Origin of the sequence: Sphingobacterium sp. UBA5670 (assembly GCF_002420705.1) — a bacterium.
Classification (GTDB): Bacteria; Bacteroidota; Bacteroidia; order Sphingobacteriales; family Sphingobacteriaceae; genus Sphingobacterium.
This window is the reverse complement of record NZ_DIIM01000009.1, coordinates 57,672-115,342: the sequence shown is the minus strand read 5'-3', so window position 1 is coordinate 115,342 and position 57,671 is coordinate 57,672. Positions and strand designations below refer to the sequence as shown.

Genomic DNA, 57,671 nt, shown 5'->3' with positions numbered 1-57,671 from the left:
TCTAATCGCTTTTTTCGAATATTGGATTAAATACTTTCCCATATATTCTTGCTATCCAATTGGACTAATTCACCTCTTTCTTTCTCAGCTCTAGCTTCTTTCACGCGGTCATTTAATTTCGACGATCTATCTTCAGACTCAATTTTTATTTTTGTCCCACCGAGTGCCTTTAATACCGCTTTAATTTTTTCTACTTCGGAAGAATCTATTTGAAATGATAATGTTGTCATAACCCTTTCGTTTTTACAAAGTTAATAAAACAACTCCATAAACAGAAAAAGCCGAATAAATCGGCATTTCCTTGTATAACTCTTGTGCATTTATTGTATCGACCTTGTCTACTTCTTAACCGCTTCACCTTTTTCTTTCTCCAACTCGGTCTTAATTACTTTTTTCACTTTTCCAGACAGACGATCCTCTACATCAGAAGACACTGCTTCAGGATGTTCTTTTGCATATGCCTTGGTGGTAATAATGATAACACCATCTTTCCCCCTATCACCATATAACGACGTTGCAGGCTGATTTTTCAAAACAGATACACTTTGAATCGTATTCGGATCAATCTTATTGATAGCACTACTCTCCTTCATGTCTCCGTCAACAACAAACAAAGGGTTCTTAGCTCCGGGAACTGCACCAAGCCTTACTCTTACTGGTTCGCGAATTGTAGTAACCTGCTTCGAATTTCCGTTAACTGCAACTCCTTGTACCTTTCCCTTGAGCTCCGGTGCATTCACATCTTCTTTTTTATACCCCATCACGACAACTTCCGAAGGCTCCCCTTTCGCCACCGTCTTGACAGCGTTACCGACATCTTCTTTTTTATCATAGGTAAAGGTAAGTGTCTGATTGGTGATCGCAGGTGAATCTTTTTTCTTCAACGTAACAAGAATAACTCCATTCTTTCCTTTTTCGCCATATATTGCCTTTCCATTATCTTTAATCACATCGATCGACTGGATTTCCGATCCCGGGATAGCAGCCATAATAGTTGGATTAACCTCCTTCCCTTCTACAATATAGAGAGGCTCCTTTTCGAATTTCATACTTGTCCGAAAATGAATAGTATCTGCTCCACTCTTGGACTTTACAGTATCTTTTTTTAATTCTATGGTATTCAATTCCACCAAAGGCTTATTTACCTTACTGACCATCTTTGCTGGCAAGGAAACATCAACCTGTAAATCTCTGTTCAAGTCGATAACAGCGGTCTCATTTGCCTTCTCAACCACGTTCACTATACCGCCTTCAGCTTTACTAACCGTAAATGCTGCTCCCGTCAATAAAAATACAGGTAAAAGAAAAGCATACTTACTCAGTTCTATTTTCGATGATCGCTTCTTGTTCATCATCATAATGCGACGTTTTAAAAGTTTAAAATTAAATTGATTGCTCAACCCTACTGAAGTGCCCTTTTTGGACACATTCAATAGGCTGTATTGGTACGTCTGCTTGTCAATTCCTTTATCGAGCACCTGTTGATCAGTCAGGAACTCCAAATTTTGGCGAATGGCCCTGCGCATGAGCCAGACGAAAGGATTGTACCAACAACACACCAATATCATTTCAAACAATAAAATATCCAAACTGTGAAGGCCTTTCACATGAATATCCTCATGCTTAAAAATATCTTTCAGTTCAGCATCCAGATGCTGCTCCTTATTAACATAGATTTTATTCAAAAACGAAAATGGAACAATAGGAATGAGCACATTCCTGAATAAGTAGGTCCGCCACTGATCGGACGTCGAATTCAGATGAATCCGCAATAAACTCATTAATTGAAATACAAATTTTAATAACAATAAAACGGCACCGACCATAAACACAACTTCTACCAACCTTCCCAAGGTCAGCTGCTGTTGAACCTCCGGCTCTGTCATATAAAACGAAATCTGTTCGCCTATTACTCCCATATCCAGCCCACGCTGTACAAACAAAGACTTTAAATCCATAAATGGATATACAAAAGCAAACATTCCCCCCGCTAAAAAGTAGACTCTATTTAACGAATAGAAGGTCAAACCTTTCAATAGTCCGATATATCCCAAATAGATAATACCCAACAATAGGTTAACTTGTATAATATAGGTCAGTAGACTTTCCATACGGCTAAGATTTATTGTGCTTAATCATGTCCATAATTTCCTTTAATTCATCGGCTGTTAATTTTTCCTCTTGTACAAAAAACGAAACCATTTCCTTATAGGAATTTTTAAAATAATCACCGACAAAAGAATTCATAAATTTGGCTTTATAGTCCTCCTCACTCACCATCGGTTCATAGCGCTTGGCATTGGCATAACGCACTGCCTTCACAAAATCCTTTCGTTCTAAATTCTTCACCGTCGATGCTAAGGTGGTATAAGGCATCTTTTCGCCTTTTATATTGTCCAAGATTTCCTTTATAAAACCTCCGTTGAGACTCCAAATAGATTGCATTGCCTGCTCTTCTTGTGCTGTTAATTTTTCCATATCTTTATCTTCCTTTTTCTAATCTAACACTAATCTACGAATAATTCGTAAATACAAAAAAATATTTTTTCTTTACCTGTAGAATCTTATCAAAATAGAATCATCCTCAAGCTGGCAAAAAAGAAATAGCTCATTTACTGCGTATTTAAATTCAAATTCGACGAATATAAGTTAGCTGGCAAAAAATTTGTTATACGATTATTTTAATTCTAAATTCATTCATAAATTGTTTCACCAATTAATAAGGCAAACATTTTCGGTGTATAAAATTGACAACATTCGATTGGACAACATGCCTTAGAAAGATGGTTAAAAATAAATACAAGAAAGATAAATGGCTAAAAATATCAAAGCGATCAAATGTCCGCATTGTGGCAGTATAAAAATCACCACGCTACGCCCTGATTATTACAAATGTGATAGCTGTGGAACAGAATTTTTTTTAGATAGCGACGACATCAATATCAATCATAACTACAACTATCCACGCAACAACCAAGATCAATATAAAGCCATTCGAATCGTATTATTTGCGATAGTAGGCTTTGTTGCACTTATGTTCATCATTGGTGGTTTGAGCGCTATTTTCTCTAAAAAGCCAGAGCCCAATTATTCAACTTACAGCTCCTCCAACACAACAGAAAAAAAAGAAGAAGCCGAACCATTGGAGTGGAATTATGCCAGCAATATGCTATTTCTGGACAAAGATAATATCCCTCATATTGTCGTCGTCGGCAACGTCGGCACGTTCAGGAATCGAATGGACGAAGGCAAGGACAATAAAGTTTATATCGGACTTTTCGATCCCAAAACCGGTAAAAAAGAATGGGTAAAGACTTTGATGGAAACTCCTGTTGAACTGTCGAGCAGCGATGTTAAACTTCAGGTATTTGAAGATCAGAATCTTTATATTATCGTCAAATCCAAATATATTTATCAGCTGGACAGAAATACACTCAGTTATAAAAGTGTACTGGAGAACTATGTAAAAGATGCCCCGTCTTTAAGCACGGGGATCGCCAAAGTTGAATTTAAATACGAAGACTATGGTTCTGCCTATCAAATTGTCAACAATGAAGGACAAAATATAGCTTACTATCCTTTAATCAACAAATCTATTCCCGATAAGCAGTTATATGACGAAAGAAGGAAAAAACTGCCCAATCCAACGACAAAAACGGAATTTACCTTTTCAAGTAAATCCAGTTACTATCCAGAGGAAAAAATTCAGTTAATCCAGTACAGTTACCAATACCAATATGGATTTCCCAAAGATAGCCCCCGCTTTTCATGGGATAAGGATTATGGCGGATCAGGTATTTTTACTGACCGTGACCCCTACAAAAAGGTGCTGATCAATCCATGGCAATTTAAAGGAGCCCGTCTGATCAGTTTCAAAGACTTTACACCGGGAAGGCTCTATTTTCAGCCCGTGGTGGTCGCACAAAACGACAAAACGCTCCTCATTGCGTATAAACCGACACCTGCGGAAGACGATCCCTTACAGATACAGCTGCTGGATATAACAACAGGTGCCATACAAAAAACGATCACGACAGACCTGAAGTCTATTTATGGAAATGGGTGCCTGTTAAAGGATGGTTTTATCGTAAAGGACGGGAGCAACTATTATTATTTTGATAATAATGGCAAACAAATCAACAAGTTTGAAGGGTATAACCCCAAATTCGACACAATAAATTAAACACTATGGGACTATTTAATCTTTTTAACAACCAGCTTTCTGAGGTCATTGAGTGGAAAAACCAGGATCCTCGATTATTGTGGTATAAATTTCCATCTGAGAGGAATGAGATCAAAAATTCCAGCAAGCTGATCCTCGCTCCGGGCCAGGGTTGCATCCTTGTCTACGAAGGAAAAGGTGAAAACCTCCTAACTGAGGCCGGTACGTACAACCTAAAAACGGATAACCATCCCTTTTTTACCACTTTAGCGCGTTTGCGGCAAAATTTTGAATCTGAACATAAACTTTATATTTATTTCTTTCGCACAGCCGCTATCGTCAATCAATCCTGGGGTACAGGATCTCCGATTAAATACATCGACCCGCACTATAACTTACCCATAGAAATCGGTTTGAATGGGACATTCTCTTACCTGATCAAAGAACCGGTACATTTCTATAAAAACATTGTGGCCAATCAAAATACAGTCAGTACAGCTGTCATTCAGGACATCCTTAACAATCGGATTCCCCAACAGGTTATTGCACAGATTGCACAAAAGAAATTAGGCTATAATGAGATTGACAGCCAACTGGGGCTTTTATCCAGCGACATCAAGACTGCAGTTGAACAAGACTTTAAAGACCTTGGGCTCGACATTACGGATTTCAAAATTTTAGGGACTCAATTTGATAGCAATACACAGCGAAGAATTGGAGAAATCGCCGATTTAAGCACACAGACACAAGCAGCACAACAGGCAGGCTTAAGCTATGTTGAATTAGAAAAATTACGGGCGTTACGCGATGCAGCTAAAAATGAAGGGGGGATCGCTGGTGTAGGTGCACAACTGGGAGTCGGTATGGAACTCGGAAAGCAATTTGACCTTCAAAAAGAGGAGATCAAAGATCATATTCAGCAAGAGGGCGACTTTGTCGAAAAACTCCAAAAGCTGCAGCTGTTGCTTCGCGAAAATATCATTACCCAAGAAGAATTCGACACATTAAAAAAACAGATTCTCAACAAAATCTAGTGCTTTACGGGAGATTCATCGGACGGTTCAGCTCCATTATACCGAGGTGAATCAATTCATAACAAATAAATTAATTCAGGTATGAAATACATATTCGGCATATTATTCACACTGGTGATACTTTTCGTGGCCACCTATTTCCTTTTGGGGCTCTGGGGCATTCAGCTATTAGATGCAGAAAATTTCAGCAAAATATTGTGGACTACAGGAATTCTGACACTGACTTCCATTATTCTGGTTTGTTTTGTCATCATACCCTTTTTCGGATCAGGTAAACAGGGCAACTATGAAGACAAAGGAAAGGTTGCACAAAGAAAAATCGATTGATATTTTTGCAGAATAAGATAATGTTAAATTTGAATAAATTATTTGCTTATTTAAGTAAATAATTAGTGAATATTATCCAAAATGACGCAATCATGTCATTTTAATTCCAAAAGAACTTTCAATTTTAAATATCAAATAGTTAAATTTGTGAGATTAGCATAACAAATCAGATATAAGATAATATATAAACATGTCAGATAAAGCATCTATAAATTTAGACGGCACTTCGTATGACCTTCCGGTCATTGTCGGTACTGAAAATGAAAAAGCAGTTGATATTTCCAAATTAAGAGATCTAAGCGGATTTATTACGTTAGACCCAGGATACAAAAATACAGGTGCAACGAAAAGTGCGATTACTTTCCTTGACGGTGAAAAAGGCATATTGAGATATAGAGGATATCCAATTGAGCAGTTAGCAGAAAAATCAACTTTCCTAGAAGTTGCTTATTTGTTGATTTATGGGGAGCTTCCGAAAAAAGAAGTATTGGAAAAATTCAGAGCTGACATCAAGAAGCAAATGATGATCCACGAAGACATGAAAAATTTCTTCGCTGGATTCCCTTCCAAATCTCACCCAATGGGTCAGCTTTCTTGCTTAGTAGGCGCATTGTCGGCATTTTATCCAGAATCTTTAAATCCAAACTTAACAGACGAAGAAGAAGATCAAACGATCATCAACCTTTTGGCGAAAATGCCAACAATCGTTTCCTGGATTCAAAAGAAATCATTAGGTCATCCTGTTGTTTATCCCAAAAATAATCTTGGCTATATTGACAACTTCCTAAACATGCTGTTTGGAGAAGTGAATGATGAAAAAACATTTGATCCTGTTGTCATTGACGCCATGCACAAATTGTTGATTTTACATGCTGATCATGAGCAAAACTGTTCGACATCTACTGTTCGTATCGTTGGTTCATCCAATGCAAACCTTTATGCATCTGTTGCATCAGGTATCAATGCATTATGGGGACCATTACATGGTGGTGCAAACCAAGCCGTAATCGAGATGTTGGAGGCCATTAAAAATGATGGTGGTGATGCTGAAAAATATCTTGCTAAAGCAAAAGATAAAAACGACCCTTTCCGTTTAATGGGATTCGGTCACCGTGTTTACAAAAACTTCGACCCTCGTGCTAAAATCATCAAAAAAGCATGTGATGATATCTTGGAAAAATTAGGTGTTCAAGATCCTGTATTGGATATCGCGAAGAAATTAGAAGAAGCGGCATTGAATGACCAATACTTCATCGACAGAAAACTTTATCCAAATGTTGATTTCTATTCAGGTATCATCTACCGTGCGTTAGGTTTCAAAGCAGATATGTTTACCGTATTATTTGCTTTAGGCCGTCTACCGGGATGGATTGCACAATGGAAAGAAATGCGTGAAAACAAAGAGCCTATCGGTCGTCCAAGACAAGTATACGTTGGCCACACTGAACGCGACTACGTTGAATTTTCAAATCGTTAATCCGATTTTGATTTATATCCTAAAAAAGCATCCTTCGGGGTGCTTTTTTATTTTCATACCATTTATATTGTTCCTTCCAATTGATCCAAAATTGTCCATCCGACCAATATAGCCTTGCTATGCGTTACGTTATTGTCACGATAATCTACTTGTTAAGTATATTTTAATTTTTCCTTATCTAAATTCCCTGTTTTTCGTTAAGTTTGCGTATTCATTGGTCGCTTATTAAAAATCATTATAAATAAGACTTGTTAGATACAATACTACATATCTTGGTTCCCATTGCTATTTTCACCTTTATAGCAGCCTTCACCTTGTTTGCAGTATACGCCGAACGAAAGATTGCCGGATTCGTACAAGATCGCCTAGGACCAATGGAAACAGGAAAGTATGGCAGTCTCCAAACGATCGCCGACATTCTTAAACTGCTCCAAAAAGAATTAATCACCCCCTCATCAGCCGATAAAATCCTCTTTAGGATTGCTCCTATCATTATCTTCGTTGCTGTATTTACAGGTTTTGCTGTTATTCCCTGGGCGAAAGATTTTATTCCGGCGAATACACATACGGGCTTATTCTTTATTATGGCCATCATCTCCATTGACGCCTTAGGCATTTTAATGGCAGGCTGGGGATCTAACAACAAATATTCTTTATTGGGTTCCATGCGTGCCATAGCACAAATGGTATCCTATGAAATACCGGTAGGCCTTTCGCTGATTACTGTAGTGATGCTTACCCAAACCCTAAACTTGAATGAAATCGCCATTGGTCAAGGTATTTTAACCAATGGAAGCATTAAGTTCCTAGGCATTTGGGAGGTCAATGAAATTGGCGGTCTCTTCGCTTGGAACATTTTTCAGGCCCCACATTTGATTATTACCTACATTATATTCTTTATTGCAACCCTCGCCGAGTGTAATCGTGCTCCTTTTGATATTCCGGAAGCCGAATCTGAATTGGTGGGTGGTTTCCATACAGAATATGGGGGGATACAATTTGCCTTTATCTTTTTGGCGGAGTATGCCATGATGTTTTTGGTCTCCATGTTGGGTGTCGTTCTCTTTTTGGGGGGCTGGAACACACCGTTGCCCAATATTGGCGCGATCAGGCTGGCTGATTGGACCACGGGCTTAGCTTGGGGAATATTTTGGACCTTGGCCAAATCATTATTTATTGTCGGTATCCAAATGTGGATTCGATGGACATTACCACGGTTACGTGCAGACCAGCTGATGAGTTTATGCTGGAAAGTATTGACACCACTGGCTTTTCTTTGTATGGCCATTTCTGCAATTTGGCGAATTTTAGTTATAGCATAGGATATGATATTTAAAACGGCTTCGCATGCATTTCGCACGGCAATCAAAGGCTTATCTTTGACTGTTAAACACTTGTTTGGTGCCCGACGTTCGCGAACGGAATTAAATATCAAGAAAGACAATTACTTTGATCAACAGGAGGGTATTGTCACGGTGCAATATCCACGTGAAAAAATGCCTATCCCCGAGGTTGCCCGCTATCAATTGCAAGTCGATATTGAGGACTGTATTGTATGTGATCTATGCGCAAAGGCTTGTCCTGTCGACTGCATCGAAATCGAAGCAATCAAATCACCAGAAGCGATTGGAAAAACCTCAGATGGTAGCGTTAAAAGACTATACCCGGCCAAATTCAATATTGATATGGCCAAATGTATGTATTGTGGATTATGTACTGTCGTATGTCCGACAGAATGCATTACCATGACCAATGAATATGACCGCAGCTCGCAAAAACTGACCGATCTTATCTATGGGTTTTCAGATATGACTGATAGTGAGGTCGCACAGCGCAAAGCAGAGTGGACCAAGTTTCAAGCTGAAAAGGAGGCAGCAAAGCAAAAATAAAAGATGGAAAGTATTTTATTCTATGCCTTTGCTACCCTAGCTATCGGTTCAGCACTTTTACTTGTCAATCTGAAAAATATTGCACGTGCCTTGTTCCTGTTTTTTATTGTGCTATTTGCCATGGCAGGACTCTACTTATTTGCTTTAGCTGATTTTGTGGCTATTACACAAATTATGGTGTATGTTGGTGGTGTACTCATCCTCATGTTGTTTGCTTTTATGCTTTCCAACAAAGAACTTTTAAAAGATCTTCAAGATAGTAGTGGTTCATTCTTAAGCATGCCCAAATGGCAAACAATTCCAGTAGTACTTGGCTTCCTATTCCTAATGATATACGGCATTATTGAATGGCAACAAGCCCCGCCGACATGGATTTTACAAGCTAGAGAAAATAATACCGAGATTGTCGCAACAGATAATAATATTCATCAAATCGGATTGCGTTTTATGACTTTTTATGTATTGCCATTTGAAATTATATCCGTGTTTTTGATGATGGCTTTGATAGGAGCATCACATTTATCCAGAAAGGAGCGTACGACATGATTACACTAACCCATTTTTTGGTGGTAAGTGCTTGTATCTTTTGCATTGGACTCTATACGGTTCTTTCCAAGAAAAATGCAATTATGATTTTGGTCGGTATTGAGTTGATGATCAATGCAGCTATCCTGAACTTTGTGGCCTTTGGAAAATACGATAAATTGAGTTATGGTGGACAAATTTTCGCATTATTTGCCATCGTTCTTGCAGCGGCCGCAGTCGCTGTTGGATTGGCTATCGTATTAAATGTTTATAGACATTACAAAACCATTAATCCGGATGAGATAAACCAATTAAAAGACAAGTAAACATTGGATCAATTTGTTCACATATCACCCCTTCTGACCGCGCTGCTTACCTTAGCGGCACCATTAGCTGCATTCATTTATCAGGCAATATTAGGTAAACGTGATCAATCGGGCTTTATTTCTCTTCTAGCCATTACCGTTAGCTTTATAGCGGGCGGACTTACCTGGTTAGCCATATGGAATAATCCCGTCGTATCTATTCAGGTAAATTGGTTCACTATTGGACAAACGACATTCAAAGTTGGTATCCTCCTGAACAATTTGAGTACCTTGATGCTCCTTTTGGTTCCGACGGTAGCCTTACCTGTACATATTTACTCAAGAGCCTATATGCATGGCGATTCAGGTATTCACCGCTATTGGATGTACCTCAGCTTATTCTGTTTTGCGATGCTGGGATTGGTCATTATGGATAGTCTTTTGCTGATGTACGTTTTTTGGGAACTGGTCGGCTTTGCATCGTATCTCCTCATCGGCTTCTGGTTCACACGTGAAACAGCTGTACAAGCTAATAAAAAGGCATTTTTGGTGAACCGCATCGGTGACCTTGGTTTTCTAATCGGCCTTGCGATCCTATTTACGCAATTCAAGACACTCAATTTAGTCGATTTATTTGGTGAAAATGGCTTAATCTATCAATCCACAATCACGGATGGACTTTGGACATCTCCAGTCAATAGCTTACCTCAGATCTGGCTAACCATTGCTGGACTTGCCTTCTTCTTGGCAGCGATGGCTAAATCTGCACAATTTCCATTACATGTATGGCTTCCTGACGCCATGGAAGGACCTACATCGGTATCGTCATTGATTCACGCCGCGACAATGGTTGCCGCTGGTGTGTTCCTATTGGCTACTGTATTTCCATTATTTAATGAGTCGGCGTTGCTATTTATAGCCATTATAGGCACAATCACTGCTGCATCTGCAGCATACTTTGCGCTTGGCCAATACGACATCAAACGTATTCTTGCATTTTCCACCATATCGCAGTTAGGTTTTATGATGGTTGGGATCGGCATTGGAACATGGGATGCTGCCTTATTCCATCTGACTACGCATGCCTTCTTTAAGTGTCTATTGTTTCTCTCTGCCGGAGCTGTCATCCATGAAATGGCGCATCTTAAGGCACATAGCCATCTAGACTTTGACCCACAGGATCTACGGAATATGGGTGGATTACGTCAATATATGCCAAAGACCTTCGTGCTGATGAGTATAGCTTCGCTAGCACTTGCAGGCTTCCCGTTGACTTCAGGTTATCTATCCAAAGATAGTATCGTTATCTCTTCCTTTGAATGGGCTATTTCAAAAGGTAACTTATACCTTATCATCCCCGCGATTTTAATTCTGGTAAGTATATTAACGGCATTCTACATCGGTCGTTTGCTCTTTAAAGCATTTTTTGGAGAGTTCAGACTGTTGACACAGCTGCAGGACAAACTACATGATCATCCGCTACATGAAGCACCAAAGACCATGTTGATCCCAATGTTTACGTTGGGTCTCTTCTGTCTATTTCCGGCATTCTCTTTCAATCCGTTTTCTTATCATGATTCCTGGTTGATGGATGGCCTTTTATTGGATGAATATGCTTTTGCGCCAAGCCATAGTGCGCACCTTATCATTCCTGCCCTATTGCTCCTTGGTTCTATCATTGGCTGGATTATCGGCTGGAAATGGTATGTTCAAAATAAATACCCGCTAAACTCTGGTAGCTTCGCATTAAAAGCTTCTTTTCATCAGGGGTATATTAACGAATTTTACCAATCGGTCTTTGTTAACGGGACATTAAAATTAGCGCAGTTCTGTTATTGGTTTGATCGCCATATTGTTGACGCTTTAGTTTCATTGATTCAGTTTATCGTCCTATCACTTTCACAGCTTAGTGTTTGGATTGACAAATATATTGTAGACGGTTTTGTCAATACGGTTGCTTCTGTCGCCTATTGGACGGGCAATCAAGTCCGCTTGGTCCAAAACGGAAAGCTACAGACTACTTTGTACTCCGTCTTTTTATTAGTTTTACTTGGTTTAATTTATCTTATATTCTTTTAGGAAATGCCTATTTTATCCTTACTGATATTTTTACCGCTACTGGCTTCGGCGCTTATTCTCGCCTTGCCAACACGCTATAAATCGAGTTACAAATATGTTGCTTTAGCAATCACAGCAATACAATTTGTACTGGCCGGAATATGTTACGCACAATTTGACGCCAGCAAAACAGGAGTCCAAGATCTGGCGGGCTATCAATTTGTTGAACAGCTTTCCTGGATCCGGTTAGACTTAGGATCAATAGGTAAATTAGAGATCGATTATCTTATTGGTATTGATGGGATCTCCATGCCCTTGTTATTGTTGAGTGCATTCGTCATGCTAATGGCTATAGGTGCCTCCTGGAATATCCAGAAAAGTCCGAAGGGATACTTTGCCTTACTCATGGTCCTTAATATGGCTGTTATGGGGATTTTCTGCGCATTGGATTTCTTCCTATTCTATTTGTTTTACGAGGTCATGTTACTGCCACTATACTTCTTGATCGGTATCTGGGGTGGTGCAAGACGCGAGTACGCAGCCATAAAATTCTTTCTATATACCCTATTTGGGTCTGTATTTATGTTGTTGATCATTGTAGGCTTGTATTTTTCAGTAATCAACCCCTTGACTGGAGCACATACCTTCAACATGATCTATATGATGAATCCACAGAATTATCTTGAGGGTTCTATTTTCGGTTGGGAAGGTTACCAAGAAATTTTGGGGATTTCGGCTCGACTGATCGGTTTCATTGTGCTCTTCTTTGCCTTTGCCATTAAAGTACCCATTGTTCCTCTACATACTTGGCTACCGGACGCGCACGTTGAAGCGCCGACACCGGTATCTATTATTCTTGCTGGTATCCTCCTGAAAATTGGTGGTTACGGTATCATTCGTATCTGTTATAGCATCTTTCCTGATATGGCAGCCTTATCCAATTGGTGGCTTGGATTAATCGGCGTTGTCTCCATTATTTATGGTGCTTTGAATGCCTTGTCACAAAAAGACCTGAAACGCATGATTGCTTATTCATCGGTTTCACATATGGGTTTTGTGTTGCTTGGTATTGCATCGCTGACTGCCGAAGGTATTTCTGGCGCCATGTTTCAGATGATTTCCCATGGATTTTTATCCGCTGCACTCTTCTTCCTGGTCGGCGTGGTTTATGACCGAGTACATGACAGAAACATCTATAGTTTCCGTGGCCTAGCTCAAATTATGCCTAAATACACAGGTTATGTCGCTGTCGCATTTTTTGCATCCCTGGGCCTGCCCGGCTTTTCAGCCTTTATTGGCGAAGCCTTTGTCATTATCGGCTCCTTCAATGCGGCGAGTATAGGAACCGGATTACCGCGCTGGATGGCATTGGCGGGATCCATAGGTATCTTATTAAGTGCGGCCTATTTACTTTGGACACTGCAACGCATGTTCTTTGGACAAATTCGCTTAAAAGGCGGGGACTCCTGGAGTAATGCACTGACAGACTTAAATATACGCGAACAGATCATCTTATTTCCTACCCTAGCGCTCGCCTTATTACTTGGAGTTATGCCGGCATTAGTATTTAACAACCTAAACGCTAGTGTTCTGAATCTCGTGAGTTTTATCCAACAATTTATTTAATTCGCATGCTCGCATTCAGTCCATATATCAGTTCTTTCATCGATCAGATTATCGTCAGTATCCCCTATTTTAAGCCCGAACTGACATTGATCGTCACTTTTATTGGTACTATCCTCGCTAGTCTTTTTATTGACAGACATTGGAAGCATACATCTTTTACCATTACCCTCATCGGACTGCTGCTGAGTGGTTGTTACCTATTGGGACAGGGAATTAGTCAGGTAGAAACAGTGGGCTTCTTTGATATGATTCATATTGATGCATTTGCTATAGCTGCTCGATTGATTATGCTGTTGTCGACAATGCTCATCTGTATCTTTATCCAACAACGCCAGCAAGTCCGCCCCTTAGGTGACCTATACGCTGTACTCCTAACCGCAACCCTTGGCTTGAATCTGCTGACTATGTCGAGTAACTGGTTGATGATCTTTATTGCAGTGGAAACAGTTTCGATCAGTTCTTATATTATGGTCGGTTATTTTTCGACCACGAAAGTTCAATCGGAAGCCGCTTTAAAATATGTACTCTTCGGATCGATCTGTGCTGCCGTTATGCTTTACGGTCTGTCTTTACTTTACGGTTTCACGGGAAACTTGAATTTTGATGCACCTAGCCACATTGCTGGTTTGATGGAAGCGCCACAGATCATGATCAGCGTCGCTTTATTGTTTTTGCTGACAGGTATTGGTTTTAAACTGAGCTTCTTCCCTTTTCATGTGTGGAGTCCTGATGTTTATCAGGGAGCCCCAACAGTGATTACGACCTATCTTGCCACTGTACCGAAAATTGCAGTTGTCGTCCTGTTATCCAAGATACTCTCTGCATGGCTTAACGTTTCCTTCTATTTCAGCGATTTCCTGACTTATGTCATTATAGCGATTGCCATTGCAACCATGCTGATCGGTAACCTAGCGGCCTTACGTCAACAGGATGCCAAAAGGATGATGGCCTATTCTTCTATTGGCCATACCGGTATATTACTGATGGCTGTATTGGTTTATCAAAATAATGAGTCAAATGTCCTATTATTTTACCTTTCCATATATGCCTTGATGAATATTGCTGTATTTATCTTCATTGATGCTCTAGAAACTAGTTTAGGAAATACCACGATCGAATCTTATCGTGGCTTAGGAAAACAATTCCCCCTACTATTCACGTCTTTTTCGATCGTTTTAATCGCCTTGATCGGTTTGCCGCCAACGGCCGGTTTTGTCGGAAAGCTTTTGGTCTTTTCCAAAGTGTTTGAGCAATACCAAAACTTCCAATCTTTCAGTTTATTGGCACTGCTTATTGTCGGAGCGCTCACATCGGTTATCTCGCTGTTTTACTATTTTAAAATTCCCTTGAATGCCTTTCTAAAGGACAGCACGACATCTCCAGCGGTTAAATTCAATGCTGTACTTTTATGTATTGGAATCCTGTGTACCCTAGCAGTCTTGATCTTAGGCATCTTTCCCGGTTTATTGCTTTCAGCATTTTAAAAAACAGGGAAACTTCTTTCAATTAAACAAGGTTATCGTTCCATTCACTGGCTTAATGTCTCATCCGAATAGAAAGAATAACTCCATAATATATTTTATATTTCCTCAATAAAAGTACTATTTATGGTTGAGAAGAGACCGATAAATTGTTTTTTATGTAAAGCGCAATTAAATTGCATATAAAAAGCAATTTATCTAAGTTTGTACCATGATTAGTGCAATAGCAAATCCAATTTTTCAACGTGCTATCCAGGATTACCACGTATACGACCAGATTGATCATCCAATCCAAAATCCGTATGACAAACAATCCTTAGAACATCTCCTCTATTTAAAATGCTGGATTGATACCGTCCAATGGCATATGGAGGATGTGGTACGTAATCCCTCTATTGACCCCAAAGATGGCTTATATTGGAAAAGACGGATTGACGAATCAAATCAGTACCGTACCGATACAGTGGAGTATATTGACAGTTATTTCCTACAAAAATTTCAAGATATACAAGCTCGTCCAACAGCAACAATCAATACTGAAAGTCCAGCTTGGGCTATAGACAGGCTTTCCATTTTAGCTCTAAAAATCTACCATATGGAGCAGGAAACATTACGTACAGATGCTTCTGAAGCTCATATCAATGCTTGCCAGGAAAAACTGAACATTTTATTGGAACAGCGGAAGGACTTATCACAAAGTATTGATGATTTGATGGATGCCATCGCGTCTGGCGATAAATACATGAAGGTCTATAAACAGATGAAAATGTATAATGATCCATCATTGAACCCTGTCTTATATTCATCGGGAAAATAAACCATGTCCTTACCGCAACGGATCATAGTAACACGATTTTCAGCTATGGGCGATGTTGCCATGGTTGCTTCGGTCTTGAAAGAATTCTGCATGCAGTACCCTGATGTGGAAATCATTATGGTCAGCAGGCAATTCTTTGCCCCGTTTTTTGAAGGAATAAAAAACATACGCTTTCACGCGATTGAACCCAAATCAACACATCAAGGATTTTGGGGGTTGGTTAGACTGAAAAAAGAACTGGCCAGATATGGCGCAGACGCTATCGCTGACTTACATTTCAATTTGCGTTCCCGCATAATTGATCTCTTATTTTCACTATCGGGTGTAAAAGTCAAACAGCTTGATAAAGGACGTGCAGAGAAGAATGCTTTAACCCGGGAAAACAACAAAATTAAAGTACCATTGAAGCTAACAGTGGAGCGCTATGCCGATGTATTTCGCGCATTAGGCTTTAAATTCGAGCTCAGCAATAAATTGGTTCCTAATTTGCAGGATGTACCCAAAGCGGCTTTTAGTATGTTTGGTAACTTCGATCGAAAGAAAATCGGCATTGCCCCGTTTGCACAGCATCGTTATAAGATTTTTCCACAGGTAAAAATGGAAAAAGTAATAGATTCTTTGACACGCAATGGCTATGACGTACTGTTATTTGGTGGTGGTGAAGAAGAATTCCAAATTGCTCAAAACTGGACAGAGCGATTTCCCAATACCTATAATACAATAGGCAAATTTTCGTTAAGGGAAGAACTCGATTTGATCTCTAATCTAGCTCTCATGATCAGTATGGACTCTTCGGGGCTTCATATGGCATCTCTCATGGGCGTGCGGTGCCTTTCTTTATGGGGAGCAACCCATCCCTATGCTGGATTCACAGGTTATGGACAACAGCTAACAGATTGCATTCAGGTAGAACACCCTAATCGACCAAGCTCAGTGTACGGCAACAAGCCCTGTGATTGTGATGGCATAGAAGCAATCGATTTAATTACATCGGAAATGGTGATTGAAAAAATAAGTGCAATAGGATGAGAATAGGATTCGATGCGAAACGCTATTTCCTAAACAAAACCGGTCTGGGAAATTATAGCCGGGATTTAATTCGTATGCTCGAAAAGTATGCTCCCGAAAATGAGTACCTGAAATATACACCAAAAATTGGCGATCAATATGTCAATCAGTCTGCAAAGCAGGATGATATCCGCTTGCCTCAGGGTTTTATCAACAGCACCTGGCCCAATATCTGGCGCAATCAGCGTATTGTTCATGATTTAAAAAAAGATAAGATTGACATTTTCCACGGACTGTCGGGTGAAATTCCCATAGGATTAGCAAAGGCGCACATTAAATCCATCGTGACCATCCACGACTTAATTTTTTTAAGACATCCCGAACTTTATCATCCAATTGACCGTTGGATTTACAAAAAGAAATTCAGACATGCATGCGAAGCGTCTGATCGTATCGTTGCCATAAGTGAATGTACTAAAAATGATATTGTCGACCTATTTCATATCGCTGAAGAAAAAATAGATGTTGTTTACCAAGGATGCCATGAAGCATTCAAAACCATCAAAACTGAAGAGCAGAAGGCGGAACTTAGAAACAAGCTAAAATTGCCAAAGGATTTCTTATTAAATGTTGGAACTATTGAACCCAGAAAGAATATCCTACCTACAGTAAAAGCGATCAAAGACATCGATATTCCCCTTGTTATTGTAGGAAAGCCGACACGCTATCATCAGGAGATCATGGATTATATCCGACAAAATAATATGGAGAACAGGATATTCTTTTTCCAGGGGTTGGCGATGGAAGAGTTGGCAGTTCTATATGCTTCGGCAACGATTTTTATCTACCCATCAATTTACGAAGGCTTTGGCATTCCTATTATAGAAGCGCTCTACTCAGGTACACCTGTGATCACAAGCAAAATGGGCGTATTTCCAGAAGCTGGGGGTCCGGCGTCTTGCTATATTGATCCTACAGATGTGTCGCAGATACAGCATGCCATAGCAACACTGCTTGCCGATTCCGCCAAGCGGTATGAAATGATCGAAAAGGGGCTTGAATTTGTGCAGAAGTTTAATGACGACAAGGTTGCCAAGCAAATGGCTTCCATTTACGCCAGCTTATAAATTGACCGATTGGCCCGTTGAAATAAAATACTTCTTCAATACATGAAGAGAAACAAATTCTTCTTCTGCCTGATTCAAAAACAATTTCACATAAGCGTTGGCCTGTTTAACAATTGCTTCAGCGGCCTCGGGGTGATTAATATAATACTGCAGCTTTTCCTCCAAATCCGAATAATCACTTTTAATGCAGATAAAGTGATGGTCAGGCAGCAATGTCCCCTCCATAAACCAGGTTTCATACGTTGGCATCGGCATGACAGCGATGGAATTTGAAGACATGATCCACTTCAAATTTGTCGCCACATCGTTTCCTTCCAAGGCAAGAATAAATTTATAAGACAAGTGTCCAGTGATCGAAAGATAATCTGGATCTGAAGACTTAAATGCCTTTTTTAAATCACATAATGGATGTTTGTGGTATTTCTGAAAGAAAAGTTCCCGATGAACCTGTGCAAACTCACTCCTTCCAACAAGCTTATTTTTTTTCTCCCCAAAAGGTATATGGTCAGTAATAAAATTAAAGTGCCTACTCTTATCCAAGTTCAATAACACCGAGTTGGCATTATCACCTGCTATTGGTCTACTTTTTACCAGCGCGGGTTTATCTGGGATATCAATAATATCTCCAGGCAGAATTTGAAATTTTAATCGCTGATCAAAATAGTCAAGATATTCTTTGCTATCAAAATAATAAACACGAATTTTCTCCGGCATCTTATAATCTTTGATCTGAATTGCTTCATCTGACAAGGACTGCTGCGGGGATAACTTATTATAATAGTTTATCCTAAACCGAACCCATTCAGACACATCTGTTAGGTTTTTGTTCAATAGCGCTGATGCTTTTTTTCGTAAGAGCAGCTTCGGCCTCAACTGCCGTCCCAATACACTCAGATAATAAAAGAATTTAACATTCTTATTTTTTAAAAAGATCTTCTTGAAATTCAAACTCATAGCATATATAAGAAATAAGAGCCGCCTTTAACTAATCGTCCATAGGTTTGACTACGGGCACACGAAGCTGCATTTTTTTCCAATGCAGTGAGCGGTCGCCGTAAATCAGGATCTTACTGAGCTTATACTTAAATTTCAGGAGCCCTTGATAATCGTCTGCTATCCGACGATAGGAAACCTGAGGATCTTCTTTTAAAACCAAATTTATGGCCTCAGTATAAACTGTTGGTCCTGTCATCTGATGAACGTCGTGTGGGTATCTATTTTCCTCTATATTTCGTACGATCAGTTCGATCGTTTTTTTCAGAAATGGGTGTCCTTTATCGTAGATCAATGCCCATTGTGCATAAAGACTCCTATTCTTCTCATGGGTAATAACAGCAGTATCATCAGGCCTAATAACACGATCCAACACACCGATAATATCGCTATCTAAATCTAAATAGATACCACCATACACATATAAAACCGCATACCTAAAAAAATCCGCTTTGGCGGCCCCTATCTGTAAACGGGCAAAGGCCTTATACGTACGTTGGTCAAAATTTTCCCTGATAAGTGTATCAATTTGAGCATCATCAAAGAATTTCCTACTATAGCCTTTATTTCGCTTTAGAAATCGCCAAATATAAAACTTCGTCAATAAGGGTATCTTATTGGTTTTAAAAGTCTGATAGATAACTTTTGGAATAGCCACTTGGAATAAAAATTAAATTATGGTAATAAATAGCCTGTACAGTGTTGTAAAAATAGATTCAAAACTATAAAACATGTAAAAATAACGATATATCCCTTACAAATATGTATTTTTCTTGTATTTAGTTGATCATATATTGTTCTAGAGAACAATAAATATTCACTTCGCAAACATTTCATTTTTTTTATATTTTATTACAAAAAATATGTAATATATTTGTCACAAAGCAATAAAGCCCAGTAAGGTGATCTACATTGTGAAAAACATTAAATGTCATTTTTTCAATTAAGTTGTAACGAATTAGCGAACTTTTACGTTACAATAAAGTATGGTCCAATTTTTCAATTATATCGTATACCTTGAGTCAAAAAATAAGCGCTTTAATCATTACATACAATGAAGAGGATAATATAGCGGAAGTCCTCAAAAGCATGGAGTTTGCAGATGAGATCATTGTTGTGGATTCATTCAGTACCGATCGAACAGTTGAGTTAGCTGGTCTGCACCCCAAGGTGAAAATTTATCAAAACAAATTTGAGGATTTCACCAAGCAGCGCAATTTGGCCTTGACTTATGCGAATAACGATTGGGTACTTTTTTTGGATGCCGATGAGCGTTTGACTGCAGCTTGCCAAACGGAGATATTGTCGACAATAAACGATCCGCAAGCAAAAGATGCTTATTATATGTATCGTTTATTTTTCTTTTGTGGTGAACGCATTAATTTTTCGGGAACGCAAAACGATAAGAACTTCCGTTTGTTCAAAAAAAGTAAAGCAACGTACGACACGAAAAAGAAAGTGCATGAGACATTGCTTGTCAATGGTACAATTGGTAGCTTAAAAAACAAGATATGGCACTATTCCTTTGCAGACTATGCAAGTTATAAGGAAAAAATGGTCCATTATGGTCAGCTTAAAGGTAAAGAGCTATACGCCAAAGATAAGCGGTATTCGCTCTTCAGTCACCTAGCCAAAGTATCCTTTAAATTTTTTAAGGCATACTTTTTGAAACTAGGAATATTAGATGGGCGACGAGGATATCAACTTTGCTACTTACAGAGTCTCAGTGTACATGAAACTTTTAAGTCATTGAAAAGAGAAGAAAAAAATGAAGATTTGCATTATAAGCTTTGATTACTGGAATTACGACCACCATATTGTAAAGAAATTACAAGAAAAGGGTATTGATGCATCACATATCAATATGGGGGCATATAAATACAAAAATTTTGGTGAACGGGCTTCCAATGCAATAAGCAAAATTTTTCTGAATAGAAATATCAAACATATAAAACGGCAAGAGTACGTACTAGATACCTTGGAAAAACTAGGTCCTCAGGATCAAATATTGGTGCTTAACCCACATACCTTAGATTACAAGACTATCAAACAGATCAAATCTTATACACCATATTTAATTTCCTATCTGTATGATAACCTCGAGCGTTTTCCAGTGGAAGAAAAGTTGGAGTTGTTTGATAAGATCTATTCTTTTGAAGATAGGGATGTAAAAAAATATGGTTTTGAGAAGATAACAAACTACAATTATCTTTCAGAACAACCGATTCAGACCGAGGAAATTGAAAACGACTTATTCTATATCACTTCCTATGACAAACGGCGTATTAAGCTCCTTCGTAAACTCACGGCTCGTCTTTCTACCCTCCAAGTACGAAGTAAGATTATTGTGGTCGGAAAACAGGTATGGAAAGAGAAATTACGGAACTTTATATTAAGGCCGAAAGGCGCATCATTGATAGAATACCGAAAAAAACCTATCGACAATGAAGCCGTCTTAAAAGAATACAAAAAGTCAAAAGCGATAATAGATTTGATGCGTGAAGGACAAGAAGGTTTAAGTTTTCGAGTTTTTGAAGCTATGGCTCTAGAGAAGAAAATAATAACAGATAATCCATGTATTATTGATTATGATCTATATACCACACAAAATATTCTATATATAGATAAAAATTTAAGTAATTTAGACACATCATTCTTAAATAGCCCTTATAAAGCTTTATCCAACGACATTTATGAGCGCTATACACTTGATGCTTGGCTGCAGAAAATTTTTAATCTTAAAACTCTTCTATATTAAATGAAGAAAAAAATTCTATTTATCGCTCCAGGATATTACGGATTTAATGAAGTGGTAAGCGAGGGGCTCAAAAAATACAGTGGTTATAAAATAATTGACGTCAATTCAACACTCCCCTACCAATACAAAAATCTCGGAGAACGTATCTATAATTTTTTCCTCAAAACTTTTTTGGGTAAAAATTTGAAAGAGATCAAAAAAGGACAATATATCCGACAAACTATAACTCAGCACGGAGAAATCGATTTATTAATCGTTAATCGCCCAGATGTATTGACAGCAGAAGATTTACATCTTGCTCAGCAAGCCTGTAAACGATCAGTATGCTTATTCTGGGACAGTATAGATAAAATTCCCTCACAAAAGAATTTTATTAATTCTTTCGATACTATATTTAGCTTTGACCCCGTCGATTGTGAGCAATTTGGTTTTAAATCAATTACAAATTTCTATTTTGCAACTCTACGTAAAACAATATTACAATATGATATTGCATTACTGATGACTTACGACAAAAGAATCACTGATGCAATTAAATTGTTCAAATATTTTGAAAAACATGGAATAAAAGCTAAAGCAAAAATATTCACCTACAAATCCCACCCTATTAAGGAAGATCTTCCAAAAAATATGGAAGTAATTCATACAATTGTTCCATTTAATAAAGCCTATGAATACTATCTTGATAGCAAGATAATACTAGATTTAGCACACCCAAACCAACGCGGCCTATCATTTAGACCATTTGAAGCTATCGGTTTGGAAAAAAAATTAATAACTACTGCTAATATTGATCAAGCGGATTTATATCATGAGGACAACGTATACATCATTAAAGATATAAATACGATAGATATACCTAAATCTTTTATAGAGAACGATTATAGAATAATCAGCAGCAATATCAAGGAAAAGTATTTTATAAAAAACTGGATTCAAACGATCATATCATAATGCCAAATACGCCAACTATTTATTTTATTTGTCCAACCAATAGATCTGCGAGCGGTGGTGTAAAACAAATGTACCGTCAAGTACAAGTCCTGAATGAGGCTGGTTATCATGCTATAATTCTACATCGTAAAATAGGAAAAGTAGAACGTTGGTTCCATGCCAAAGTTCCCATAAAATACAATCCTTGGTTATTCAAAAGATTAAAATACGATTACCGACAAAAAAAGATCACATTCACTAAAAAAATATTTTTAAAAATACTTCGGTTGATTAGCTGTCATATTGAAAAAGATGCTATTCTAGTATTCCCTGAAATCTATGGCCCCCGAATCCATAAGATCATGCCCTTAAATAAGCGTGTTATTTTTAATCAGAATTGCTATTATACTTTTGACCATTTTGGATTAGATGAAGACTATAAAGATACACCTTATAACTCCACCGATACTCTAGCTACAATTGTCGCCTCTGAAGATGCAAAAGATTATTTTAATTATGCTTTTCCGCATATAAAAACCCTAAAAATGAACTTAGGAATAGACCATAATATCTTTTCATTGGGCACAAACAAAAAAAAACAGATATGCTTCATGCCTAGAAAGCTTGGTGGAGACGTTGCGCAGGTTATTAATATTCTTCGATTAACTGAGCTGCCAAACGACTGGTCTCTCATATCTATTGATAATAAAACTGAATCAGAGGTTGCCGCTATTATGAAAGAGAGTATGATCTTTTTAAGCTTCAACTTTAGAGAGGGCTTCGGTTTACCGCCTGTTGAAGCTATGGCATGTGGCTGCTATATAATAGGTTATATTGGTCAAGGTGGCAGGGAATATTTTAACCCTTCATTTACAACAGCAGTTAATGAAGGAAATATCATCGATTATGTCGAATCAGTAAAGAAAATTATTGATAAATTTAATGTGAACCAAGACGAGATGTTAGAAAAGGGTCGACTGGCTTCTAAATTTGTTTTTGCTCATTACACGATAGAAAAAGAAACAGAAGATACGTTAAACATTTGGAATGAAATCATGCAATCCTCCAAACTATTGGCTCGATAATCACGATTTAAAATACGAATGGAATACAATAATAGAAAAATTATTATACTGGGTACTCCAAAAAACTTTGGACTGAATTTAGTAATCCGCGGACAACTGGAATCCTTAGGATTTGAAGTTGTGGATATTAATATAGAAGAAAAAGCATTTTATTACAAAAGTTATTTCCTACGGCTCAAAAACCTTTTTCGAAAACTTATTTTAAAAGATCATCAGTATAAAAATCTATTACGCAAAAGATTTTTGGATGAACAATATGAGGAAAAATTTGCACATATCCAGCGAGCAGATTATGCACTTTTTATCCGACCAGATATATTTCCCAAATCAATTATTTCTCAGGTAAAAAGTATCACTGGACTTACAGTCGCTTATCAGTGGGATGGTTTAAATCGATATCCAGATATTTTTTCTAGAATGGAGCTTTTTGATCGATTTTTTGTTTTTGATCCTGCTGATTTAGCCATTGACGGTACTTTACCATTAACCAACTTCTATCTGGATCAGCAATTAACTGAACAAGAAAACGGCAGTTTAATTATTCCCTCCATTGATATACTTTTCATAGGCACCTATATTGAAGAAAGAATCGCTGATATTTATCGGTTCTTCAATTTATTCAAAGATCGAAAAGAATTAAAAATCAAAGCAATAATTAATACTCACAGCGACAAGTTGGTAAAAGAAATAAAAGAACAGTGCCCTATCATCAGCACTATTTATGACGGCATCACTTATTTAGAGAATATTGATATGGTTAGGCGGTCCAACGTCTTAGTCGATTTTTCTAATTATTTACATGATGGATTATCTTTTCGTGTTTTTGAAGCAATTGGCTTCAAAAAAAAGCTGATCACAACCCAAAAGTCGATTAAAGAATATGATTTCTATCAACCAGAGAATATACTGATCATTGATTCTACAACAGATTACGATCAGGTCATTACATTCCTTAACGCCCCTATGCAAGAAATATCGTCTATAATAAAGAGAAAATATAGCTTCTCTAACTGGATTAAGTATGTTCTTGACCAGAAAGATTATATTCCGATCAATTTCCCTATTCAGCTATAATTTATAAGGTTTCAATTCATTAATTACGTAGTTTAACATTTTTTAAAAATAAACAGATGTAATGAAAACCTCTTTGTACTCGTTATTGATTATAATCATATAAGAAAATATTCATTCCGATAGATGAGTACGGTCACAACTTTTTTATAACTAATTATACAATGGCATGTTGTGATTTTTTAAAAAATAGAATGAAATGGGAGAAACAAAAAAGATCTTAGTAGCAACTAATCATCTAGCCGGAGTCGGCGGTTCAGAAATGTATACTTATGATTTAATCAAAGCACTTAACGTACGGCCTAATGTTGAAGTAGAATACTTCACTTTTGATAAAGGCTTAATTTCAGATAAGATAGAAGAAGAATTACACATACCTTTTATGAAAAAGAAAAGATATGATCTGATCTTTGCTAATCACAATAGCTCGGTTAAAGAACTCTTTGCCAAGGCCCCCATCATTCAGATCTGCCACGGTATTGTACCCGAGTTAGAACAACCCTCTCCCCTTGCAGATTATCATGTAGCCATTTCAGAAGAAATATCCGATCATCTAGTGAACCTCGGTTATGCAAATGATATTATTCTAAATGGAATTGATGTACAGAAAAAAAAACCATTACGTCCAATAAACAGCACACTTCAAAGCGTACTGTCGTTATGTCAGAGTGATAAGGCCAATGCAAAATTAAAGGCTGTCTGTGATGCTAAAGGTTTAGACTTTCAGGCTTATAACAAAAATAGTAATCCAGCAGTCAACATTGAGCAAAAGATTAATCTTTTTGATTTAGTAGTAGGAATCGGCAGATCTATCTATGATGCAATGGCGTGCGGACGTCCCAGTTTAATATATGATCATCGTGTATACAACGGAAATAAAGCAGATGGCTATTTACGTCCCGAGAATTTTTCAAAATATGTGAAGATGAATTGCTCCGGGCGTTATCTTAACCGACAGTATCAAGAAAAAGAACTGATCCGGGAACTGGAGAAATACAAGCCCGAAGACGGAGAGAAACTAAGAAAGATTGCTTTGTCAGAATTGAATGCCTATAAAATGGTAGATCAGCTGCTAAATACCGAAGAACGATTAAACTGGCGTAATCGCATCAATAAATGGAAACGTTTTACCGAACATACGAAATTAGTAAAACATGCATTTTTCTATAAAAAATTATATGCATTTACCAAAAATGAGTATTTCAACAGATAGTTACCCCTCCAATAGTCATCGGAAAAAATCAAGTAATCTCTCCCTTAATAGCGTGTTTACTGTATATTCTTTTTTTCAAAATAATCGAATTTCATTTTATATTTCATTAAGCCAAAGTTCTCTAAGCTGTTCAGTTTATACCAAATCGGGAATTCGTAGCTTTTATTTCTTTTGTCGCTCTTTTCTTTGAACACCTTCCATGCGGCTTCTATTTCCTTCAATCCTTCAGCTCTTTTAATATAACTTTCCTTACTACCACTGCGTAAATAGATAACTATAGAGCTTAATTCTAAAAGATCTTTATCTGTATTATCCAGCTGCTCACCTGCTTTCAGCTTCTTCAAGATATTCTTGATCTCATCAACAGCATAATCACTTTCAACTAAAATCAAACTATGTTGCCCATAAGCAGCAGCGCTTACATAGGTTGGCACATTCCCTTCTGTAGTCAGGGATTCTACATATTTTTTATCGAAGAAAGCCGCAAACTCATCATATTGTGTTCCAAGCACAAGGTCCAACAAAACCTGATCTTCATAATAACCATGCTTTCGCTGCACCATTCTTTCTCCATCTTTATCCTTAACAATGAGTGTGAGAATTTCATCCGCATCAGAGCTATTTTGTAAGAAAGTCCTGATCATATTGTAATCAGAGAAATTACCATAGCTAAAATTGACATTTGCAGAAAATATATCATTCTTAAACAACTTTGCATAAGCTGCAACATTTTGATAATTCGGGGTAAAATCGCCAAACTTAATCGTACTTCGATCTGAATTATGAACAACTTTCATCTTAAAATTACTGATGTCTACACGCAGCTTCTCTAATTCCCCCCCTTCCTTTGTACTATCAACCAACCACAATCCTCCTAAGAAAAGATCTTTATCAATTGTGTTTGACATCATAAAATAGTTTGAAGAAAATACAGTGCTATTTTTACGATACTCCACCAGATCGGTCTCATTATCAAATTGTTCATCTTTCGAACAAGATGTTAAAAATAAAACTGGAATTAAAATAAAAGATAGAATCTGTTTCATTGCTAATAATATTACAATATATAATCGACAAAATTAAATTAATATTTATAATACACAATTAATTTTCATCTATTTTTCTTTAAAAAAAGATTATAACACCGCTATCCCCTTCTTCAGATAATCCAGACAAATCCAATTATTGTTGATATAGTTTTGAATACTTCTTAGGCTTAAACAATAAATAAAATATACGTTTATACCATTTATGATAATATTTCCTTCTGAACTTTCCAAGTTCATCTTCCAAGGTAAACAGATAATCCAGAGACATTTCGTTTTCAACATAGATCTGTTGATGTTTTTGAAAGATATATAACTGAACCTCCCGAAGTATCCTATGGTTATCTCTATATTTATCTAATGCCGAATCTATAGTAAATCTTTTTCGATAATAATATTGGGGTTCTTCTATTCGATATACCTCGGCATTAAACTGCTTAAATAAATGGATCCAACATTCCCAATCTTCACAGAAAACAATAGACTCATCGAAGCCGCCAATAGCTCGCAACTGCTCTGTACGAACTATAGCAAATACAGGAATACAGTTCGCTTTTAAAAAATTTTTTAAATTAAATTTAGTTAGGGGAAAAAGACCTGATTCTCGGTCGAATAGCTCCATATTACTATAAACGAGGGTTAAACTCGGCTTCTCGTCAAATTTATTTACTCCTAAATCAATATAACTATCCTTTAACTTATCATCACCATCCAAGAAAACAATAAAGCGACCTCTAGCGATCCTTAATCCCAGATTTCTCGCCGCTGATACGCCTTTATGTGTTTGTGAATAGATACTCAATCGAGAATCACCTTTAACAAGCTTTTCTACAATGTACACGGAATTATCTACTGAACCATCATTTACTACGATCACCTCAATATTAGTATATGTTTGAGATAAAGCTGATCCAACAGCTTCCTCAATCGTATTTTCACAATTATAGCAGGGAATTACGATGGTTATTAACGGTTTTACAAATTGATTAATCATATAATAATTGCTAATAAAATCTATTTTATTACTGAAATCTTTTGATCCCTATCTTTTTTAAGAATCTAAAGACACTTGATGATCGAATCTTCTCTAATGTATTTAGTGTATTTGCGTGTGTAAGATAATCCTGATAAAAAAGAGGGAACTCTATTTCTAAAACGGCTTTCCTTTCATTTGCGATCTTTAATTGATTTTCTGCACGGGAGCTAATTCCATTTGTATCAAAATCGGAAATAATTTGTTTGATATGTTTGGTAGAGGCATTTTTTTTCACTATGACGTTAATAAAGAAAGCCCAATCAGCAACTATCTGAAAACGCGTATCATATTTTCCAAAACGCCCAAATAAATCCCTCTTTATAAATGTCGCAGGGTGTGCCAAAGATGCTTTAAATAGAAATGAAAAGGATAATTCCGAGGGATAATGATATATATAAGGGTTTAACTTGTCTGCAAAAAATAAATCCCCATAAATAATATCAAACTGATTTAACAATGGAACTATTTTTTCTAAAGTAGCATTATCATGGAGGCAATCACCACTATTTAAAAATAATAGATACTCACCAGTAGCAAGTCCTATCCCCTTGTTCATCGCGTCATAAATCCCTTCGTCTTCTTCACAAACCCATTTAGAAATAAATTGAGTCTGTTCAATTAGTTCTTTACTTCCGTCAGTGGACCCTCCATCAATCACAATATAATCTATTTCATTAAAAGTCTGATTTTGAATAGACCTGATCGTCTTCAGCAGCCCTGCTTTGTTATTTAAATTGACTGTAATAATCGAAACGCTATACTCCTTCATTTTTTCGTCCTTGTTTATGAAAATTTATTCATTACTTCCACAACCCTATTAACATCCTCTTCTGTATGACCATAAGAAATTGGCAGACTGATTATTGTACGATGGATTTCTTCAGAGATTGGATATCCTCCATCTGATAAAATTCCTTTCATCGCTTTTTGTTGATGTGGAGGAATTGGGTAATGAATTTCCGTTCCGATACCATTATCCAATAGATATTGCTTCATCCGATTGCGTTCGGGATGACGGATCGCAAAAATATGATAAACATCCTCCTGTCCAGGTTGTACAACTGGAAGTATGAAATCAGACTTTAACTCACGTAGATAAACTGCTGCCAACCTCTGTTTATGCGCTGTAATTTTATCTAGGTATTTTAATTTCACAGACAAAAAAGCAGCTTGCAGTTCGTCGAGCCGCGAATTATACCCCACCTCATCAAAGACATATTTAGCAGATGAACCATAATTCCGTAGCGTACGAATTGAATCATTCAGTATATCAGCCTTACATGTAATAGCTCCAGCGTCGCCCAATGCGCCAAGATTTTTGGTAGGATAGAAACTAAATGCACCAAAATCACCAAACGATCCTGCCTTTTGACCATTGTATTCAGCTCCATGAGCTTGTGCACAATCCTCGATGATCTTTAAGTCATATTGAGCGGACAGCTGAAGAATGGGATCCATATCACTCATTTTTCCATAGAGATGGACAACAAGTATGGCCCTCGTTTTTTTTGTAATGCACTCTTCTATCCGTTTTGGATCAATATTGTATGTGTTTATATCCGGTTCAACAAGTACGGGCTTTAAACCAACTTGAACAATAGCCAATATCGAAGCAATATAGGTGTTAGCAGGTACGATGACCTCATCTCCGGGACTAAATCCAAAATAACGCAGAGAAAGGACCAATGCATCCAGTCCGGAGGCTACTCCAACACAATGCTCGACACCACAGAAATCCGCAAATGATTGTTCAAACTGCTGTACCTGTTTTCCCAAAATATACCAACCTCCACGTAATACCTCCTGGAAAACATGCGTGTAATCATCCATAAATTCCTTATTGACCTGCTGTAAGCTCTCGTATGCTATCATGTTTTAAATAGGGTTCATAAATATAATCCGTAGCGTCAAAATATTCAGAAGCAAGCACCATAAGAATAGCATCCTCCGAAAAGTCGAACATCTGATGCCAATCTTTTGGTTCTAAAATCAAGCATTGTTCCGGTGAATTCAATTCAAACATTTGTTCCTTTGCACCATCTTGATTGTAAATTGCACAACGTCCACGCAAACAGATTGCTGCTTGAACAGTTTGATAGTGTCGATGTCCCCCTCTGATAGAATCATCGACTCCATAGATATAGAATATACGCTTGACATCAAAAGGAATAACCTTTTCAATCACTGTCAAATTACCGCGATCATCAGTAAATGTTTTTAAATCAACTTGGTAAGCCATCTCATTTTAAAATAATTGATGTGATAAAACTCTCCTGTTTTTCCCTTAAAAAAGAGGTTAGCAATTTGACGAATGGATGTCCGAATCTTCGGAATTTTGATATTTTCATGTAATACAGCAGTAATCCCCCGTTTCCTCAATCCATTACTTACTTCTACCAAAGCGGACATATAGGGTTTATACATATACAAGAGGCCATTATCATTTAAATCATAGTATGCTGTTGGTAACGGAATGAAACTATTAGCTTCTGCTATCTTGAGCCCATGATAGTGATAAAATATGACTGGAAAACTAAGTCTAGTCCCTATACTTTTTGCCCATATTGAACTATTCCTATCACCAAATTCATATTGTTGAATATTCCATGGAGCAATTCCCGCTCCTCGATGTTCACAAGCATGAACACAGTTAAATCTCGTCATCCAATCATCAAGATATTTCTGATCCCCAAATTTCCCATTTTCCACGCGCGCATAACACCAATCTAAACAAGCATTGCGCCACCATTCAAGTACTTCCATTCCCTCTTTCGTGTTTTTGAAACAAACGAATTGAACACAATAGGTTCCACTTGTTGCTGACTGATCGTATTTTTCAGTATAATGATGTGGTGTAATCAATACAGAATTATCTCCCATCTCTTCAAACAGAACCTGTGGATTTCTAAAAAACAACAAGTCTGCATCTAGATACGTACAAGATTGCAATCCATAGGTATTAATTGCATAACGTATAATGGAAGGTGTACAAGTCCAGCAATATTCCGCTGCTGTACGCGTCGACTTAACAGCAATTAAATCCTTATCCTCAAACTGGATTAATGGAATAATTGTCGCTTTCGGCAAATTGAGATTTTTTAAGATCGAAAAGCACGCATCATCAAATGCGAAAATATAAAGATGAAACTCCTTAACATACTTATCGAGAGAATTATACATTGCTAAACCTCTAGTCAAATATGTTGAGTTAAATAAAGTACAGTAGTTATGCATCATATCATTTTCTTAAAAAAAAATCCGCTATCATATCCGGCCAACTGTCCATCAATTAGCATATTTTGCTCTCCAATAACATAGGATGCAAATTGAGCCTGTAATTCATACTCATTAAAATGGCTCAAGAATTTTGCTTCATTAAAAAACCATGCTGGATAGGATGCATCATAAATAGATGGTGGCACACGTTGCAATGTAAGACGGTCAGGTCCATCACAGACAAATGCCGTACGATCGAAAAGGAGATAGGCTATTCTTAAAGACGCCAAATAACTGAGAAATTCATGAGGTTTTTCCAAATATTGGACAACACTGGATAGAATAATTATATCTGGCAGGCCATCAGCAATACTCTCTTCTATTGTTTTATAAAATTTTAACTGCTTATTTTCAAACTCTTTTTTACCAAGCTCCACATAAGACTCTTGTTCCACAATGTGCCATTCTAATGACTTCAAAGAAGTTAAAAAATCACGCGTTTGATAATAGGTTGTACCCAAAGAGCCTCCAAAATCGATGACCTTCAATTTCAAATCATTTTTTGTTGCTATATAAAGAAGACTTGAAATTAGCGCAAAAGGATATTCTTTTTTCTCAAATAGCACGGAATCTCTCTCATACACAGCATGCCCATCACGAATTTCAAGCATCGATTGATAGGTTCTGTTCAAAATCAAATTCGCGTCATACCCATCTGTTAAGCTTTTTACATCTTCCCAATACATATACCTTCCTGACCAGCCATATCCAGGATCACTCCTTTCATTATTACTTTTTTTTGAAAAGAACTTCTTTATCATTTATCTATTATATTTTTTAGAATCGCAGAACTCATACTTTACTATTTTGTTATAATGAAGAAAGTAATCTCATCATTTTTACAATGAAATATTGCTATCAAGCGTTAATAGTATAGAATCAAAAATTTTAATCATGGACAACAGTAAAAAACTTTATATCATCCGACATGCCAAAGCTGAAACCATTCCCGGAATAAACGATTTTGACCGTGCCCTTACCTCCGATGGAATTCAGCATGCAAAACAGGTTGCTGCCAAACTTGCCACAAAATTGAATCTTGACGAAAACAGTATGGTGATCAGCTCCCCAGCCAACCGCGCACTCCAAACAACACGTATCTTTCTGGATGTGATGGGTTCTTCTTCTTTTGATATTCAGATCGAAGAAACGATCTACGAATGCACATACAAACATCTGCTATCCATTATCAACGCAATTCCTGACCATATCAATCATGTGCTGCTCTTCGGTCATAATCCTACGTTAACTGATCTCGTGGAATACTTAACCCGGAAAGCGGCATATCTACGAACCTCATCATGCGCAGAGATAAAACTCGATACCGGTTTCACTTTTCAGATGCTCAGCGGCAATTGCGCTGATCTTGTGCAAATAATTGATTAAAATTCAATTCAAAGAACCATTTGTATTGAAACATGTCTAGTTGTTCAATCTTTAATAATGACAATAACATTATTAAAAAGTCCTAATAGCATTTTCATTTCTAATCCACAAAATTTAATAGAAACAAATTCACATAAAAAAAGCCATATACGATTCTTACGTATATGGCTCTTCATTTTAAGGATTAAATTAGCTATTTAGCGTTTCTAATATCTTTCATCGGAACTGTTTTCTTGATTCCATCCATTACATAGAAAAATCCAAGGGCATTTCCCGTAACATTCCCTTGTACATTCGCAGGGACTGCTGACAATAGCCCTTTCCATTTTGTTTCTTGGAACAAATTATATAAAAACTTTGCATATCTCGGCGAAATCGCAAATTTAGAAATCACTAAACTGTCTTTCCTTCCCATTTCATAACTATAAGTAGCAGCCAGCAATGTATTTAAAACATTTGGAGCTCCCGACCTAAAACTATAACTATAGGGTGCTTTAAACAATACCATACTTTCATCCGAAAATTCCTTTTGCGGCATGATAAGCCATTTATTGGAATTGCTCATACCAAATAAATATGTATCAACCTTGACATGCCATTTTTTATTAACATCAGATTTTTCTACCGGTATAAAAGACTTTTCTATCGGCACATTGGTGATTAGCTGATCTTGTGATTCATACACCTTTCCATTCAATTCAATTTTTAATTGGAATATATTTCCAACGGTATCTCTTAAATCAAACAATTGACCTTTATACAGACCATTTCCAACATCTTCAAAATCAATTTGATTTGGACCATTTGTCACGATAACCGTAGCAGCTGGAATTCCTTCAAGTTCACTAGTAACGCCAGAAATATGAAGTCGCTTTAATTGAATATATTGCTCTTTATACATGGTATTGATACCACCTTCCACGATCATATCATAAGATTGCCCATCTTCTAGCGCTGATTTTTCACAGGCGTAAAGCATGCTGCAGCAAAACAACAAAACAAGGACTTTCCAATAGACATTTTTATTCATCTGCCCCAACCTAATTTACTAGTTCCAAATTTACATTAACCATACGATTAAAATGAACTTTTAGATACAGGGAACATCATTTATTTTAAAATCTTATTGCATAGTTTACTGACGGAACAATTCCTGAAAATGAAGTTTGTTTAACGATGGGGGTACCATCTCCACTCTCTAAAAAACTGTAATATAATGGATTATGTCGGTCAAAGACATTATATAGACCTATATTTAAAGTATTTAGCCGACCTTTTTCTCGCTGTTTTTTCGTTTCTAAATCGAAAGAACAGCTCATATCGAAGCGACTAAAAATCGGCATACGATGTGAATTTCTATCCGAGTAAATAGGCATAACTATACCCTCATACTCCGTAAACCCCATTGGATAAGTTAATGGCCTTCCTGACTGTAATACATAAAATGTATTCAAATGAATAGTTTTATTGATATCGTAAGACAAACTAACTTTAGCCACATGTGGAATATCATAGTTAGCCACGTATTCATTGCCTTTATTTATTCCTACAATTTTGCGGAAGGACCGAGAATAGCTATATAGAACAGTTCCTTCAAAAGGCCCTACACGTTTATTAAAAGAAAATTCTAAACCATATACTCGACCGTTTCCCTGTTTTATCTGAGTTTCTATAAAAGGATTTAAAATAAGTTGCGCATGATCAATAAGTTCAACTTGATTTTTCATCTTTTTCCAATACCCATCTATCGCAATGTATCCTCCATTAATCATTCTATTTATGCGAAATGAAACTGCGTCTGTATATTGAGGTTTTATATTTTGCCCAGCAGGTATCCAGGCCTCCAACGATGAAAAAGCCAATTCATCGTTCTGTAAAAGCTGTAGATATTGGTATATACGGTTATAAGATATTCTTGCATAATAAGCATCGGCAAATTTATACTGAAAAGAAAAACGAGGTTCGATCCCGTAATAAGTCTTTTTCTTATCCAAATCTCCCGCCAAGACTTTGTATTGATTATTTAATAAATAATATTGTCCAAACGAAGTGCTATAAAAAGCATTTAAACGTGTACCTAAAACGACCCGAAAGGAAGAGTCAATCTTCCAGTTAAAGGATGCATATCCTGCATACTCATATGCTTGTGCCCTGAAAATATTTTCTTCCTTAGCTAGATCAACGGGAGAAATTTCCCCAGGCTTGAACCTATGCAGCGTCCCTTGGACTCCAAAATCAAGCATGCGATCTAATCCTCCAAAATAGGTAAAATCAGTTTTAAGGCTAAAATCTCTAATTTGCGTCAGCCATGTTCGGTTTTCTGACGATTCGGGCTTACTGATATCCAACCTGTTCGAATAATTACTAAAAATCGCGGACAAATTCATAAACAGGCGTGGACTCTGCACATAATTCCATCGTAATGTAGACGCCCAATTTCCCCAATGATTAGTATTTTTATTAGGTGCAACCACTTTATCTTTCCCGACATATCCAGAAACGTAGACCCTATGACGGTCCCCAATTGCGTAATTCAATTTGGCATTATAGTCACTATAATTCCCCTTCACATTGAACAAACGATATTCTTTATTGAATACATTCGATATACTTGATCTTGCCGTCACTAAAAAAGATCCCTTCCCTTTCTTTATAAGTGGACCTTCAGCTCCAATGCGAGCCACTAGTAAGCTTGCGCCGCCGAAGACATGTATTGTGTTTACGTCGCCATCACGTGTGCTCATCTCCATGATGGATGAAATCCGTCCTCCGAAATTCGATGGGATAGCATCCTTATAAATTTGAGTATGTTTTAAGATATCAGGATTAAAGACAGAAGTCAAACCAAATAAATGCGATGGATTGTAAACAACAGCTTCATCCAACAATATAAGATTCTGATCTTTACCACTGCCTCTAACAAACAAGTTACTCCCCCCCTCAGTCAATCCGTTAACACCATTTTGCATCTGTAAAACCTTGATAATATCCGCTTCTCCCTTGTAGAAAGAACTTCTCCGAGCTCTATTCCAGTCTATCTTCCCATTTAGCACCTGTAATTGCTTACTTCGTCCGATAGAGTCTCCATTGATCACAATTTCACTTAGATTCATATCTAGAGGAGAAAGTTTGATTAAAAATGTACCAAACTCCATATCGGGAGAAAATCTCACAATTTTTGTTTTATACCCGACATAGCTTACCACACAGACATTGGTCTCCAGTGGTAGAGTTAATGAATAAAACCCATATTTATTACTAAAACTACTTTTACTTTTCTCAGCAATCAACAAAGTAGCACCGATCAGGTTTTCACCGCTTAGACTATCTACAACACGCCCCTTAATGGTAAAAGTCTTATCCTCTTTGTAGAAGATCAGGGCCCTATTGATAATTGTAAATCCAATATTGGAATCTTTGAGCAAATAATTAAGAACCTCTTCTAAACTCGATTTATTAAATGATCGACTATAGATAATGTTCTTGTTAAAAATCTGCTCATCATAAGACATGGAAATATCGTATGTTTTATGAATTTCGACAAGTATCTGAATGATCTGTTTGTTATGTGTGTCAATTGAAATTTGCGAATCCGTAGGAGAATTCTGCCCCATGCATTTCGAACACATGACTATAACCAACCAGCATAAAAAGAGCAGACGATACAGTATCCTATCTTTCATATCAGCAATGCGAAAAATCTATTCGTAGATATTATATCCTTTTTTATCCGATTTCCATTTCGCATTGAGAGTCTTGGAGAGAATCTGAACAATCTCTTTGAGCGTTTGTCCATCAAAATACATGGTCAGCTTCCGGGCTTTTAAGCTATCCCCAACGACTGTAATATTCGCCCGGAAATGCTTTTCCAGATCCTTGCAGATACTATCCAATCGAATATTCGAATAGTTCAGTTTCTGAGCAACTTCGGTATCATTTTGCTCGGAAAGATCTATTTTGGACAAGGATGCTGTTTGTTTTTTATACAGGCCTTTCTGATTTTTTTGCAAAACAAGTTCTTCCGAATGATCTCCCTTTCCACTGCTCAAGGCAACAATTCCTTCCTTAACAAGTACCTCAACATCTTCTGCCAATAAATTCACTTCAAAGGTAGTTCCGATATCGCGCACATAATTGTTTTCAAGATCTACGACAAAAGAGCTCCCCGCTTTGTGCTTTACATCAAATAGCGCTTTTCCCTTTTTAAGTTTGACAATCCGTTCTTCCGGAAATGTTCGTCTATTGAACACTGCTTCCGCACCTGCATGCAGTACCATGACCGAACTATCAGGAAGTAAAATAGATTGTTGCACTGCTGATCCATACATGCGGATTTCATTGCCCATCCAGCGATCAAAGTTCAGATAGCAGACAAAACCAACTATCAATAATATCGCTGCAGCCACAAATTTCATCCAGGGATGTAATATTGTTCTGATTGGTATAGAGATCTCTTGGTCCTGGACAATGGCTTCTTTACCCAGTTGTAGTTTAAACTTGTCCCATTGACTATTGGTATCTAAATTTTTATAGAGCTCCAATGCAATAAGGTCATCGGATATCGTACTGATTTCATCATATAATCGATGGTTCTCCGTATCTTCAGAAATCCAACGTTCAAGTAACACCCCTTCCCTTTCGGAAATAGTCCCATCCAGCTTTTTCTGAATCAAGTCATAAGGAATAAATCTTGAAGTATTGTTTTCTTCCATATCTATAAGATAATAAACTGAACAAAAAGTCCTAATGAAAAAAATAAAAAGCCGATTAGAAGCAACAGAAATGTTTTTTGCTTGGCCAAAGCCACCCGAATTTTATCGTAAGCAATCGTTAAATGATTTTTTACGGTTTTAATGGAAATTCCCAATTGATCCGCTATTTCCTGTTGTTTCATCTTATCGTACTTACTCATAAGAACGATTTTTCGACACTGCGGCGGCAGCCCTTCCAGTATACTTTCGATCATCAATAATTTGGATTCGTAAAGTGCTGCGCTATCGGTCTGATCTTCCCCGTCTGTCAGATCCAGTTCCTTGCTATAATCAGTATTCCGTTCTAATAAACGTTGATTCTTTTTGAGGTAGGTAAGCGAGAGATTGATAACACTGCGGGATAGGTAGGCTCCAAGTGATTGATTAATAATCAATTTTCCTGCATTTTCCCATAACATCATAAATACATCATTGGTGAGCTCTTCAGCGATCGTTTCATCTCGCACATACCGAAAAGATAAGATATACAATTTACGGAAATAGGCTTTATAGATAGTCTCAAAAGCATCTCTATCTTTCTGAACTATCTTTTTAAGCAGGTCAACGTCATTTGACATAGGACTTCGGTAAAGCTAATAATAAACGTATGTAAAAATAATCAAATTCCATGGAGATTTTATGCATCTAGTTAATTTACAACTCGATGAGTAACCAAAGCCATTTAACGTAAAAACAAACAACAACGCCACATAATTAATCAAATTTTAAATAAATTTTCTATTTTTACGAAAAATCAAAAAACATGTTAAATAGACACCTTTTCATAAGTTTAATTTTATTTATTTTCATCTCGTGTTCCAAAGAAAATTATCCTGAAACACCGGAAATAACAACTCCTGAAGAAAAAGAAGAGGAATCCCTTACAACAAGATTAACCAAAAACATTGATGCATGGACAGACAATCGGGTTATCAATGTATTTGAACAGGGTGAAATCCGTTTATATGATATAGAACAACATAAGGATCATTTCACTTTTTTTCTTTGGGAAAAAGAGGTTGTTGATTCAATTGTCTGGCATATCGATGATATTATGCATTACAGTTCAGGCGTTAATCCTTTTCGTTATATGACCGGTGTCACATTCAACAAACCTGGCGATTACAAATTTGACTTACGGCTTTACAAAGACAGCAAGGTGGTCAAACAAGCTAGCCTCACGATCAGGGCTATTGCTGAAAAAGATTTTTTCAATGTTAATTGGGAAAACCCACCCACAAGAAGCATTGTAGGCCAATCCTTTTCTTACAAAAAAGGTTATCGCATCGATCAAACTTATATAAAAGGGCAATACCCCTATAGTTATGTCAATCTCTATTATGGCGATCAATTTCGAAAACAAACGCCTGAAAAAGAAAAAGAATATTTGATGGAAGTGGCACGCGAATCTTTTGGCAGTCCCACCCTAGCCACAACTAACAATCAACAGGCTGAACTTAACGACAAGTACAACAAGCTCTTCAAAAATAAGCTTAATCACCTGCCCATAGCAATTTGGGAAAGAGGCACATCGTCAATCGCTTTAATTGGGAATCCGAAAGATGCCATTGAGACTTACCAGATCGTTGCAGAACCCAAATATTAAAAAACACATTTAAGCCTCCATCATGGAGGCTTTTTCACTACCTTCGTCTTATGGCGAATCAATTGCAATTTGAACATTCACCGTACCTTAAGCAGCACGCACACAATCCAGTGGATTGGATGCCCTGGGGGCCGGAAGCTTTAAAAAAAGCAAAAGACGAAAATAAACTGATCATTGTAAGCATTGGCTACTCGGCCTGCCATTGGTGCCATGTGATGGAGCGTGAAAGTTTTGAAAACTCAGCCATCGCACAGACCATGAACAAGTTTTTCGTATCGATCAAAATTGACCGCGAGGAACGCCCCGATATTGATCAGGTCTATATGCTCGCTGTACAACTGATGACCAATGCCGGCGGCTGGCCCTTAAATTGTATTTGCCTGCCCGACGGAAGACCAATTTATGGCGGCACCTATTTCAAACCGCACGACTGGCAGAATATCTTATTGCAAATTGCACAAATGTGGGAAGAGAAACCCGAAGTCGCATTTGACTACGCCGAAAAGCTGAACAACGGTATTCAACGGGCAGAGAAATTGCCCATCAACCCCATTCCCGAACAATACACGATCAACGACTTAAATGAAATTGTTGCACCTTGGGCCGAGATGTTCGATAAAAAAGAAGGCGGCTATCAAAGAACACCTAAATTTCCGTTACCAAACAATTGGTTGTTTTTGCTAAAATATGGGGTTCTTGCTGACGATCAGAAACTATTGGATCATATACATTTTACGTTAAAAAAGATCGGATCAGGTGGAATATATGACCAGATTGGTGGTGGCTTTGCGCGCTATGCTGTCGACCATTATTGGCATATTCCCCATTTTGAAAAGATGCTCTATGACAACGGGCAATTACTATCCCTTTATGCGGAAGCTTATCAACAGAGTCGGGATCCATTCTATAAGCGGATTATCGAAGAAACGATTACTTGGGCCAAGCGCGAAATGCTGGCTCCAAACCATGGTTTCTATAGCGCTTTAGATGCTGACAGTGAAGGCATGGAAGGAAAATATTATTCATTCTCCAAAGCTGAATTTGATAGGGTATTGGGCGATGATGCGCCCCTCCTTGGCCAATATTTTAACATCACCGAATTAGGCAACTGGGCGGAAGAGAAAACCAACATCCCTATTTGCGCCATAAATGCAGACCAGCTAGCGGCAGAGGTCAATATGTCAGCTGACGAATGGTCAGATTTTCTAAAAATTTCAAAGAAAAAATTATTCGACTATCGTGAAAAACGGATACGTCCTGGACTCGATCACAAACAGCTCACGACCTGGAATGCCCTCTTTTTAAAAGGGCTCATCGATTCTTATCGAAGCATTGGAAACAGTCATTTTCTTGAACTCGCTTTAAACAATGCCCAGTTTATCTGTACGCATCTTATTCATGATGATGTCCAGTTATTACATCAGCCAAAAGATAACAACAGAGCGATCACAGGATTCCTAGATGACTATGCATTCACTATTGAAGCCTTTATAGCATTGTATGAGGCTACATTCGACCTCAATTGGCTCACCAAAGCAAGACAGCTAGCCGATAAGGCTATAGCATTGTTTTACGATGGATCACAAAAAACATTCTTTTATACTTCGTCGGAGGCAGAGGAACTCATCGCGCGGAAAAGCGAAATTATGGACAACGTTATCCCATCCTCTTCGTCGACTATGGTTCGTCAGCTGAAACGATTAGGATTGCTTTTTGACGACGAAAATTACATCGCCATTACAGACCAATTGCTGGCGAATGTATTCCCCCAAATCAAGACTTATGGATCGGCCTATTCAAATTGGGCAATATTATTGCTAGAAGAAATATATGGAATCAATGAAATTGCATTGACGGGCGATAGAGCAATGGCTTTTAAAAAAGAACTCGACCAATATTATATTCCTAATAAAATTGTGCTCGGTGGTACGGAAGAGAATCTTCCACTCCTGGAGCATAGAGTCGGAAAGGAGACAAAAGCATATCTTTGTAAAAATAAGACCTGCAGTCTACCACAGGATTCAATACAAGCGTTAATAAATTATATTTAATAAACGGTAGCCTCGGCTTCCAAAAATCAAAATCAGATGGCTATAAAAGCAAACGACGTCGTAGCATTGACGTACAGACTTCACACAGTAGAAAACGGTGAAAAAGTTTTCGTTGAAGAAACAACTGCAGAACAACCTTTAGATTTCTTATATGGTGTAGGTATGATGTTACCTAAATTTGAAGAAAACATCGCAGACTTAAACGTTGGTGATAAAATTTCATTTGAATTGGCACCGGATGATGCTTACGGTCAAAAAGACGACAGAGCATTCGCACAATTACCAGTAGACATGTTCAAAGAAACAGGCTTACCTCCAGTAGGTGAAGTATTGCCTTTGCAAGACAACCAAGGAAATCAATTCCGCGCTGTAGTAGCTGAAGTTACTCCAGAAGTTGTTGTTGCTGACTTAAACCACCCAATGGCTGGTAAAACATTAAATTTCGATATCGAAATCTTAACTGTACGTCCTGCTACTGAAGAAGAATTGTCTCATGGACATTCTCATGGTGTAGATGGTACGCAAGGTCACTAATCCTGACCAAGATAAAGTATAAAACAGGGCGCTATTTTGGCGCCCTGTTTTGTTTTTAACTTCTTTAAAAATAGTATCTTGTCTTCAAACACACTAAACATGCTAACATTTGCGGAAAAAGTAGTTTTATTTAACAAACAACTGCATTACCGAGGGAATCTACCTTCGGAGTTCAATGTAATTAATCCCTATCTCGATAACCCCGAGACATTGATGGTGATGGAGCAGTTCTACCACAAATATTATAATGATAATCTAACAAGAAAATTCATTATTGGCATTAATCCGAGCAGACACGGGGCAGGTGTAACGGGCGTTCCTTTTACAGATACCAAAAGATTAGCTAGTGCATGCGGCATACAAATGCATTCTGCACATACCCATGAAATCTCTTCAGTGTTCATGTACGATATGATTGAGGCCTATGGTGGCCCCGATATTTTCTACAAACAATTTTATATCAATTCGCCCTTTCCCCTGGCTATAGTCCGAGAGACGAAACCCAACAATTGGATCAATGCCAACTATTACGACGATAAAAGACTATTCGACATGGTCAGGCCCTTTATGCTAGATTCCTTAAAACAGCACATCTCTATGGGCTTAGCGACGGATGAAGTCTTTGTGCTCGGAAAGAAAAATGCAACCTTTCTCGCTAAGATCAACAATGAAGAAAAGTTGTTTGGAAAGATGACCATTTTAGACCATCCTCGCTATATTCAGCAATATAAATCCAAAGACAAACTGCATTATATCGATAATTATATCAGCTTACTAAGCGGCCTATAAGCTGATTGATTTTACGAAGCATTTAGTATCTTTTTCCGAGTGATATTCGTGTGTATTGTGCGTCTATTTATTGACGATCGTTTTCTTCTGGCTATTATTCGACGCTGCTTCTCCCTTTAATCGGCTCTTATTCTGCTCTTGTTCGCCCCAGCGTCTGAACATGGTCGATATCAGTGCGTCTTCCAAGCACCATGCTTTAGCCTTCCTTCCGTCTCCAACTCGGAGACAACACGGACGCATGTCGTATTCATGCCGCTAGCATGTCGAGCCTGAGACGACGTTGCCCCGAAGCTGTTACGAAACTATGCCGAGGCTTTATGCTATCCAGTCCTTACAACATCTTTAGCCCGTTTTTTTACAAATTTCACAGCGCCCTTTTGCTGCTTATTTCCAAATCTTCAATCGGAGGCGAACAACAATTTTCATTCCCGAAAAAGTAAACAACAATTTGTTTTTCAACTATTTAACCAGCAATTTTACACTATGGGAACATTAAAAAATGGAAATCTAAAAGGCGCCGTTGGAAACGTCGTCATTAGACAATCAAATGAACAAACAATCGTGCAGACGATGCCGAAACCTGTAAAAAAACAGACACAGGCAAAAAAAGCTATTGGATCAGATTTTGGACATATCAGCACCGCCGGTGCCCGAATCAGGGAATTCATGGGGGATATACATTTGGACCTGCACGATAGCAACATGCACAACAGGTTAATTACACAGCTCAAAAGAGTGGTGCGTCCAAATGGGCGCCCCACTGGAAGGAAAACCATTCATGGTGGAAAAATAGATCGTTTGGTAAATTTTCAATTCAACAATAAATGCCACATCCATGATTTTATGCATTTTGATCCAGAACTTAGCTTAGTGGATAAGCAGGTCCACATTCAATTTCCTAAGTTTGACCTTCGCAATGACATACTGTTGCCAAAACATTGTGATGCTCTAGCTATAAACTTTACCGTCGCAGTATTTAACTTCGAGCTACAGCAGCATATCCATTTTTACTCTCATGAGATTCAACTCGACCTTCATCAATCCGAGAAAATGATCGAGCTTGAAGAGCTTATTTTTGATATGGATTTTAAAAATGCCGAGACAATAATTGTGGGAATGAATATAGAATACTATCAATTGTTACGTCAAAAATACCTTTTACTTAATAACAAAGAGTTCCACCCGGCATGTATCGCTGGCGCATTTACTGTTAAATCTTAAAATAAAGATGTCCTAATGCACAATACTCATTAGGACATTGCAAAATAATTATCCGCTACAACTTTGTCGCGCGAAGCATCTCCCGTTTGCCTGGCGCTCCGGGAGCCTTTTCAATTGAAAATCCCAATGCTTTCATGCTGCGTTTGAGATTTCCAGTAATAGCGTAAGTCACAAAGACTCCACCGGGTTTGATAAACTGGGCGATATGCCCCAAAGCTGCATCATTCCACATCTCAGGTTGATGCACCGCAGCAAAGGCATCGAAATAAACAACATCAAATAACCGGTCCGATTGAAAATTCAGTAATAAAGTATGATCAATATAAAGTTTTAACCGTTCATTGAGCTGCACATTCTCCACCAATGCCCTTTCGTAGGTATCAAGATAATCAGTCCATATTTTCGGATCTACCGCCGTCTCATAGCCGGTTGCAGTAACAGTAGATAAAGGCAATGGAAACCCTTCAATTCCGACATATTCGACCCTAAAAGATTTATCCTGAAGAAAGTCGGCAGTTTGCAAAAAATTCAAACCAGTCCCGAACCCAACTTCCAAAATACCGACATCGGTTGCTCCTGTTGTTTGTACATAGTGGTCGAGCCCTGTTTTGACAAACACATGCCTGCTTTCCTGTACCGCACCATGTGTAGAGTGATAACATTCACCTATTTCGGCATTAAACAATGTTTTCGAACCATCTCCTGTCGTTACAAATTCCATTTTACTACAAATCGTTTACGTTTTAATTGATACATCAAATCTGGACAAAAAACAGCTGCCCAAGTAAATGAAGTACTTCTTGCCCATGACGCTGACAACCGCCAATGTCCAAAGATATAAAAGCCAATACGAGTATCAAAAACCTTCATCACTTTGCGCTTACCATCAGCCATAAAAGCAAAAGAAGATTTTTTCTGGCCAATCCTTGAACATAACGATCCGACTGATATCTCGGTAAAAAACACAAATCAATAAAACAGAAACTCTCGGAAAGAAAGCGGATTTTTTCAATAAAAAAACAAAAAATGAACAAACATGCATTAATTCGACTGATACCAATAAACCTATTCAAGAAAAACACTATTTTAGCAATCTAAATACTAAATATTCACAAAACCTAATGAAATATCCAGGCCTAAAAAGAGCAGACAATGCCTTAGAACTGCTTAATCCGAAGGTAATCGTGATGCAAATTCAGTGCAGGCTGTTCACTTGTCATGAACCCTTGCCGTATAACTAATCAGCTACCTATGAAATACGCTATAAAAACTTTTGTACAGAACTATGGCAGCATCCTGCTCCTCCTTCTCGGAATCAGTATCGGAAGTTTGATCGGCATCTTTTTTCCCCATAGTGTCAACAATCTTAAACCGATTGGCGATATTTTCCTAAACCTACTCTTTGTCAGCGTCATACCCTTGGTCTTTTTTGCAATATCCTCCTCCGTTGCCAATATCGATGGCGATAGTGTATTGGGAAAAATCATCGGCATGATGTCATTTGTATTTGTATTAGGAATTGTTGTCGCCGGGGTATCAAGCATACTCTTCCTTTATCTATTTCCCGTAGATGCTCCGTTAGCTGTTGAACAGACAAGCAATGTGATAGACACTGCTATTCATGATTCCTGGGGTGAAAAAATGGTTCGGTTTCTGACTGTAAGCGAATTTTCAAGCTTATTATCACGCCAGAATATGCTGGCATTTGTTATCTTCTCATTCCTTGTCGGAATTGCAACACGCAAATCCGGAACAACGGCCGAGGTTTTCCGCAATTTTATTAATTCGGGCAATGTGGTGATGGGCAACCTACTTGTGATGGTCATGGCACTAGCCCCTATTGGTTTGGGTGCATATTTTGCGTACCAAGTCGGAACCCTAGGCCCGCAGTTATTTGGCTTCTATGCCAAGCCAATAGGCCTATATTATCTCTTTGGAATTCTATATTTTTTCACCGCATTCAGTTTATTTGCTTTTTTAGCATTCGGTCTAAAGGGTATTAAAAGATATTGGGAAAATAACATTTTGCCTTCCTTAACGGCTTTGAGCAGCTGCAGCAGCCTAGCGACCATGCCGGCCAACTTACTTGCAGCCAAGCGAATCGGGATCCCGGATAGCGTAGCAAGCGTCGTCATCCCCTTAGGTACAACCTTGCACAAGCATGGATCGGCAATTGCTTGTATCTTTAAAATCTATATCGCACTTTTATTAAGTGGAAAGGAATTTTTTGATCCGTCCAATCTGATCATGGCTGTAGGAATTACCTTATTAGTCAGTATCGTGGCAGGCGGTATCCCTAATGGTGGTTATATCGGAGAAATGTTAATCATATCGGTTTATCAGATGCCAACAGAAGTAATTCCTTCCATCATGATTATAGCAACCCTGGTCGATCCCCTCGCGACAATGCTCAACGCCACCGGAGACACCGTAGCCGCTATGCTCACCACCAGATTGATCGGACAGAAACTGACCGATCCGACTCTCGAAAATCCAGATTAAACAAAACATTACATGACAAGTATTCCACAGGACAGCGGATCAACGAAGCCATTATCTATGCCTAGCAGATCAATATAGGTCACACCTATTGCTGGCGGATCAAAAACGGTAGGCAAAAAACAGCTCGCCATATTGATGCCGGTGAAACACCGATTTGAGCTCTTTCGAGTTGAAAATATAATTGATCCCATAATTGACCTTTTGGTTAGACCAGTTAAAACCGATACGGTGACTGAGCATCCAAGGTTGAATCTTGTATAACTTGCCAATAGGATCATCTTTGCCCCTTCCCCCCTCTACAGTTGCACTGTAAAAAATGCGGGCTATGCTCGGTTGATAAACAAAATACCATTCTTTGTCAGCATCTTCTCTCGCCTGTGTCAAATGACCATGTGTAAAGGTCGAGGCATGATAAGGTTTCAGCTTCCCCACACGAAAAGGAGCCGCCATCGTTATATTGGTATTATTCAAACCAATAGTCCCCCCACCAATAATTCCCACATCGAATTGTTGGTTTTGACTGCGATATAGCCCTTTTTTATAGGTTGCACTTAAATCAATACCAAAGGAATTTCCAAGCTGCGTATCCCAACCCGTCGCTTCATACATACCAAATAGATGATGTATAAATTTTTGTGCTTCTTCACCGTAGGACTTGGGACCGATCTGCGCCAATTCGGTTTTGAGTTCAAGAACCTGATCGTGCGGCAAGAATCGGGTTCCCGCTGCACTAAAATAGAGGTAGCCCGCAAATGGCCTATCGTATTTCTTTTCCTGCCGTCTATAATCAATGATACTGATACCATTGTAAATGCGTTGGCCCAGTTCAAAATCCAGCACGGTATTTGAAGACTGTCTATCCACTTTCCCCGGCAATGCAATCCTGTAATTGATATTGATGCCATTGGTATAATAGCGGTCTTGCCCCGTCAATAGATAAACATCATTGTCATTCTGGATGGAAATTTCCTGGTTACGGAATTTTACCTGCCCAAACACAAAAAAACAAGGAAATATAAGAGCCCAAAGGAGCCCTAAAAATCGCAAAGCAACACTCATATTAACAGGCAATTGTAAAATTCATGCGATATCTTTAAAACCAAAACAGCAAATTTCACTTCAAATTATTCAAAAGCATTCGAATCTAGCTTATTTTTCAAATCTTTTTAAACTATTTAGAATAGATATAAATAATATGGAAAACTTGCATTATTCCTTTCTTAGCGAATCTATTTGTAATTTTGCATTCGATTAGGTGTCAAATGTAAACAATTTGAAATTTCCAGGGGCATGACCTTGTCAGCTTTGGGTAATAATCGAGCTAAAAAAATGGCAACACTTACATATCGAAGTAGCCGGTAACAGGAATTCCATTTGAGTTGCTCCGTAGGGAATAAAAACATACATGAAATTGCCATAGGTTAAATCCGCTGTCAAAGCTTCTAATATTTGACTCATGCTAAATCATTAGGGATAAAAAACAAATCGAGCGAACCAATCTCATTGATAACGAAGAGATTTAACGCTTTTAATAATTTAAATACAAGATGAAAAAAAGTTCCATTATTCTAATCGCTATCATTGCTGTCGCAATTGCCATGATACTTGTGATCTACACAGATTCAAGTACCTATTCGACATTTACCGAAGCTAAAGAAAAGAAAACCGAACTATATGTGGTAGGTCAATTGAATAAAGACAAAGCGCTTCATTATGATCCCAAAACTGACGCTAACAAATTTTCTTTTTTCATGCGTGACAACGATGGTACAGAATGTGAAGTGATTTTTAGAGGTGCCAAACCTCAAGATATTGAGCGTTCAGAGCAGATTGTATTGACCGGAAAAATGGACGGGAATGTGTTTAGGGCAAGTAAGATATTGATGAAATGTCCGTCTAAATATAACGATAAATCGGTCGTCACCGAGATCAATGCTACTGCTTTCAATAATTAATTCGTAAAATCAATTTTCAATGGACGTTAATTACGTTGGTGAGCACCTGCTTCCAGGGCAGATCGGACAATTTTTTATTGTACTTTCTTTTGGTGCTGCACTTCTATCCTGCATCAGTTACTTTTTTGCAACAAAAAACCCTGAAGAGAATTCATGGAAAAAAATTGCCCGCATTTCTTTCTGGATCAATGCGGTATCCGTTGTGGCGATTGGTGCAACGTTATTTTATATTATATACAATCATCTCTTTGAATATAACTATGCTTGGGCCCACTCTTCCAAGACGCTACCTACCTACTATATAATTTCCAGTTTTTGGGAAGGTCAAGAGGGTAGTTTTTGGCTATGGATGTTCTGGCAAACGGTATTAGGCTCGGTTTTGCTATTTAAAGCAAAGAGCTGGGAATCTTCAGTCATGACTTTCGTCATGTTGTGCCAGGCATTTTTAGCGTCCATGATTATCGGCGTGGAAATCTTCGGGCTTCGTATCGGTAGTTCTCCTTTTATCCTCTTGCGTGAAGCAATGGATATTCCAATCTTTAGAGAAGCCAATTACCTCTCACTTATTACCGACGGAAATGGTCTGAACCCTTTGCTTCAGAACTATTGGATGGTGATTCACCCACCGACATTATTCTTGGGTTTTGCTTCCATGATTGTTCCTTTTGCTTATGCAACAGGTGCTCTTTGGACCAAACGTTACAAAGAATGGATTAATGCTGCACTTCCATGGGCTTTATTTGCAGTCATGATTTTAGGAGCTGGTATTATCATGGGCTCCTTCTGGGCCTACGAGGCACTTAATTTTGGTGGCTTCTGGGCATGGGATCCTGTAGAAAATGCATCGATTATCCCTTGGTTTACCTTGATCGCTGCAGTACACGTGATGATCGCTTACAAGAATTCAGGCCATTCCTATTTCACGGCTACATTTTTGGCGATGATCAGCTTTGTACTTGTGATCTACGCATCTTACCTGACACGCAGTGGCGTACTTGGAGAGACTTCGGTACACTCCTTTACCGATCTGGGCATGAGCGGACAATTGATCTTATTCAATGTTGTCTTTTTGGTGATCATGGTGGTCTTTCTTACCGTCAAAAAGAAAGAGATGCCCATCACAGAAAAGGATGAGGATATCTATTCCAGAGAATTCTGGATGTTTATTGGCGCATTGGTATTGACTGTAGCCTGTGCACAGATCATTGCTTCAACGTCCATTCCCGTGTTCAACAAGATCTTTGGTACCAAGGTAGCTCCACCTTTGGATCCGATCCAACATTATAACAAATGGCAATCGGGTTTTGCCGTCATCGTGATGATCTTAACCGGATTCACACAATTCTTAAAATACAAACGTACCGATAGCCGCAAGTTTTTGGCTTCTACAGTCGCATCATTGGTTGTGTCTCTAATCCTAACGGCTGCTGTCATCTATTTTACGAAGACCTACACCAACCTGATCTATATCTTGATCACCTTCGCTAGTATTTTCTGTATCCTGGCGAATATCCGCGTATTGGGTGACGCTGTAAAAGGCAAATGGAAATTGGCCGGCTCCTCGGTAGCGCATATCGGCTTTGGACTATTGCTGATCGGTGCGATGGTGGCTGCGGCAACCAACGAAGTGATTTCCGTCAACAATACAGGCTATATCGCTGTATCTGGATTTGACAAAGTAGAGAAACCGGGCGACAACTTATTCTTGACCGAAGGTGAACCAGTGCAAATGGGGGAATATAAAATTACCTATATCGGTGATAGCATTGTTGCTCCAAATACATTTTATAAAATAAAATATGAGCGGATCGACGAAGAAACAGGCAAAGTGAAGGAGCATTTTGTGCTACAACCTTTTGCACAAAACAACGCGAAAATGGGCGGTTTGATTGGTACGCCAGCCACCAAACATTATATCACGCATGATGTATATACACTGATTACCGCAGCAGCAGCGGAAAGTCAAGCGACACATGCTAAAGTTCCAGCCGAAGAAAAAACTGGTTTCGAAGACTACGAGGAGCCAGCAACCTATCAGGTGAATATCGGTGATACCTTACGTTACCGCAACGGGTATTATGTCATTGAAGGCTTCAACAAAGAGGCTCACCTGGAGAAAATTCCAAAGGGACCTAATGATGTGATGGTGGGATTGAAAATAAAAGTATTTTCGGCCGACAACAAGCAATATGAAGTCCAACCTATTTACTTGATTAAAGAGGGTGGTGTATACGACTTCAATAAGGACGTCAGCGAGCAGGGGCTTAAATTCAGATTTACGGGAATTAAACCTGATAAAGATAAACTGGAAATTATGGTCTATCAAAAGCCTCTTCCAGAAAAGAAATGGGTTGTATTTAAAGCCATTAAATTCCCGTATATCAACTTCTTCTGGTGCGGAACCATTGTGATGACCATCGGTTTTATCATGTCCATCGTGAGGAGAAACAAAGAGGAGAAACGAAAAGCACTTAAATAATGAACATTGTGATCTTAGGAAGCGGTAATGCCGCTACGCATTTTGGACAACAGTTTCAAAAAATAGGACAACATATCGTTCAGATCTACAGTAAAACAAAGGCCAATGCAGATGCATTGGCCTTTGCACTTCATTGCCCTGCAATTGATCAGCTGTCTGAACTCGACCTCCATGCCGACCTTTACCTTGTTGCAGTTTCGGATCAGGCCATCTTACCTGTGATAGAAGCGCTACCGAAAGATTTAACCGGTATCGTTGTACATTGCTCGGGTGCGACCGACCTGTCTGTACTGACTGAATTTAAAAATGCGGGAGTGATTTATCCACCACAGTCCCTGTCAAAAAACAAAACACTCGATTTCTCGGCTATCCCATTTTGTGTTGAAGGTAATACAGATCAAAATAGTGCCATGCTACTTCGGTTTGCACAGACATTTGCACCGCAGAGCATCTATTGCAATTCCCAGCAGCGACTCGCCATTCACCTCGCTTCGGTCATGGTCAATAATTTCTCGAACATCCTCTACCAGATGGCTTATGAGCTGTTGGAAGAAAACAGCTTATCCTTCGATCTGATCAAACCAATCATCTTGGAAACGGCAGAAAAAGTACAAAATCATATTCCAATAACAGTTCAGACAGGACCCGCGATACGACGAGACGTAGCGACAATGCAAAAACATTTGCAATTTATTAGCAATAAACCAGATTTACAGCAAATCTATCAACTTTTGTCGCAGGAGATTACTAAAAGAAAATAGTTTGTTAGAAACGGTTATAAACTTATCAAAACTTACCTCCAAGGGCTAAATATATCCATTTACTTATGGAACTTTAGTACATTTGCTTCGTCCAAAAGCGCATTTTGGAATGCTAATTGAGTAATAAAATAATCAGTTGGGCTAAATATTAAAATAGCGAATTAAAACTAAACAATCGTATTTTCTATGGAAGTTAGAAAACTCATTCTTTCAATAATGATTGTGATTAATTTAATCATTGTATCATTTGGATTTATATTTACATCAAGCTGGTTTTGGCTGCTTATCATCCCATTTCCATTGCTATTGATCGCGTTATACCATAGTTTCCAGACCAAACACGCCATTCTACGTAATTATCCTTTGGTGGGATATTTCCGTTATATCTTCGAATCTATCCGTCCGGAGCTGAGACAATATTTTTGGGAATCGGACATGGATGGACGTCCATTTAACAGAAGACAGCGTTCAATCGTCTATCAACGTGCTAAAAATCAGCGTGAAACTGTAGCATTTGGTATGCAGACTGATCCGCAGGCTGTGGGCAACGAATGGGCTGCGCACTCTGTTTTCCCTTGTCATATCGAAAACCACGATCTACGTACCATCGTTGGAAATGCGGCCTGTAAAAAGCCTTATAGCCTAAGTGTGTTCAACATCTCGGCAATGAGTTATGGCGCTTTGAGTAAAACAGCGATTACGGCGCTTAATAAAGGTGCTGCTCTTCAAAATTTTGCTCACAATACCGGCGAAGGAGGAATCAGTGACTACCACAACAACGGTGGTGATTTAATTTGGCAGGTCGGTACAGGATATTTTGGCTGTCGTAATAAGGAGGGAAAATTTGATCCGGAACTTTTCAGAGAAAAATCAAATCGTGAAAACGTCAAGATGATCGAGCTGAAACTCTCTCAAGGGGCCAAACCTGGCCACGGAGGTATTCTTCCAGCCGCGAAAAACACCCCTGAGGTCGCTGCTATCCGTCACGTCATCCCTGGAACAGACGTGATGTCGCCTCCAGCACATAGCGCTTTCTCCTCGCCAACTGAAATGATGCACTTCTTGCAGCAAATGCGTGAACTCTCTGGTGGGAAACCTATCGGCTTTAAAATTTGTATCGGCGACAAACATGAGTTTATCGACATCTGTCATGCCATGCAAAACACGCAGATCTTCCCAGACTTTATTTCAGTAGATGGATCAGAAGGTGGTACCGGAGCTGCTCCGCTAGAGTTTACAGATAACTTAGGGATGCCACTGTACGATGCATTGGCGTTCGTAACAAAAACCCTGATTGCTTTTGGTTTAAAAAAACATGTCAAGGTCATCGTGTCAAGCCGTATTGTAACCGGTTTTGACATATTGAAAGTCATCGCCTTAGGCGCAGATGCTTGTTATAGCGCCCGAGGCATGATGTTCGCATTGGGTTGCATTCAAGCACTAAAATGTAATGAAGACGTCTGCCCGGTTGGTGTTGCCACCCAACAACCACACTTATACAAAGGACTCGATGTAAACGATAAATATGTACGTGTCGCTCAGTTTCACCGCAACACCTTACGTGCTACGGTGGAAATTATGGAAGCTTGTGGTTTCAAGACCCTATCGGATGTATCGGCCGATAAATTTTATCGTAAAGTGGATGCCATCCGGACACTAAGCTTTCAAGAAATCTATTTCGGAACGGAAGGCAAATTGGTCAACAGCCATACAGATTTCGAAAGCAAGCTCTTTGAAGATTAATACTCAACGATCCTATAAAAAAGTCCCCTATGTTCTTCTTACATAGGGGACTTTTTATGTCTTTAGACTTTCCTTACAAAATCTTCATGCCTTTACAGGCACCAACCGCAATGAAAGCAAACGAAGGTTCTTGCTGGTCGATAGGTTAGACACTAAAAAAGGTCAGACAGCTAGCTATCTTTTATTTCAGATTAAACAGTACGCGATGCAGAATCGTATTTGACAAGGCAATCTGATCGTCGGCCAATCCCCCTAGAGCTTGTTCGATCGTGTTTTTTGCTTGCTTCATCCCTTCATCTTTCATCTTTCGCCCCGTTTTTGTCAGATAGATCAGATTGGACCGTCTATCATTTTTATCATTAACACGGATAACCAGATTTACCCGTTCCAGGTTATTAATTAAGCGAGTCACACTGGGTTTATCACGAAATGTGCGGATAGCCAGTTCCTGTTGGGTAAGCCCCTCTTCTACCCACAGGTTATACATGATACTCCATTGTTCAGAAGTAATGTTTAACCCCGCCTCCTTGAGATTACGCTGTAATCTCCGCATAACTGCAATTGAGTATTTTCCAGTTAGGAAATTATAAAAATACTCTTGTGATACTAAATCTTGGTCTAACATATGAATAATGGTTATGGTTGTTTACGCAACTTATTGTAATAATAACACGCCGTCTTTCATACAACATGAGAAGAAACTAAACGTATTTTAGCCAATAGTTAGCCTAAAGTACGCTTTAATATAGCTCTCTCAAACAAAATTTTATCAACATGTCATCAGTAGATGTTGATAAATCATAAAAATTTGATTTATACTAGACTGAATTTAATAAATAAAAAGGATAGAAACAAAATAAATGCTTGCAATTATACCTATTTTAGAGGGAGTTAGCCGATAGTAAAAGAATCAGAGTCTTTCAGGAAAGGAAATTTCTCACGCGCCTCCAATAGATCATTCGGATTTAACGTAAACGTATACAGATCCTCATCTTCCGGTTTATAATACACCACGTCACCAAGTGGAGATATACACATTGAACCGCCGGAATAGTATATGTCATTACCGTCGTGCCCCACACGGTTCACACCAACGACATAGGCCTGATTTTCTATGGCACGAGCAGGAATAAGAGCTCTCCAGTGTGCAGAGCGCTTATCAGGCCAGCTTGCTGTATAAACTAAGATATCGTATGCTCCATTTTGATTTTTAGACCAGACTGGGAATCTAAGGTCGTAGCATATCATCGGGCAAATTTTCCATCCTTTAATATCGACTAAGATGCGCTCATTACCCGGCTCGAAGTATTCGCTTTCTTTTGACAATCCAAAAAGATGGCGTTTATCATATTTAACATATTTCCCATCAGGAAACATCCAGACAAAACGGTTATAATATTTCCCACCTTCTTCAATGATCAATGAGCCGGCAACAACACAATTAAGCGAGCTTGCCATTTCAAATAACCACCTCGTAGTGGGGCCGTTTGCAGGTTCAGCACATTTTTCAACATTATTCGTGAAGCCTGTATTAAACATTTCGGGGAGAATAATAACATCTGTCTTCTCACGCAGCGATGAAAGTCTCAGCGCGAGATTATTTAGATTTTTCTCTATATTTTCCCAGAATAGATATGCTTGAAATACGGTGATTTTTAAAGGCTCCATGAACTTAATCTAAAAATTTATTTAATTATTTTCCTACAAAATAACCATTTAATGGCAAGATACAAATTTTAATAGAATTTATACTTATTGCTGTCTCACCAAAAGGTTATTTGCCAACACTAATAACGCTTCTTTACGATCATTTGGTACATTCAATGCTTCCATTTTTTCAAAAGCCCGCTGTGTATAGATATCCTTCAATTCGTCCGCTGCTGTTTTAATTTTATACTTCTCGTATAATGCAAGCATATCAGCTACTTTTGACGGAGCAGTCTGCATAGAGGCTTCCAATAAACGTTGTAAGACGGTCTTATCTTCGTCCGAAATCACCGCCATCAGCTTCACCAGTAAATAGGTTTTTTTATTGATCATAATATCACCACCAACGATCTTTCCAAAGGTATTTGGATCTCCATAAGCATCCAGGATATCGTCCTGCAATTGAAATGCTAAACCTACATTCTCGCCAAATTCATAGATCAGCTGCTGCTGCTTTTCATCTGCTCCGGACAAAATCGCGCCCAGCTGCAATGCTCCACCCAATAACACCGAAGTCTTTAAGCGGATCATCTCCAGATATTCAGGCATCGTGAGCGTGTCTCGGCTTTCATAATCCATATCCAATTGTTGCCCTTCACATACTTCCATGGCTACTTTACTCAAAATTTTCAGGGTCGCAGGAAGGTAAATTGGATTACACTTTGAGATTTCCTCATAGGCTTTAACCAACAGTCCATCGCCAGACAATATGGCAATATTAGCATCCCATTTTTCGTGAACTGTCGTTTTACCTCGTCTTAAAGGAGCTTTATCCATCAGATCGTCGTGGATCAGTGAAAAGTTATGAAAAAACTCCACTGCCTTGGCAGCGGGGATAATCTCGTCCATCTCCTGCATACCAAATAATTCGGCGGCCATCAATGTCAGCACCGGTCGAACCCTCTTTCCGCCCAAAGTCAATATATACCTTATGGGATCATATAAATTTGATGGTGTTTCAGGAAATTCACTTGTCTCTATCGCCTCTATCACGAGTTGTTGTAAATGTTGCATATATCTTTACGATCGAATCTTGCGAATATAGCAATAATCATATAGAAATGGCAATTTTGTCCCGTTAAAGGAAGTCACCCCAAAATTGTACATTTGTATAAGTCTTTTATTATGCGCATACTGATTATCCATACATTTTATCAAGCTCCTGGTGGTGAAGACACTGTATTCCAGCAGGAATCTTCCCTTCTCGCTCAGGAACATGAGGTCCACACGCTGACCTTTCAGAATAAAAAAGGCTGGCGGGGCGCATTACAGACCTTAGGATCGTTTTGGAATATCTGTGCAGCACAGCGCATTAAGAAAACAATTCATGCGTTTAAACCGGACATTGTCCACGTTCACAATACGCATTATGCAGCGGGTCCGATTATTCTGCGTACGATTGCCAAGCTCGGCATCCCACAAGTCATGACCTTGCATAACTTTCGCTTACTATGCCCTTCGGCAACGTTGTATCACCACAACCACCTTTTTTTGGACTCATTGCAGGAAAAGTTTCCCTGGACGGCAGTTCGCCAAAAAGCATTTAATAATTCGACTGTCAAAACATTTCTTCTTGCCCTAAATTATTGGTTTCATCGTAAAATCGGAACTTGGAAAAAGGTAAATCGCTACATCACCTTAAGCTCCTTTGCAAAAAAAATCTTTGTTGGATCAACTTTAAAACTTCCATCAACACAATTTGACATTAAACCCAACTTTGTTTTTCCTACTGCAATAACACCAGACATTACGCCGCCTTATTTTATTTACGTCGGTCGTCTTTCGGACGAAAAGGGGATATTAAATCTGATTGATGCCTTTATCGGCACAGATTTTCAATTACAGATTATTGGCGGCGGCACGCTCGAAGATGAGGTCATTCGACGGATCAAAGACCAACCGAATATTTCCTACCTAGGCTTTAAAAAGAGGACTGAAATTCTTCCCCTGATAGCAAATGCACAGGCGCTGCTCGTTCCCTCAATTTGTTTTGAAGGTATGCCAATCACTATCCTTGAAGCCTACTCCGTCGGGACTGCCGTGCTTTGCTCCAATCTAGGCCCTTTGCCCGAACTGGTCATTCCCGGCAAAACAGGGCAGACCTTCGACCCCCACAATAAAATGGATATTATCCAATGTCTGACGGCCTGGAGTACAAAATCGACAAATGAAAAAGATGAGATAAGAAAGACCAGCAAAGCTTATTATTTTAGTAATTTTACTCCTGAAATAAATGAAGATAAATTATTGGCGATCTATCAGGACGCTATTCACGATAAAAAACTGAATAAATGAGTATCATTGTATTAGATAAACTGGGTCTAGCACCGCAGATCCAAGCTGTACTGGAAACAATTTATGATCCCGAGCTAAAACCTGCAAATATTGTAGATCTGGGGCTTGTCTATGAAATCATTACCAAGGAAGAAGGTATTGCAAAGATCGTGATGACGCTAACTGCTCCGGGCTGTCCGGTAGCTGGCGAAATCATGAATGAAGTACAGGAAAAAGTTGCTGGCGTTGAAGGAGTCAAAGAAGCATTAGTCGAATTGACGTTCGACCCACCCTGGACCAAAGATATGATGTCCGAAGAAGCAAAACTAGAGTTAGGGTTTTTATAAAATTCACTGGCTGATCATACAAAGAGGGCTATTCAAAAATAATGGATAGCCCTGTTTTGTTTATATATTCTATATACCTCTTCTAAAAGATCGTTTGAGCTTTAGATGCTCAAAAAGTTTGGCTTGATTTTTTTAGCACCAGCTATTTTGTGACCAACCCACAAAAAGCTGTAGCCTATCCATGGGTTTACCTTCCCTGATTATTTTCCAGATCACTCAACTTTTTCAAAGGCTTGGCGCTATTGGCATCCGCACCGAAAAGTAATTTCCACAGGTTACGAGACTCCTTGGTCAATAGTGGGGACACAATGGAAAGAA

Annotated in this window: 57 protein-coding genes (2 of these 57 cut by a window edge); 33 read left to right on the top strand and 24 right to left on the bottom strand. The window is 38.3% G+C overall.

Annotated features, from left to right (window positions below):
- The 4 genes from B3C94_RS08815 to B3C94_RS08800 all read right to left on the bottom strand — a co-directional run.
- A protein-coding gene (locus tag B3C94_RS08815; protein ID WP_286732932.1) for a type II toxin-antitoxin system YoeB family toxin crosses the window boundary here: on the bottom strand, nucleotides 1-42 show its 5' end (the start). 240 nt of this gene lie to the left of the window's left edge; the window shows 42 of its 282 coding nt (coding positions 1-42); it begins with the start codon at nucleotides 40-42; its stop codon lies off the left edge, out of view.
- Entirely contained in the window at nucleotides 27-230 is a 204-nt protein-coding gene (locus B3C94_RS08810; RefSeq protein ID WP_293902150.1) for a hypothetical protein, read from the bottom strand. Before B3C94_RS08810 ends, B3C94_RS08815 begins: the two co-directional genes overlap by 16 nt.
- Before the next feature lie 108 nt (nucleotides 231-338).
- Nucleotides 339-2,111, bottom strand: coding sequence for a M56 family metallopeptidase (locus tag B3C94_RS08805; protein WP_293902147.1), 1,773 nt, complete (start codon nucleotides 2,109-2,111; stop codon nucleotides 339-341).
- Between the two features lie 4 nt (nucleotides 2,112-2,115).
- Nucleotides 2,116-2,478 (bottom strand): BlaI/MecI/CopY family transcriptional regulator, encoded by a 363-nt coding sequence (locus tag B3C94_RS08800; protein WP_209580554.1) that lies wholly within the window; start codon nucleotides 2,476-2,478, stop codon nucleotides 2,116-2,118.
- A gap of 334 nt (nucleotides 2,479-2,812) precedes the next feature.
- On the opposite strand from B3C94_RS08800, the gene B3C94_RS08795 reads away from it, so the two are divergent.
- From B3C94_RS08795 to B3C94_RS08730, 14 genes are all read left to right on the top strand, one after another.
- A complete protein-coding gene (locus B3C94_RS08795) occupies nucleotides 2,813-4,183 on the top strand; it encodes a hypothetical protein (protein ID WP_293902144.1) in 1,371 nt (456 codons plus the stop codon).
- Between the two features lie 5 nt (nucleotides 4,184-4,188).
- Nucleotides 4,189-5,196 carry an SPFH domain-containing protein gene (locus tag B3C94_RS08790; protein WP_293902141.1) on the top strand — a complete coding sequence of 336 codons (1,008 nt, stop codon included), beginning with the start codon at nucleotides 4,189-4,191 and terminating at the stop codon, nucleotides 5,194-5,196.
- 81 nt (nucleotides 5,197-5,277) lie between these two features.
- Nucleotides 5,278-5,523, top strand: coding sequence for a hypothetical protein (locus B3C94_RS08785; protein WP_293902138.1), 246 nt, complete (start codon nucleotides 5,278-5,280; stop codon nucleotides 5,521-5,523).
- 190 nt (nucleotides 5,524-5,713) lie between these two features.
- The gene (locus B3C94_RS08780) at nucleotides 5,714-7,000 is read left to right on the top strand and encodes a citrate synthase (protein WP_075994228.1); all 1,287 of its coding nucleotides are present in this window, start codon (nucleotides 5,714-5,716) and stop codon (nucleotides 6,998-7,000) included.
- Between the two features lie 248 nt (nucleotides 7,001-7,248).
- Nucleotides 7,249-8,322: an NADH-quinone oxidoreductase subunit NuoH gene (gene nuoH / locus B3C94_RS08775; RefSeq protein ID WP_293902134.1), complete on the top strand. Its 1,074-nt coding sequence runs from the start codon at nucleotides 7,249-7,251 to the stop codon at nucleotides 8,320-8,322.
- Nucleotides 8,323-8,325: 3 nt separating this feature from the next.
- Nucleotides 8,326-8,889: a NuoI/complex I 23 kDa subunit family protein gene (locus B3C94_RS08770; protein ID WP_046672765.1), complete on the top strand. Its 564-nt coding sequence runs from the start codon at nucleotides 8,326-8,328 to the stop codon at nucleotides 8,887-8,889.
- A 3-nt stretch (nucleotides 8,890-8,892) separates the two neighbouring features.
- Nucleotides 8,893-9,435 (top strand): NADH-quinone oxidoreductase subunit J, encoded by a 543-nt coding sequence (locus tag B3C94_RS08765; protein WP_293902129.1) that lies wholly within the window; start codon nucleotides 8,893-8,895, stop codon nucleotides 9,433-9,435.
- Nucleotides 9,432-9,740, top strand: coding sequence for an NADH-quinone oxidoreductase subunit NuoK (gene nuoK, locus B3C94_RS08760; RefSeq protein ID WP_075994232.1), 309 nt, complete (start codon nucleotides 9,432-9,434; stop codon nucleotides 9,738-9,740). Before B3C94_RS08765 ends, nuoK begins: the two co-directional genes overlap by 4 nt.
- Nucleotides 9,741-9,743: 3 nt before the next feature.
- Nucleotides 9,744-11,798 carry an NADH-quinone oxidoreductase subunit L gene (locus B3C94_RS08755; RefSeq protein WP_293902124.1) on the top strand — a complete coding sequence of 685 codons (2,055 nt, stop codon included), beginning with the start codon at nucleotides 9,744-9,746 and terminating at the stop codon, nucleotides 11,796-11,798.
- 3 nt (nucleotides 11,799-11,801) lie between these two features.
- Nucleotides 11,802-13,403: a complex I subunit 4 family protein gene (locus B3C94_RS08750; protein WP_293902121.1), complete on the top strand. Its 1,602-nt coding sequence runs from the start codon at nucleotides 11,802-11,804 to the stop codon at nucleotides 13,401-13,403.
- Between the two features lie 5 nt (nucleotides 13,404-13,408).
- A complete protein-coding gene (locus B3C94_RS08745) occupies nucleotides 13,409-14,887 on the top strand; it encodes an NADH-quinone oxidoreductase subunit N (RefSeq protein ID WP_293902118.1) in 1,479 nt (492 codons plus the stop codon).
- 208 nt (nucleotides 14,888-15,095) lie between these two features.
- Nucleotides 15,096-15,701, top strand: a complete 606-nt coding sequence (locus tag B3C94_RS08740) for a DUF4254 domain-containing protein (protein ID WP_293902115.1) — start codon at nucleotides 15,096-15,098, stop codon at nucleotides 15,699-15,701.
- Nucleotides 15,702-15,704: 3 nt separating this feature from the next.
- Nucleotides 15,705-16,730: a glycosyltransferase family 9 protein gene (locus tag B3C94_RS08735; protein ID WP_293902112.1), complete on the top strand. Its 1,026-nt coding sequence runs from the start codon at nucleotides 15,705-15,707 to the stop codon at nucleotides 16,728-16,730.
- The gene (locus tag B3C94_RS08730; RefSeq protein ID WP_293902109.1) at nucleotides 16,727-17,836 is read left to right on the top strand and encodes a glycosyltransferase family 4 protein; all 1,110 of its coding nucleotides are present in this window, start codon (nucleotides 16,727-16,729) and stop codon (nucleotides 17,834-17,836) included. Before B3C94_RS08735 ends, B3C94_RS08730 begins: the two co-directional genes overlap by 4 nt.
- On the opposite strand, the gene B3C94_RS08725 is transcribed toward B3C94_RS08730, so the two are convergent.
- Entirely contained in the window at nucleotides 17,831-18,790 is a 960-nt protein-coding gene (locus tag B3C94_RS08725; RefSeq protein ID WP_293902106.1) for a glycosyl transferase family 90, read from the bottom strand. The two genes, B3C94_RS08730 and B3C94_RS08725, sit on opposite strands and share 6 nt — an antisense overlap.
- Before the next feature lie 31 nt (nucleotides 18,791-18,821).
- Nucleotides 18,822-19,487: a glycosyltransferase family 32 protein gene (locus B3C94_RS08720; protein ID WP_293902103.1), complete on the bottom strand. Its 666-nt coding sequence runs from the start codon at nucleotides 19,485-19,487 to the stop codon at nucleotides 18,822-18,824.
- 359 nt (nucleotides 19,488-19,846) lie between these two features.
- On the opposite strand from B3C94_RS08720, the gene B3C94_RS08715 reads away from it, so the two are divergent.
- The 6 genes from B3C94_RS08715 to B3C94_RS08690 all read left to right on the top strand — a co-directional run bounded on the left by B3C94_RS08715 (nucleotide 19,847) and on the right by B3C94_RS08690 (nucleotide 25,889).
- Nucleotides 19,847-20,623, top strand: a complete 777-nt coding sequence (locus tag B3C94_RS08715) for a glycosyltransferase family 2 protein (RefSeq protein ID WP_293902100.1) — start codon at nucleotides 19,847-19,849, stop codon at nucleotides 20,621-20,623.
- Nucleotides 20,598-21,587 (top strand): hypothetical protein, encoded by a 990-nt coding sequence (locus B3C94_RS08710; protein WP_293902097.1) that lies wholly within the window; start codon nucleotides 20,598-20,600, stop codon nucleotides 21,585-21,587. The genes B3C94_RS08715 and B3C94_RS08710 overlap by 26 nt, the downstream gene beginning before the upstream one ends.
- Nucleotides 21,588-22,541: a hypothetical protein gene (locus tag B3C94_RS08705; RefSeq protein ID WP_293902094.1), complete on the top strand. Its 954-nt coding sequence runs from the start codon at nucleotides 21,588-21,590 to the stop codon at nucleotides 22,539-22,541.
- Nucleotides 22,541-23,605: a glycosyltransferase gene (locus tag B3C94_RS08700; protein ID WP_248932558.1), complete on the top strand. Its 1,065-nt coding sequence runs from the start codon at nucleotides 22,541-22,543 to the stop codon at nucleotides 23,603-23,605. The genes B3C94_RS08705 and B3C94_RS08700 overlap by 1 nt, the downstream gene beginning before the upstream one ends.
- A 120-nt stretch (nucleotides 23,606-23,725) precedes the next feature.
- Complete coding sequence (locus B3C94_RS08695; RefSeq protein ID WP_293902087.1) at nucleotides 23,726-24,679, top strand: hypothetical protein; 954 nt, start codon at nucleotides 23,726-23,728, stop codon at nucleotides 24,677-24,679.
- A gap of 196 nt (nucleotides 24,680-24,875) precedes the next feature.
- Entirely contained in the window at nucleotides 24,876-25,889 is a 1,014-nt protein-coding gene (locus B3C94_RS08690) for a hypothetical protein (RefSeq protein ID WP_293902084.1), read from the top strand.
- A 56-nt stretch (nucleotides 25,890-25,945) separates the two neighbouring features.
- Here the strand turns inward: B3C94_RS08690 and B3C94_RS08685 are convergent, their stop codons facing one another.
- The 7 genes from B3C94_RS08685 to B3C94_RS08655 form a co-directional block, all read right to left on the bottom strand.
- Nucleotides 25,946-26,935, bottom strand: a complete 990-nt coding sequence (locus B3C94_RS08685; protein ID WP_293902081.1) for a hypothetical protein — start codon at nucleotides 26,933-26,935, stop codon at nucleotides 25,946-25,948.
- Nucleotides 26,936-27,071: 136 nt separating this feature from the next.
- The gene (locus B3C94_RS08680) at nucleotides 27,072-27,929 is read right to left on the bottom strand and encodes a glycosyltransferase family 2 protein (RefSeq protein WP_293902078.1); all 858 of its coding nucleotides are present in this window, start codon (nucleotides 27,927-27,929) and stop codon (nucleotides 27,072-27,074) included.
- A gap of 28 nt (nucleotides 27,930-27,957) precedes the next feature.
- Entirely contained in the window at nucleotides 27,958-28,740 is a 783-nt protein-coding gene (locus tag B3C94_RS08675; RefSeq protein WP_293902075.1) for a glycosyltransferase family 2 protein, read from the bottom strand.
- Between the two features lie 14 nt (nucleotides 28,741-28,754).
- On the bottom strand, nucleotides 28,755-29,843 hold the full coding sequence (locus tag B3C94_RS08670; RefSeq protein WP_293902072.1) for a DegT/DnrJ/EryC1/StrS family aminotransferase: 1,089 nt from the start codon (nucleotides 29,841-29,843) through the stop codon (nucleotides 28,755-28,757).
- A complete protein-coding gene (locus tag B3C94_RS08665) occupies nucleotides 29,809-30,210 on the bottom strand; it encodes a sugar 3,4-ketoisomerase (RefSeq protein WP_293902069.1) in 402 nt (133 codons plus the stop codon). The genes B3C94_RS08670 and B3C94_RS08665 overlap by 35 nt, the downstream gene beginning before the upstream one ends.
- Complete coding sequence (locus B3C94_RS08660) at nucleotides 30,189-31,151, bottom strand: glycosyl transferase (RefSeq protein ID WP_293902066.1); 963 nt, start codon at nucleotides 31,149-31,151, stop codon at nucleotides 30,189-30,191. The genes B3C94_RS08665 and B3C94_RS08660 overlap by 22 nt, the downstream gene beginning before the upstream one ends.
- 53 nt (nucleotides 31,152-31,204) lie before the next feature.
- On the bottom strand, nucleotides 31,205-32,008 hold the full coding sequence (locus B3C94_RS08655; protein WP_293902063.1) for a methyltransferase, TIGR04325 family: 804 nt from the start codon (nucleotides 32,006-32,008) through the stop codon (nucleotides 31,205-31,207).
- Nucleotides 32,009-32,141: 133 nt separating this feature from the next.
- Between B3C94_RS08655 and B3C94_RS08650 the strand changes: the two genes are divergently transcribed.
- A complete protein-coding gene (locus B3C94_RS08650) occupies nucleotides 32,142-32,633 on the top strand; it encodes a SixA phosphatase family protein (protein ID WP_293902060.1) in 492 nt (163 codons plus the stop codon).
- A 193-nt stretch (nucleotides 32,634-32,826) separates the two neighbouring features.
- Here the strand turns inward: B3C94_RS08650 and B3C94_RS08645 are convergent, their stop codons facing one another.
- From B3C94_RS08645 to B3C94_RS08630, 4 genes are all read right to left on the bottom strand, one after another.
- Nucleotides 32,827-33,663 carry a hypothetical protein gene (locus B3C94_RS08645; RefSeq protein ID WP_293902057.1) on the bottom strand — a complete coding sequence of 279 codons (837 nt, stop codon included), beginning with the start codon at nucleotides 33,661-33,663 and terminating at the stop codon, nucleotides 32,827-32,829.
- An 85-nt stretch (nucleotides 33,664-33,748) separates the two neighbouring features.
- Nucleotides 33,749-36,247, bottom strand: coding sequence for a TonB-dependent receptor (locus B3C94_RS08640; RefSeq protein WP_293902054.1), 2,499 nt, complete (start codon nucleotides 36,245-36,247; stop codon nucleotides 33,749-33,751).
- Nucleotides 36,248-36,334: 87 nt separating this feature from the next.
- On the bottom strand, nucleotides 36,335-37,345 hold the full coding sequence (locus B3C94_RS08635; protein ID WP_293902051.1) for a FecR family protein: 1,011 nt from the start codon (nucleotides 37,343-37,345) through the stop codon (nucleotides 36,335-36,337).
- Between the two features lie 2 nt (nucleotides 37,346-37,347).
- On the bottom strand, nucleotides 37,348-37,962 hold the full coding sequence (locus B3C94_RS08630; RefSeq protein ID WP_293902048.1) for an RNA polymerase sigma factor: 615 nt from the start codon (nucleotides 37,960-37,962) through the stop codon (nucleotides 37,348-37,350).
- Nucleotides 37,963-38,147: 185 nt separating this feature from the next.
- On the opposite strand from B3C94_RS08630, the gene B3C94_RS08625 reads away from it, so the two are divergent.
- From B3C94_RS08625 to B3C94_RS08610, 4 genes are all read left to right on the top strand, one after another.
- Entirely contained in the window at nucleotides 38,148-38,990 is an 843-nt protein-coding gene (locus B3C94_RS08625) for a hypothetical protein (protein WP_293902045.1), read from the top strand.
- 50 nt (nucleotides 38,991-39,040) lie between these two features.
- Entirely contained in the window at nucleotides 39,041-41,041 is a 2,001-nt protein-coding gene (locus tag B3C94_RS08620) for a thioredoxin domain-containing protein (protein ID WP_293902042.1), read from the top strand.
- 36 nt (nucleotides 41,042-41,077) lie between these two features.
- On the top strand, nucleotides 41,078-41,575 hold the full coding sequence (locus B3C94_RS08615) for an FKBP-type peptidyl-prolyl cis-trans isomerase (RefSeq protein ID WP_046672788.1): 498 nt from the start codon (nucleotides 41,078-41,080) through the stop codon (nucleotides 41,573-41,575).
- A 99-nt stretch (nucleotides 41,576-41,674) separates the two neighbouring features.
- Entirely contained in the window at nucleotides 41,675-42,364 is a 690-nt protein-coding gene (locus tag B3C94_RS08610) for an SMUG2 DNA glycosylase family protein (RefSeq protein ID WP_293902037.1), read from the top strand.
- A 63-nt stretch (nucleotides 42,365-42,427) separates the two neighbouring features.
- On the opposite strand, the gene B3C94_RS08605 is transcribed toward B3C94_RS08610, so the two are convergent.
- Nucleotides 42,428-42,550: a hypothetical protein gene (locus B3C94_RS08605; RefSeq protein WP_293902034.1), complete on the bottom strand. Its 123-nt coding sequence runs from the start codon at nucleotides 42,548-42,550 to the stop codon at nucleotides 42,428-42,430.
- Between the two features lie 297 nt (nucleotides 42,551-42,847).
- On the opposite strand from B3C94_RS08605, the gene B3C94_RS08600 reads away from it, so the two are divergent.
- The gene (locus B3C94_RS08600; RefSeq protein WP_293902031.1) at nucleotides 42,848-43,585 is read left to right on the top strand and encodes a hypothetical protein; all 738 of its coding nucleotides are present in this window, start codon (nucleotides 42,848-42,850) and stop codon (nucleotides 43,583-43,585) included.
- Between the two features lie 55 nt (nucleotides 43,586-43,640).
- Here the strand turns inward: B3C94_RS08600 and mnmD are convergent, their stop codons facing one another.
- Entirely contained in the window at nucleotides 43,641-44,306 is a 666-nt protein-coding gene (gene mnmD, locus B3C94_RS08595) for a tRNA (5-methylaminomethyl-2-thiouridine)(34)-methyltransferase MnmD (protein WP_293902028.1), read from the bottom strand.
- A 530-nt stretch (nucleotides 44,307-44,836) separates the two neighbouring features.
- Between mnmD and B3C94_RS08590 the strand changes: the two genes are divergently transcribed.
- Entirely contained in the window at nucleotides 44,837-46,087 is a 1,251-nt protein-coding gene (locus tag B3C94_RS08590; protein WP_293902025.1) for a dicarboxylate/amino acid:cation symporter, read from the top strand.
- Nucleotides 46,088-46,186: 99 nt separating this feature from the next.
- On the opposite strand, the gene B3C94_RS08585 is transcribed toward B3C94_RS08590, so the two are convergent.
- The gene (locus B3C94_RS08585) at nucleotides 46,187-47,146 is read right to left on the bottom strand and encodes a lipid A-modifier LpxR family protein (protein ID WP_293902022.1); all 960 of its coding nucleotides are present in this window, start codon (nucleotides 47,144-47,146) and stop codon (nucleotides 46,187-46,189) included.
- Nucleotides 47,147-47,634: 488 nt separating this feature from the next.
- Here B3C94_RS08585 and B3C94_RS08580 point away from each other — a divergent pair, with 488 nt between their 5' ends.
- The 4 genes from B3C94_RS08580 to B3C94_RS08565 all read left to right on the top strand — a co-directional run bounded on the left by B3C94_RS08580 (nucleotide 47,635) and on the right by B3C94_RS08565 (nucleotide 53,025).
- Nucleotides 47,635-48,042 (top strand): cytochrome c maturation protein CcmE, encoded by a 408-nt coding sequence (locus tag B3C94_RS08580; RefSeq protein ID WP_046672794.1) that lies wholly within the window; start codon nucleotides 47,635-47,637, stop codon nucleotides 48,040-48,042.
- 19 nt (nucleotides 48,043-48,061) lie between these two features.
- Nucleotides 48,062-50,521, top strand: coding sequence for a heme lyase CcmF/NrfE family subunit (locus B3C94_RS08575; protein ID WP_293902016.1), 2,460 nt, complete (start codon nucleotides 48,062-48,064; stop codon nucleotides 50,519-50,521).
- Nucleotides 50,521-51,282 (top strand): Rossmann-like and DUF2520 domain-containing protein, encoded by a 762-nt coding sequence (locus B3C94_RS08570; RefSeq protein ID WP_293902013.1) that lies wholly within the window; start codon nucleotides 50,521-50,523, stop codon nucleotides 51,280-51,282. The genes B3C94_RS08575 and B3C94_RS08570 overlap by 1 nt, the downstream gene beginning before the upstream one ends.
- A gap of 186 nt (nucleotides 51,283-51,468) precedes the next feature.
- On the top strand, nucleotides 51,469-53,025 hold the full coding sequence (locus B3C94_RS08565; protein WP_293902010.1) for an FMN-binding glutamate synthase family protein: 1,557 nt from the start codon (nucleotides 51,469-51,471) through the stop codon (nucleotides 53,023-53,025).
- Between the two features lie 181 nt (nucleotides 53,026-53,206).
- Here B3C94_RS08565 and B3C94_RS08560 read toward each other — a convergent pair whose 3' ends face one another.
- The 3 genes from B3C94_RS08560 to B3C94_RS08550 all read right to left on the bottom strand — a co-directional run bounded on the left by B3C94_RS08560 (nucleotide 53,207) and on the right by B3C94_RS08550 (nucleotide 55,746).
- Nucleotides 53,207-53,650: a MarR family winged helix-turn-helix transcriptional regulator gene (locus B3C94_RS08560; protein WP_293902007.1), complete on the bottom strand. Its 444-nt coding sequence runs from the start codon at nucleotides 53,648-53,650 to the stop codon at nucleotides 53,207-53,209.
- Nucleotides 53,651-53,916: 266 nt separating this feature from the next.
- On the bottom strand, nucleotides 53,917-54,693 hold the full coding sequence (locus B3C94_RS08555; protein WP_046672799.1) for an amidohydrolase: 777 nt from the start codon (nucleotides 54,691-54,693) through the stop codon (nucleotides 53,917-53,919).
- 84 nt (nucleotides 54,694-54,777) lie between these two features.
- Entirely contained in the window at nucleotides 54,778-55,746 is a 969-nt protein-coding gene (locus tag B3C94_RS08550) for a polyprenyl synthetase family protein (protein WP_293902001.1), read from the bottom strand.
- 111 nt (nucleotides 55,747-55,857) lie between these two features.
- Between B3C94_RS08550 and B3C94_RS08545 the strand changes: the two genes are divergently transcribed.
- On the top strand, nucleotides 55,858-57,027 hold the full coding sequence (locus B3C94_RS08545; protein ID WP_293901998.1) for a glycosyltransferase family 4 protein: 1,170 nt from the start codon (nucleotides 55,858-55,860) through the stop codon (nucleotides 57,025-57,027).
- Nucleotides 57,024-57,353, top strand: a complete 330-nt coding sequence (locus B3C94_RS08540; protein WP_293901995.1) for a metal-sulfur cluster assembly factor — start codon at nucleotides 57,024-57,026, stop codon at nucleotides 57,351-57,353. Before B3C94_RS08545 ends, B3C94_RS08540 begins: the two co-directional genes overlap by 4 nt.
- A 187-nt stretch (nucleotides 57,354-57,540) precedes the next feature.
- On the opposite strand, the gene B3C94_RS08535 is transcribed toward B3C94_RS08540, so the two are convergent.
- Nucleotides 57,541-57,671, bottom strand: partial view of a cation:proton antiporter gene (locus tag B3C94_RS08535; RefSeq protein WP_293901992.1) — the end only. The gene runs 1,111 nt beyond the window's last position; only the last 131 of its 1,242 coding nucleotides appear in the window; the start codon falls outside the window, past its right edge — the gene reads right to left on this strand; the stop codon is at nucleotides 57,541-57,543.

What these genes read in the sequence shown, in the direction of transcription:
- B3C94_RS08810 (WP_293902150.1), bottom strand. Translation starts at nt 230, where the DNA reads ATGACAACATTATCATTTCAAATAGATTCTTCCGAAGTAGAAAAAATT.
- B3C94_RS08805 (WP_293902147.1), bottom strand. Translation starts at nt 2,111, where the DNA reads ATGGAAAGTCTACTGACCTATATTATACAAGTTAACCTATTGTTGGGT.
- B3C94_RS08800 (WP_209580554.1), bottom strand. Translation starts at nt 2,478, where the DNA reads ATGGAAAAATTAACAGCACAAGAAGAGCAGGCAATGCAATCTATTTGG.
- B3C94_RS08795 (WP_293902144.1), top strand. Translation starts at nt 2,813, where the DNA reads ATGGCTAAAAATATCAAAGCGATCAAATGTCCGCATTGTGGCAGTATA.
- B3C94_RS08790 (WP_293902141.1), top strand. Translation starts at nt 4,189, where the DNA reads ATGGGACTATTTAATCTTTTTAACAACCAGCTTTCTGAGGTCATTGAG.
- B3C94_RS08785 (WP_293902138.1), top strand. Translation starts at nt 5,278, where the DNA reads ATGAAATACATATTCGGCATATTATTCACACTGGTGATACTTTTCGTG.
- B3C94_RS08780 (WP_075994228.1), top strand. Translation starts at nt 5,714, where the DNA reads ATGTCAGATAAAGCATCTATAAATTTAGACGGCACTTCGTATGACCTT.
- B3C94_RS08770 (WP_046672765.1), top strand. Translation starts at nt 8,326, where the DNA reads ATGATATTTAAAACGGCTTCGCATGCATTTCGCACGGCAATCAAAGGC.
- B3C94_RS08765 (WP_293902129.1), top strand. Translation starts at nt 8,893, where the DNA reads ATGGAAAGTATTTTATTCTATGCCTTTGCTACCCTAGCTATCGGTTCA.
- nuoK (WP_075994232.1), top strand. Translation starts at nt 9,432, where the DNA reads ATGATTACACTAACCCATTTTTTGGTGGTAAGTGCTTGTATCTTTTGC.
- B3C94_RS08750 (WP_293902121.1), top strand. Translation starts at nt 11,802, where the DNA reads ATGCCTATTTTATCCTTACTGATATTTTTACCGCTACTGGCTTCGGCG.
- B3C94_RS08745 (WP_293902118.1), top strand. Translation starts at nt 13,409, where the DNA reads ATGCTCGCATTCAGTCCATATATCAGTTCTTTCATCGATCAGATTATC.
- B3C94_RS08740 (WP_293902115.1), top strand. Translation starts at nt 15,096, where the DNA reads ATGATTAGTGCAATAGCAAATCCAATTTTTCAACGTGCTATCCAGGAT.
- B3C94_RS08735 (WP_293902112.1), top strand. Translation starts at nt 15,705, where the DNA reads ATGTCCTTACCGCAACGGATCATAGTAACACGATTTTCAGCTATGGGC.
- B3C94_RS08730 (WP_293902109.1), top strand. Translation starts at nt 16,727, where the DNA reads ATGAGAATAGGATTCGATGCGAAACGCTATTTCCTAAACAAAACCGGT.
- B3C94_RS08725 (WP_293902106.1), bottom strand. Translation starts at nt 18,790, where the DNA reads ATGAGTTTGAATTTCAAGAAGATCTTTTTAAAAAATAAGAATGTTAAA.
- B3C94_RS08710 (WP_293902097.1), top strand. Translation starts at nt 20,598, where the DNA reads ATGAAGATTTGCATTATAAGCTTTGATTACTGGAATTACGACCACCAT.
- B3C94_RS08705 (WP_293902094.1), top strand. Translation starts at nt 21,588, where the DNA reads ATGAAGAAAAAAATTCTATTTATCGCTCCAGGATATTACGGATTTAAT.
- B3C94_RS08700 (WP_248932558.1), top strand. Translation starts at nt 22,541, where the DNA reads ATGCCAAATACGCCAACTATTTATTTTATTTGTCCAACCAATAGATCT.
- B3C94_RS08690 (WP_293902084.1), top strand. Translation starts at nt 24,876, where the DNA reads ATGGGAGAAACAAAAAAGATCTTAGTAGCAACTAATCATCTAGCCGGA.
- B3C94_RS08685 (WP_293902081.1), bottom strand. Translation starts at nt 26,935, where the DNA reads ATGAAACAGATTCTATCTTTTATTTTAATTCCAGTTTTATTTTTAACA.
- B3C94_RS08680 (WP_293902078.1), bottom strand. Translation starts at nt 27,929, where the DNA reads ATGATTAATCAATTTGTAAAACCGTTAATAACCATCGTAATTCCCTGC.
- B3C94_RS08675 (WP_293902075.1), bottom strand. Translation starts at nt 28,740, where the DNA reads ATGAAGGAGTATAGCGTTTCGATTATTACAGTCAATTTAAATAACAAA.
- B3C94_RS08670 (WP_293902072.1), bottom strand. Translation starts at nt 29,843, where the DNA reads ATGATAGCATACGAGAGCTTACAGCAGGTCAATAAGGAATTTATGGAT.
- B3C94_RS08665 (WP_293902069.1), bottom strand. Translation starts at nt 30,210, where the DNA reads ATGGCTTACCAAGTTGATTTAAAAACATTTACTGATGATCGCGGTAAT.
- B3C94_RS08660 (WP_293902066.1), bottom strand. Translation starts at nt 31,151, where the DNA reads ATGTATAATTCTCTCGATAAGTATGTTAAGGAGTTTCATCTTTATATT.
- B3C94_RS08655 (WP_293902063.1), bottom strand. Translation starts at nt 32,008, where the DNA reads ATGATAAAGAAGTTCTTTTCAAAAAAAAGTAATAATGAAAGGAGTGAT.
- B3C94_RS08650 (WP_293902060.1), top strand. Translation starts at nt 32,142, where the DNA reads ATGGACAACAGTAAAAAACTTTATATCATCCGACATGCCAAAGCTGAA.
- B3C94_RS08645 (WP_293902057.1), bottom strand. Translation starts at nt 33,663, where the DNA reads ATGAATAAAAATGTCTATTGGAAAGTCCTTGTTTTGTTGTTTTGCTGC.
- B3C94_RS08640 (WP_293902054.1), bottom strand. Translation starts at nt 36,247, where the DNA reads ATGGGGCAGAATTCTCCTACGGATTCGCAAATTTCAATTGACACACAT.
- B3C94_RS08635 (WP_293902051.1), bottom strand. Translation starts at nt 37,345, where the DNA reads ATGGAAGAAAACAATACTTCAAGATTTATTCCTTATGACTTGATTCAG.
- B3C94_RS08630 (WP_293902048.1), bottom strand. Translation starts at nt 37,962, where the DNA reads ATGTCAAATGACGTTGACCTGCTTAAAAAGATAGTTCAGAAAGATAGA.
- B3C94_RS08625 (WP_293902045.1), top strand. Translation starts at nt 38,148, where the DNA reads ATGTTAAATAGACACCTTTTCATAAGTTTAATTTTATTTATTTTCATC.
- B3C94_RS08620 (WP_293902042.1), top strand. Translation starts at nt 39,041, where the DNA reads ATGGCGAATCAATTGCAATTTGAACATTCACCGTACCTTAAGCAGCAC.
- B3C94_RS08615 (WP_046672788.1), top strand. Translation starts at nt 41,078, where the DNA reads ATGGCTATAAAAGCAAACGACGTCGTAGCATTGACGTACAGACTTCAC.
- B3C94_RS08610 (WP_293902037.1), top strand. Translation starts at nt 41,675, where the DNA reads ATGCTAACATTTGCGGAAAAAGTAGTTTTATTTAACAAACAACTGCAT.
- B3C94_RS08600 (WP_293902031.1), top strand. Translation starts at nt 42,848, where the DNA reads ATGGGAACATTAAAAAATGGAAATCTAAAAGGCGCCGTTGGAAACGTC.
- mnmD (WP_293902028.1), bottom strand. Translation starts at nt 44,306, where the DNA reads ATGGAATTTGTAACGACAGGAGATGGTTCGAAAACATTGTTTAATGCC.
- B3C94_RS08590 (WP_293902025.1), top strand. Translation starts at nt 44,837, where the DNA reads ATGAAATACGCTATAAAAACTTTTGTACAGAACTATGGCAGCATCCTG.
- B3C94_RS08585 (WP_293902022.1), bottom strand. Translation starts at nt 47,146, where the DNA reads ATGAGTGTTGCTTTGCGATTTTTAGGGCTCCTTTGGGCTCTTATATTT.
- B3C94_RS08580 (WP_046672794.1), top strand. Translation starts at nt 47,635, where the DNA reads ATGAAAAAAAGTTCCATTATTCTAATCGCTATCATTGCTGTCGCAATT.
- B3C94_RS08575 (WP_293902016.1), top strand. Translation starts at nt 48,062, where the DNA reads ATGGACGTTAATTACGTTGGTGAGCACCTGCTTCCAGGGCAGATCGGA.
- B3C94_RS08570 (WP_293902013.1), top strand. Translation starts at nt 50,521, where the DNA reads ATGAACATTGTGATCTTAGGAAGCGGTAATGCCGCTACGCATTTTGGA.
- B3C94_RS08565 (WP_293902010.1), top strand. Translation starts at nt 51,469, where the DNA reads ATGGAAGTTAGAAAACTCATTCTTTCAATAATGATTGTGATTAATTTA.
- B3C94_RS08560 (WP_293902007.1), bottom strand. Translation starts at nt 53,650, where the DNA reads ATGTTAGACCAAGATTTAGTATCACAAGAGTATTTTTATAATTTCCTA.
- B3C94_RS08555 (WP_046672799.1), bottom strand. Translation starts at nt 54,693, where the DNA reads ATGGAGCCTTTAAAAATCACCGTATTTCAAGCATATCTATTCTGGGAA.
- B3C94_RS08550 (WP_293902001.1), bottom strand. Translation starts at nt 55,746, where the DNA reads ATGCAACATTTACAACAACTCGTGATAGAGGCGATAGAGACAAGTGAA.
- B3C94_RS08545 (WP_293901998.1), top strand. Translation starts at nt 55,858, where the DNA reads ATGCGCATACTGATTATCCATACATTTTATCAAGCTCCTGGTGGTGAA.
- B3C94_RS08540 (WP_293901995.1), top strand. Translation starts at nt 57,024, where the DNA reads ATGAGTATCATTGTATTAGATAAACTGGGTCTAGCACCGCAGATCCAA.